The sequence below is a fragment of the Hymenobacter sp. CRA2 genome, from assembly GCF_002007105.1.
Lineage (GTDB): Bacteria > Bacteroidota > Bacteroidia > Cytophagales > Hymenobacteraceae > Solirubrum.
On the sequence record NZ_MVBC01000009.1, the window covers coordinates 1 to 55,445 of the forward strand.

At 62.0% G+C, this 55,445-nt stretch carries 55 protein-coding genes and 1 riboswitch (1 of these 56 running past the window's edge); of the genes, 18 read left to right on the top strand and 37 right to left on the bottom strand.

All coding sequences use genetic code 11. The annotated features are described in order from the left end of the window. Positions 1 to 93: 93 nt before the first annotated feature. The 7 genes from B0919_RS14615 to B0919_RS14645 all read right to left on the bottom strand — a co-directional run bounded on the left by B0919_RS14615 (position 94) and on the right by B0919_RS14645 (position 8,780). Complete coding sequence (locus tag B0919_RS14615; RefSeq protein ID WP_078013026.1) at positions 94 to 972, bottom strand: DUF4238 domain-containing protein; 879 nt, start codon at positions 970 to 972, stop codon at positions 94 to 96. A 155-nt stretch (positions 973 to 1,127) separates the two neighbouring features. After that, complete coding sequence (locus B0919_RS14620) at positions 1,128 to 2,552, bottom strand: phage integrase SAM-like domain-containing protein (protein ID WP_139362147.1); 1,425 nt, start codon at positions 2,550 to 2,552, stop codon at positions 1,128 to 1,130. Between the two features lie 105 nt (positions 2,553 to 2,657). Continuing rightward, positions 2,658 to 3,821 carry a zinc-dependent alcohol dehydrogenase gene (locus B0919_RS14625; RefSeq protein ID WP_078013028.1) on the bottom strand — a complete coding sequence of 388 codons (1,164 nt, stop codon included), beginning with the start codon at positions 3,819 to 3,821 and terminating at the stop codon, positions 2,658 to 2,660. A 136-nt stretch (positions 3,822 to 3,957) separates the two neighbouring features. Further along, entirely contained in the window at positions 3,958 to 6,252 is a 2,295-nt protein-coding gene (locus B0919_RS14630) for a GH92 family glycosyl hydrolase (RefSeq protein WP_078013029.1), read from the bottom strand. A gap of 189 nt (positions 6,253 to 6,441) precedes the next feature. Beyond that, entirely contained in the window at positions 6,442 to 7,341 is a 900-nt protein-coding gene (locus B0919_RS14635; protein WP_078013030.1) for an SDR family oxidoreductase, read from the bottom strand. 120 nt (positions 7,342 to 7,461) lie between these two features. After that, entirely contained in the window at positions 7,462 to 8,157 is a 696-nt protein-coding gene (locus B0919_RS14640; RefSeq protein WP_078013031.1) for a peptidylprolyl isomerase, read from the bottom strand. Positions 8,158 to 8,186: 29 nt separating this feature from the next. Further along, entirely contained in the window at positions 8,187 to 8,780 is a 594-nt protein-coding gene (locus B0919_RS14645; protein WP_078013032.1) for a GNAT family N-acetyltransferase, read from the bottom strand. 70 nt (positions 8,781 to 8,850) lie between these two features. Between B0919_RS14645 and B0919_RS14650 the strand changes: the two genes are divergently transcribed. Further along, positions 8,851 to 9,507: a DUF2238 domain-containing protein gene (locus tag B0919_RS14650; protein WP_078013033.1), complete on the top strand. Its 657-nt coding sequence runs from the start codon at positions 8,851 to 8,853 to the stop codon at positions 9,505 to 9,507. Here the strand turns inward: B0919_RS14650 and B0919_RS14655 are convergent. The 6 genes from B0919_RS14655 to B0919_RS14680 form a co-directional block, all read right to left on the bottom strand. Further along, a complete protein-coding gene (locus tag B0919_RS14655; RefSeq protein ID WP_139362148.1) occupies positions 9,485 to 10,021 on the bottom strand; it encodes a hypothetical protein in 537 nt (178 codons plus the stop codon). The two genes, B0919_RS14650 and B0919_RS14655, sit on opposite strands and share 23 nt — an antisense overlap. A 115-nt stretch (positions 10,022 to 10,136) precedes the next feature. Further along, complete coding sequence (hemC, locus tag B0919_RS14660; protein WP_078013035.1) at positions 10,137 to 11,093, bottom strand: hydroxymethylbilane synthase; 957 nt, start codon at positions 11,091 to 11,093, stop codon at positions 10,137 to 10,139. 103 nt (positions 11,094 to 11,196) lie between these two features. Beyond that, a complete protein-coding gene (locus B0919_RS14665; RefSeq protein WP_078013036.1) occupies positions 11,197 to 12,339 on the bottom strand; it encodes an ATP-binding protein in 1,143 nt (380 codons plus the stop codon). Between the two features lie 12 nt (positions 12,340 to 12,351). Beyond that, positions 12,352 to 12,621 (bottom strand): hypothetical protein, encoded by a 270-nt coding sequence (locus tag B0919_RS14670; RefSeq protein ID WP_078013037.1) that lies wholly within the window; start codon positions 12,619 to 12,621, stop codon positions 12,352 to 12,354. Between the two features lie 4 nt (positions 12,622 to 12,625). After that, complete coding sequence (locus tag B0919_RS14675; protein ID WP_078013038.1) at positions 12,626 to 13,861, bottom strand: GlmU family protein; 1,236 nt, start codon at positions 13,859 to 13,861, stop codon at positions 12,626 to 12,628. A gap of 204 nt (positions 13,862 to 14,065) precedes the next feature. Continuing rightward, a complete protein-coding gene (locus tag B0919_RS14680; protein ID WP_078013039.1) occupies positions 14,066 to 14,314 on the bottom strand; it encodes a type B 50S ribosomal protein L31 in 249 nt (82 codons plus the stop codon). A 231-nt stretch (positions 14,315 to 14,545) separates the two neighbouring features. Here B0919_RS14680 and B0919_RS14685 point away from each other — a divergent pair, with 231 nt between their 5' ends. The 3 genes from B0919_RS14685 to B0919_RS14695 all read left to right on the top strand — a co-directional run bounded on the left by B0919_RS14685 (position 14,546) and on the right by B0919_RS14695 (position 16,441). Beyond that, on the top strand, positions 14,546 to 14,941 hold the full coding sequence (locus tag B0919_RS14685) for a hypothetical protein (RefSeq protein ID WP_139362149.1): 396 nt from the start codon (positions 14,546 to 14,548) through the stop codon (positions 14,939 to 14,941). Between the two features lie 176 nt (positions 14,942 to 15,117). After that, positions 15,118 to 15,714, top strand: a complete 597-nt coding sequence (gene rdgB, locus B0919_RS14690; RefSeq protein WP_078013041.1) for an RdgB/HAM1 family non-canonical purine NTP pyrophosphatase — start codon at positions 15,118 to 15,120, stop codon at positions 15,712 to 15,714. 97 nt (positions 15,715 to 15,811) lie between these two features. Further along, on the top strand, positions 15,812 to 16,441 hold the full coding sequence (locus tag B0919_RS14695; RefSeq protein ID WP_078013042.1) for a uridine kinase: 630 nt from the start codon (positions 15,812 to 15,814) through the stop codon (positions 16,439 to 16,441). Positions 16,442 to 16,522: 81 nt separating this feature from the next. Here the strand turns inward: B0919_RS14695 and B0919_RS14700 are convergent, their stop codons facing one another. Beyond that, the gene (locus B0919_RS14700; RefSeq protein ID WP_176133058.1) at positions 16,523 to 18,025 is read right to left on the bottom strand and encodes a BatD family protein; all 1,503 of its coding nucleotides are present in this window, start codon (positions 18,023 to 18,025) and stop codon (positions 16,523 to 16,525) included. A 272-nt stretch (positions 18,026 to 18,297) separates the two neighbouring features. On the opposite strand from B0919_RS14700, the gene B0919_RS14705 reads away from it, so the two are divergent. The 5 genes from B0919_RS14705 (at position 18,298) to B0919_RS14725 (ending at position 22,340) form a co-directional block, all read left to right on the top strand. Beyond that, the gene (locus tag B0919_RS14705) at positions 18,298 to 19,080 is read left to right on the top strand and encodes a ferritin-like domain-containing protein (protein ID WP_078013044.1); all 783 of its coding nucleotides are present in this window, start codon (positions 18,298 to 18,300) and stop codon (positions 19,078 to 19,080) included. Between the two features lie 46 nt (positions 19,081 to 19,126). Further along, a complete protein-coding gene (locus tag B0919_RS14710; protein WP_078013045.1) occupies positions 19,127 to 20,116 on the top strand; it encodes a ferritin-like domain-containing protein in 990 nt (329 codons plus the stop codon). A 190-nt stretch (positions 20,117 to 20,306) separates the two neighbouring features. Beyond that, positions 20,307 to 21,038: a ferritin-like domain-containing protein gene (locus B0919_RS14715; RefSeq protein ID WP_078013046.1), complete on the top strand. Its 732-nt coding sequence runs from the start codon at positions 20,307 to 20,309 to the stop codon at positions 21,036 to 21,038. A 15-nt stretch (positions 21,039 to 21,053) separates the two neighbouring features. Continuing rightward, positions 21,054 to 21,923 (top strand): ferritin-like domain-containing protein, encoded by an 870-nt coding sequence (locus tag B0919_RS14720; RefSeq protein ID WP_078013047.1) that lies wholly within the window; start codon positions 21,054 to 21,056, stop codon positions 21,921 to 21,923. Between the two features lie 222 nt (positions 21,924 to 22,145). Then, entirely contained in the window at positions 22,146 to 22,340 is a 195-nt protein-coding gene (locus B0919_RS14725; RefSeq protein ID WP_078013048.1) for a hypothetical protein, read from the top strand. Here B0919_RS14725 and queG read toward each other — a convergent pair. From queG to ruvB, 4 genes are all read right to left on the bottom strand, one after another. Next, positions 22,318 to 23,313: a tRNA epoxyqueuosine(34) reductase QueG gene (gene queG, locus B0919_RS14730; RefSeq protein WP_078013049.1), complete on the bottom strand. Its 996-nt coding sequence runs from the start codon at positions 23,311 to 23,313 to the stop codon at positions 22,318 to 22,320. The genes B0919_RS14725 and queG overlap by 23 nt on opposite strands. Positions 23,314 to 23,422: 109 nt before the next feature. Continuing rightward, on the bottom strand, positions 23,423 to 23,623 hold the full coding sequence (locus B0919_RS14735) for a helix-turn-helix domain-containing protein (protein WP_078013050.1): 201 nt from the start codon (positions 23,621 to 23,623) through the stop codon (positions 23,423 to 23,425). A gap of 3 nt (positions 23,624 to 23,626) precedes the next feature. Next, positions 23,627 to 24,154 (bottom strand): DUF2975 domain-containing protein, encoded by a 528-nt coding sequence (locus tag B0919_RS14740; protein ID WP_078013051.1) that lies wholly within the window; start codon positions 24,152 to 24,154, stop codon positions 23,627 to 23,629. A 230-nt stretch (positions 24,155 to 24,384) separates the two neighbouring features. Then, complete coding sequence (gene ruvB / locus B0919_RS14745; RefSeq protein WP_078013052.1) at positions 24,385 to 25,434, bottom strand: Holliday junction branch migration DNA helicase RuvB; 1,050 nt, start codon at positions 25,432 to 25,434, stop codon at positions 24,385 to 24,387. Between the two features lie 205 nt (positions 25,435 to 25,639). On the opposite strand from ruvB, the gene B0919_RS14750 reads away from it, so the two are divergent. Next, complete coding sequence (locus tag B0919_RS14750; RefSeq protein ID WP_139362150.1) at positions 25,640 to 26,632, top strand: hypothetical protein; 993 nt, start codon at positions 25,640 to 25,642, stop codon at positions 26,630 to 26,632. Between the two features lie 76 nt (positions 26,633 to 26,708). Here B0919_RS14750 and B0919_RS14755 read toward each other — a convergent pair whose 3' ends face one another. The 3 genes from B0919_RS14755 to B0919_RS14765 all read right to left on the bottom strand — a co-directional run bounded on the left by B0919_RS14755 (position 26,709) and on the right by B0919_RS14765 (position 28,321). Next, entirely contained in the window at positions 26,709 to 27,140 is a 432-nt protein-coding gene (locus tag B0919_RS14755; RefSeq protein ID WP_078013054.1) for a hypothetical protein, read from the bottom strand. 206 nt (positions 27,141 to 27,346) lie between these two features. Beyond that, the gene (locus tag B0919_RS14760; RefSeq protein ID WP_078013055.1) at positions 27,347 to 27,676 is read right to left on the bottom strand and encodes an HIRAN domain-containing protein; all 330 of its coding nucleotides are present in this window, start codon (positions 27,674 to 27,676) and stop codon (positions 27,347 to 27,349) included. A gap of 45 nt (positions 27,677 to 27,721) precedes the next feature. Next, positions 27,722 to 28,321 (bottom strand): acyl carrier protein, encoded by a 600-nt coding sequence (locus B0919_RS14765; protein ID WP_078013056.1) that lies wholly within the window; start codon positions 28,319 to 28,321, stop codon positions 27,722 to 27,724. A gap of 80 nt (positions 28,322 to 28,401) precedes the next feature. On the opposite strand from B0919_RS14765, the gene B0919_RS14770 reads away from it, so the two are divergent. Then, entirely contained in the window at positions 28,402 to 28,863 is a 462-nt protein-coding gene (locus tag B0919_RS14770; RefSeq protein ID WP_078013057.1) for a DUF4268 domain-containing protein, read from the top strand. Positions 28,864 to 29,026: 163 nt separating this feature from the next. Here B0919_RS14770 and B0919_RS14775 read toward each other — a convergent pair whose 3' ends face one another. Next, entirely contained in the window at positions 29,027 to 29,656 is a 630-nt protein-coding gene (locus B0919_RS14775) for a hypothetical protein (protein WP_078013058.1), read from the bottom strand. Between the two features lie 116 nt (positions 29,657 to 29,772). After that, positions 29,773 to 31,005, bottom strand: coding sequence for an acyl-CoA dehydrogenase family protein (locus B0919_RS14780; RefSeq protein ID WP_078013059.1), 1,233 nt, complete (start codon positions 31,003 to 31,005; stop codon positions 29,773 to 29,775). Positions 31,006 to 31,174: 169 nt separating this feature from the next. Between B0919_RS14780 and B0919_RS14785 the strand changes: the two genes are divergently transcribed. After that, positions 31,175 to 32,911 carry an APC family permease gene (locus tag B0919_RS14785; protein WP_078013060.1) on the top strand — a complete coding sequence of 579 codons (1,737 nt, stop codon included), beginning with the start codon at positions 31,175 to 31,177 and terminating at the stop codon, positions 32,909 to 32,911. 137 nt (positions 32,912 to 33,048) lie between these two features. Here the strand turns inward: B0919_RS14785 and B0919_RS14790 are convergent, their stop codons facing one another. Next, positions 33,049 to 33,765, bottom strand: a complete 717-nt coding sequence (locus B0919_RS14790) for a DUF2490 domain-containing protein (RefSeq protein WP_176133059.1) — start codon at positions 33,763 to 33,765, stop codon at positions 33,049 to 33,051. A gap of 95 nt (positions 33,766 to 33,860) precedes the next feature. On the opposite strand from B0919_RS14790, the gene aroC reads away from it, so the two are divergent. Continuing rightward, entirely contained in the window at positions 33,861 to 34,940 is a 1,080-nt protein-coding gene (gene aroC, locus B0919_RS14795; protein ID WP_078013062.1) for a chorismate synthase, read from the top strand. Positions 34,941 to 35,468: 528 nt separating this feature from the next. Continuing rightward, positions 35,469 to 35,882, top strand: coding sequence for a winged helix-turn-helix domain-containing protein (locus tag B0919_RS14805; RefSeq protein ID WP_139362151.1), 414 nt, complete (start codon positions 35,469 to 35,471; stop codon positions 35,880 to 35,882). Positions 35,883 to 35,885: 3 nt separating this feature from the next. Here B0919_RS14805 and B0919_RS14810 read toward each other — a convergent pair whose 3' ends face one another. Continuing rightward, the gene (locus tag B0919_RS14810) at positions 35,886 to 37,253 is read right to left on the bottom strand and encodes an HTTM domain-containing protein (RefSeq protein ID WP_078013065.1); all 1,368 of its coding nucleotides are present in this window, start codon (positions 37,251 to 37,253) and stop codon (positions 35,886 to 35,888) included. Between the two features lie 215 nt (positions 37,254 to 37,468). On the opposite strand from B0919_RS14810, the gene B0919_RS14815 reads away from it, so the two are divergent. Beyond that, on the top strand, positions 37,469 to 38,092 hold the full coding sequence (locus tag B0919_RS14815; RefSeq protein WP_078013066.1) for a NifU family protein: 624 nt from the start codon (positions 37,469 to 37,471) through the stop codon (positions 38,090 to 38,092). A 186-nt stretch (positions 38,093 to 38,278) separates the two neighbouring features. On the opposite strand, the gene B0919_RS14820 is transcribed toward B0919_RS14815, so the two are convergent. The 8 genes from B0919_RS14820 to B0919_RS14860 all read right to left on the bottom strand — a co-directional run bounded on the left by B0919_RS14820 (position 38,279) and on the right by B0919_RS14860 (position 49,357). Further along, positions 38,279 to 39,184 carry a DUF5777 family beta-barrel protein gene (locus B0919_RS14820; protein WP_078013067.1) on the bottom strand — a complete coding sequence of 302 codons (906 nt, stop codon included), beginning with the start codon at positions 39,182 to 39,184 and terminating at the stop codon, positions 38,279 to 38,281. Positions 39,185 to 39,208: 24 nt separating this feature from the next. Further along, complete coding sequence (locus tag B0919_RS14825) at positions 39,209 to 39,790, bottom strand: YceI family protein (RefSeq protein WP_078013068.1); 582 nt, start codon at positions 39,788 to 39,790, stop codon at positions 39,209 to 39,211. 15 nt (positions 39,791 to 39,805) lie between these two features. Beyond that, positions 39,806 to 40,207, bottom strand: coding sequence for a c-type cytochrome (locus B0919_RS14830; RefSeq protein ID WP_078013069.1), 402 nt, complete (start codon positions 40,205 to 40,207; stop codon positions 39,806 to 39,808). A 48-nt stretch (positions 40,208 to 40,255) separates the two neighbouring features. Next, positions 40,256 to 41,947: a hypothetical protein gene (locus tag B0919_RS14835; protein ID WP_078013070.1), complete on the bottom strand. Its 1,692-nt coding sequence runs from the start codon at positions 41,945 to 41,947 to the stop codon at positions 40,256 to 40,258. Then, a complete protein-coding gene (locus tag B0919_RS14840; protein ID WP_078013071.1) occupies positions 41,922 to 42,530 on the bottom strand; it encodes an RNA polymerase sigma factor in 609 nt (202 codons plus the stop codon). The genes B0919_RS14835 and B0919_RS14840 overlap by 26 nt, the downstream gene beginning before the upstream one ends. Positions 42,531 to 42,922: 392 nt before the next feature. Beyond that, complete coding sequence (gene secDF, locus B0919_RS14850) at positions 42,923 to 45,931, bottom strand: protein translocase subunit SecDF (protein WP_078013073.1); 3,009 nt, start codon at positions 45,929 to 45,931, stop codon at positions 42,923 to 42,925. Between the two features lie 167 nt (positions 45,932 to 46,098). Continuing rightward, the gene (locus B0919_RS14855) at positions 46,099 to 46,464 is read right to left on the bottom strand and encodes a hypothetical protein (RefSeq protein WP_078013074.1); all 366 of its coding nucleotides are present in this window, start codon (positions 46,462 to 46,464) and stop codon (positions 46,099 to 46,101) included. 397 nt (positions 46,465 to 46,861) lie between these two features. Further along, a complete protein-coding gene (locus B0919_RS14860; protein ID WP_254846586.1) occupies positions 46,862 to 49,357 on the bottom strand; it encodes a TonB-dependent receptor in 2,496 nt (831 codons plus the stop codon). Positions 49,358 to 49,415: 58 nt separating this feature from the next. Further along, positions 49,416 to 49,520, bottom strand: a riboswitch (TPP riboswitch). 324 nt (positions 49,521 to 49,844) lie between these two features. Between B0919_RS14860 and B0919_RS14865 the strand changes: the two genes are divergently transcribed. Beyond that, positions 49,845 to 50,078, top strand: a complete 234-nt coding sequence (locus tag B0919_RS14865) for a hypothetical protein (RefSeq protein WP_078013075.1) — start codon at positions 49,845 to 49,847, stop codon at positions 50,076 to 50,078. Here B0919_RS14865 and B0919_RS14870 read toward each other — a convergent pair. From B0919_RS14870 to pnuC, 4 genes are read right to left on the bottom strand one after another with little or no spacing between them, the layout of a single operon-like run. Next, positions 50,075 to 50,494, bottom strand: a complete 420-nt coding sequence (locus B0919_RS14870) for a GNAT family N-acetyltransferase (RefSeq protein WP_078013076.1) — start codon at positions 50,492 to 50,494, stop codon at positions 50,075 to 50,077. The genes B0919_RS14865 and B0919_RS14870 overlap by 4 nt on opposite strands. A gap of 2 nt (positions 50,495 to 50,496) precedes the next feature. Further along, a complete protein-coding gene (locus tag B0919_RS14875; protein ID WP_078013077.1) occupies positions 50,497 to 51,378 on the bottom strand; it encodes an aldose 1-epimerase family protein in 882 nt (293 codons plus the stop codon). Continuing rightward, the gene (locus tag B0919_RS14880; protein ID WP_078013078.1) at positions 51,375 to 51,962 is read right to left on the bottom strand and encodes an AAA family ATPase; all 588 of its coding nucleotides are present in this window, start codon (positions 51,960 to 51,962) and stop codon (positions 51,375 to 51,377) included. Before B0919_RS14880 ends, B0919_RS14875 begins: the two co-directional genes overlap by 4 nt. Then, positions 51,962 to 52,600 carry a nicotinamide riboside transporter PnuC gene (pnuC, locus tag B0919_RS14885; protein WP_176133060.1) on the bottom strand — a complete coding sequence of 213 codons (639 nt, stop codon included), beginning with the start codon at positions 52,598 to 52,600 and terminating at the stop codon, positions 51,962 to 51,964. Before pnuC ends, B0919_RS14880 begins: the two co-directional genes overlap by 1 nt. 171 nt (positions 52,601 to 52,771) lie before the next feature. Here pnuC and B0919_RS14890 point away from each other — a divergent pair, with 171 nt between their 5' ends. Both B0919_RS14890 and hrpB read left to right on the top strand, forming a co-directional pair. Beyond that, positions 52,772 to 53,098, top strand: a complete 327-nt coding sequence (locus tag B0919_RS14890) for a rhodanese-like domain-containing protein (protein ID WP_078013080.1) — start codon at positions 52,772 to 52,774, stop codon at positions 53,096 to 53,098. A 91-nt stretch (positions 53,099 to 53,189) separates the two neighbouring features. After that, positions 53,190 to 55,445: the 5' portion of an ATP-dependent helicase HrpB gene (gene hrpB, locus B0919_RS14895; RefSeq protein ID WP_078013081.1), read on the top strand. It continues 279 nt past the right edge of the window; the window shows 2,256 of its 2,535 coding nt (coding positions 1-2,256); its start codon is at positions 53,190 to 53,192; its stop codon lies beyond the right edge, outside the window.

A 55,445-nucleotide genomic window follows, 5' to 3' on the forward strand; every position in this document is an offset into this window, starting at 1 on the left:
GGCTCAACTTCTTTCGGCGCGTGGTGATGGACTACGAGTACACCCCGGAAAGCCACGCCGCCTGGATTCTCTGGGCAAACGTCACGCTCTGCCTCAATAGACTGCCTTGAATTCCCAAACACGCTCTATAAACGATTTCAAATAAGCTTCACTCTCGCAAGCAACCATCTTCTTAGAACTTGCAAGCGTCATCATATTAATATCATTTATCATACTCTTATGGTTATCACCTAAGTAGTATATCCCTCCCTCTTTTCTACCTAGCTTACTAGACATAGTTTGAACTAACAGCTTACTAGTGAGTGGTGTTCCCACATTGGCAATTTCTTGAATATCAGGATTAAAGTATTTATTTATCTTAGCCCTACTTACTATAGAAGAGCAATCAGACAATACAAAGTAATCATCCTCAGTAGTGATATAAAATATCACGCTAACAAGCGGGAACATCTTTTCAATTACATCTTCTGCAATTTTTGAGTATTGCAACTTATTTGAATACTTTGTTTTCTTTCTGTCTTCTAAGGCTTGGTCAATTTGCTCTTTTAAGTTTGGAGCCGCATACTGCCTTAATTCTTCAAACGGCTTATAAATAGCATCATCTAACTGTCTTTTACTGACAGGATTACGCATATCGCCAATAATTCCAAGCTTAGTAATATCAATCAATGCATTTATAAGCTCATCTTTTACTGCAATTTGAGTCTCTGCATAGTCAAGAATTATTTTGGTATTCTTGACGAATGAATCCTCAAAGTAATCTTTCAAATCCTTTTCAATAATATCGTGATTCAATTGACCGTTTTCATAAACGGTATTTAACTCACGCTCACTAAACACTGATTTAGTTGTAGTCTTATTAAAGAAGTTGTTGCGGATTTTGTCATATAAGTAAATTTTCTTCTCTGATTGATTAAAGAAGTTTCTTATCTGACATTGGGAAACATAGTGATGATTAAGCGGAGTGCTCATAGATGCTCTGTGATGTTGTCAGTAGCAAGATAGAGACAAAGAGAAACCCTAGCCACATCAGCAGCTAGGGTTTCGTGCGTTTTAAGCCTCTTTCTTGCCTGTTGCGGCTCTGTGTGGGTTAGGTACTGATAGTGTCTCTAAGGGGCTGTAATAGCTTAGGCTACTACTTTCAACGCTGGCTCTTCATTGAGAAAATCAAAGACGCTATCCATCTCAGCAGCCTTAGTAGCTCTGTCTGCGTACCTTTGGAAGGTATCGAAATCTTTATGTCCAGTTATGCGGGTAATTTTATCATAGCGTAGGTTTCTGATAAGGCATTGGTTAATCATAGTACGGCGCAAGGTATGTGCCCCGCAATGCTCGTATTTAGGTCGGGTGTCCGGTACTTGTTCGTGTCCGATATAGTTCCATACAGTTATTTCCTCATTCAGTGAGGGCATATCCAACGACTTCAGCAAGCGTCTAAACGTGCCCTTAAATGCATTGATAGCACCGGGCTTTAGGTTGTAGTCGTATTTCTCTAGAATGCTCTTCAAACGGTCTGTAAATGGGATATAGACCTTACCACCTGTTTTCTTTTGTGTTTTGATAATGTACCCTCCTTGAATATCGGCGCGGGCAATCTGAGAATCTACAAAACGCAATGCAGTTTCCGACATCAATAGTGCAAGGTCTTTCACCCGTTCCTGTGCTCTTCTAGTTAGCCCGTTCAGATGATGTGTATTTACATTGCGAAATGCTTTAAGCTCTTCCGTAGTCAGATATATTACTGATTCATCTTTAAGAGGCAGGTTAAACGAATACTTTTTATAATCATTAGACAACCCATATTCCTCTTTGAAGTGATTCAGTACAGCACCTAGCTTATCCATCAATACTTTGATGGTGCTGTTATAGAAACGTTCCTTAACTAGAAACGCCTCAAATTCTTCCATTGTATTCTTGTCAAACGCTCTGATAGAAATATCTACTTGGAACTTAGCAAGTGTATTTTTTAAGTGTAGATAGGTGTTTTCTGTGCCAGCAGCAAAACTATTCTTTGCTTTAGCGTCAGTATTCTTAGGTTTAGCCTTGTGCTTTGCTTCAATAAACCTATCAATTAGCAGGGTTATGTTTTCCGGCTGAAACGTGCCTATTTCTTTCTGAATCTTTACTATCTCATTTCGTTTCTCTTCAACCTGTTTTAACAGTAACTCTATTTCGTGCTCTAGTATCTCAATCTGGCTTTTACCTTCCTCTTCCCACTCATCAAACATCTCCTTTACCGTCTCATTGAAGCCCGGTATAGTGGTGTAGTAGTGCTTAACTCGTTCAGCGTAGGGCTGAGCACCACCAGCGGACGCCAATCGAATAGCGTAGTCTAAACGGCGTTGGGCGGCTCCTATCTTATCGTTTGCTTCAGGTGCAAACAACTCCCCTACTACACGTCCTTTCTTCAGGCTAGCCGGATTGATAGAGAAGCCGCAAGGGACGTAGTAATCTTTGTTCTTGCCGCTGGCGTCAGGGTGACTGTAGCGAATGTATACAGGCTGTTCTAGCCCCTTATTGACCTTACGAACTACTACTTTAGCATTTGCCATCTTTTTGCACTATTAAGGGTTGGCGACTCCGTTGAATTTCACGAAGTTACCAACCCCTAACATTGATGCAAACCTTGTAGCAAGGTATTTTTAAAAACCGCGTTTCTACGGTTTTAAGACCACTTTTGTACAGTTGTCTTTCTTGTTGCGGAAGATGTCGTAGCCGTGGGCGGCTTCGCTCAGCGGCAGTTTGTGGCTGATGATGTCGTCGAGCTTCACCTTGCCTTCCACTACGTACTGCAGCAGCTTGTCGATGTGCTTGTGGGCCGGGGCCTGGCCGCCCACGAGCTTGATGCCCTTGTCGAAGAATTGCCCGACGGGGAAGTTGTCGAAGTAAGCTCCGTACACGCCCAGAACCGATACGATGCCACCGCGGCGCACAGCACTCATGCAGGTTTCCAGCACTTTCACAGAGCCTTTTTCGAAGTTCACCACGGCCTTGACACGGTCGATTAGGTCGCGCATGGGCTCGAAGCCCACGGCCTCCACGCACACGTCGGCGCCGCGGCCCTGGCTCATGGCCCGGATTTCCTCAATCACCTGCTTGCGGTCCTCCCACTTGATGGTTTCGCAGTTGGCCGAAGCCCGCGCTTTCTCCAGGCGGTATTCCAGCGGATCGACGATGACCACGCGGGCGGCGCCGCGCAGCCAAGCCGATTTGGCGGCCATGATGCCCACCGGCCCGGCCCCGAAAATGGCCACAAACTCACCGCCCTTTACCTCGCCCCAGTCGATGCCGGAGTAACCGGTGGGGAAGATATCGGTGAGGAACAGGGCCTGCTCGTCGGTCAGCGAATCGGGAATGACGCGCGGGCCGTAGTCGGCGTAGGGCACGCGCACGTACTCGGCCTGCCCGCCGTTGTAGCCGCCGTAGAGGTCGGTGTAGCCGAAGAGGGCACCGCCTTTTTCCGTCAGCACGCCGCCCTCGGGGCCGTAGTGGTCGGGGTTGGAGTTTTCGCAGTGGCCGGGCAGCTCGTGGTTGCAGAAGAAACAGGTACCGCAAGCCACCGGAAAGGGCACCACCACCCGGTCGCCCACCTTCAGCTTATTGCCCACGCCCTTGCCCACTTCTTCCACGATGCCCATGAACTCGTGGCCGAGCACCATGGGCCGCGGCTGCGGAATGCCGCCGTTGTAGATGTGCAGATCGGAGCCGCAGATGGCGGTGCTCGTCACGCGGATAATGGCGTCGCGCGAATCGACGATTTCCGGGTCGTCGACCGTGTCGACGCGCACGTCCTTGATGCCGTGGAAGACTAAGGCTTTCATAGGGTGTGGGTTGGTTGTGGTAGATACGTAGCTAGGGCTAACGACCCGCGCAACGCCCGGGTTGTCTCCGTGAACTTTCCTACCCGAAACCACCCAATACGCAACGCCTGACGCGGCAACTGCCCGCGCTTCCGCCCTACTTCTTCTCGTCCTTGCTGAACGAATACGGCGCATCCTGCGGCTGGGTACCGCGGCTGGTATTCGGCTGGCTGGTCATGTCGAATTCCAGCGTGGCGCCCTGCAGCAGCTGTTGGTGACGGAGGTAATTGGCGCCGTAGGGCTGCCCGTTGAGGCGCAGTTGGCCGATGTAGCGGTTGGCGTCGGTGTTCTGAGGCGCGCTGAGCACCACGTCCTTGCCGTTTTCCAGGTGCAGCGTGGCCTTCGGGAAGAGTGGCGCGCCCAGCACGTACTCATCGGTGGCGGGGCAGACGGGGTAAAAGCCCAGGGCAGAGAAGACGTACCACGCCGAGGTTTGGCCGTTGTCCTCGTCGCCGCAGTAGCCGTCGGGCGTGGGGTGGTAGAGGCGGTTCATGGTTTCGCGGGCCCAGTACTGCGCCTTCCACGGCTGGCCGGCGTAGTTGTAGAGGTACACCATGTGCTGAATGGGCTGGTTGCCGTGGGCGTAGTTGCCCATGCCGGCAATCTGCATTTCGCGGATTTCGTGAATGACCGAGCCGTAGTAGGAGGCATCGAACACCGGCGCGAGGGTAAACACTGTGTCCAGCTTGGCCACGAAGGGCCGGGGCCCGCCCATGAGCGTCATCAGCCCGTGCACGTCGTGGAAGACCGACCAAGTGTAGTGCCAGCTGTTGCCCTCCGTGAAGGCGTCGCCCCACTTGAAGGGGTTGAAGGGCGTCTGGAACGAGCCGTTCTGGTTGCGGCCGCGCATCAGCCCGGTTTGCTTGTCGAAGACGTTGCGGTAGTTCTGGCTGCGCTTGGCGTAGAGGGCCAGCTCCTTTTTGGGCCGCCCCAGGGCCTTGCCGAGCTGGTAGATGGTGAAGTCGTCGTAGGCGTATTCGAGCGTACGGGCGGCGTTTTCGTTGATGCCCGCGTCGTAGGGCACGTAGCCGAGCTTGTTGTAGTACTGCACGCCAGCGCGGCCCACGGCTTCCAGCGGGCCCGCGTTGTTGGCCCCGTGCAGCAGGGCCTGGTAGAGCACGTTGATGTCGTAACCGCGCACGCCTTTCAGGTAGGCATCGGCTACCACGGAGGCGGAGTTGTTACCGATCATCACGTCGCGGTAGCCGGGGCTGCCCCACTCCGGCAGCCAGCCGCCTTCTTTGTAGGCGTTGGCCAGTCCGGCCTGAATCTGGCTGTTCACGCTCGGGTAGAGCAAGTTCAGGAAGGGAAACAGGCTGCGGAAGGTGTCCCAGAAGCCGGTATCGGTATAGAGGTAGCCGGGCAGCACCTTGCCATTGTAGGGCGAATAGTGCACCGGCTGGCCCTGGGCGTCCAGCTCATAGAACTTGCGCGGAAACTGCAAGGCCCGGTACAGGCAGGAGTAGAAGGTACGTTGCTGCTCCTCGCTGCCGCCCGCTACCTCGATGCGCCCGAGCTGCTTGGCCCAGGCTGCCCGCGCCTTCTGCTTCACCGTCTCGAAATCGTCGGTACCGATTTCCGTCTGCAGGTTTAGCTCGGCCTGCTCGGGGCTGATAAACGACGAAGCCACCCGCGCCTGCAGCTGCTCACCCGGCCGCAGGCGGAAGCCCACCACGGCCCCGGCGTGGTCGGCGCGGGCTTCGAGCTGCTGGGCGTAGAGCACCTTGTCGCGGTAGACGGTGGTGCTGGCAAACGCGTGGTCAAACTCGATGACGAAGTAGTTCTTGAAGCCATCCGGCACGCCACGGCTGTTGCGCGTGGTGTAACCGATGATGCGGCGCTGCTGGGGCAGCAGCTTCACGTAGGAGCCGCGGTCCAGGGCGTCGAGCACCACGTAGGCGCTGTCGGCGTGGTGCACGGTGAAGCGGAAGCGCGCCGCCCGCTCGGTGGGCGCTATTTCGGTGGTGATGTCGTGGTCGGCCAGGTACACGCGGTAGTAGTACGGGCGGGCCTCTTCCGCCTTGTGCGAAAACCAGCTGGCCCGCTCGTCTTCCTCGAAGCGCAGCTTGCCGGTGAGCGGCATCAGCGCAAACTGGCCGTAGTCGTTCATCCACGGCGAGGGTTGGTGCGTCTGCTTGAAGCCGCGCAGCTTGTCGGCCGAGTACTGGTAGGCCCAGCCGCTGCCCATCTTGCCGGTCTGCGGCATCCAAGTATTCATGCCCCAGGGCATGGCAATGGCCGGGTAGGTATTGCCGTTTGATAGCTCCGGCTTGGAGTCAGTACCCATCAGCGGGTTGACCAGATCGACGGGCTCGGGCAGGGTCTGGGCAGTGACGGCAGCCGGGCCGACGGTCAGCAGCAAAAGCAGGAGGCGGAGTATAGTTCTGATCATGCAGGTGGAGCGCAGAAGACAACGCGGCGCCGAATGTAACCAGAACCTCAGGCAGAGGCGCAGCTAAATCGAAGGGCGCCGTAGGCAAGCATCTGGCCAGGCAGCAGTTGCTCCTTACACGCTTACCGCCCAGACGTCAGCCCGCAACCTATCTCGGCTGTGCTCGACACGACGTTCTTATTTAGCCGCCTAAGCCTGCCCAGCCACCACATCAATACCTTCGGCGAAAGTGTGCGGCCGATAACCCAGTTCCCGTTCCGCTTTATCGATGACAAAGCCCGTGCGCGGGGGCCGTTTGCCGGGCTGGGTGAAGGTGCTGGCATCCACCGGCTCAATCAGCGAGGCATCGAGCCCGAAATGCGCCGCCACGCGCAAAGCCATTTCGTAGGGCGTGAAAAACTCGCGCCCCGAGAGGTGGTAGAGGCCGGTGGCGTTTTGCCGGGCAATGAGCCAGCAGCCTTCGGCTAAGTCCTCGGCCAGGGTGGGCGTGCGCCACTGGTCGGTAACCACCTTGATAGGCTTGCCGGCCCGCAGTGAGTCGCGCACCCAGAGCACGATATTGGTGCGCCCACCGCCGCGCAGCACGCCATACACCAGCACCGTGCGCGCAATGGCCCAGCGCAGCTCCGGCGTATTCATTACGGCCTGCTCGGCGGCCAACTTGCTGCGGCCGTAGTGGCTGATGGGGTTGGGCACGGCGTCTTCGGCCAGAGGACCGTGGCTGCCGTCGAACACAAAATCGGTGCTGAGGTGCGTGAGGTGCGCGCCGTGGCCGGCGCAGGCGCGGGCCAGGTTTTCGGTGCCCGTTACGTTGGCCAGCCAGCAAGCGTCGGGGTTCAACTCGCACTCGTCCACGTGGGTAATGGCCGCCGTGTGGATGACGTGCGTAGGCCGCTCCTGCCCGATGACGGCCTCGACCTGCGCGGCATCGGCTACATCGAGCGACACGAAGCGCACGGCCGGATAATACTCCGCCAGGCGGTTGGCGCCGCGGGCGGTAGCTACCAGTTCCACGCCAGGCTGCTGGTGCATGCGGTCGATGAGCTTCTGACCCAGCAGGCCATTGGAGCCGGTGATGAGGAGACGCATACGGTGAGAGGGTGAGGTAGTGAACTGGTGAGTTTGATGTTCTGATGGCACGAACCGCGCCTGTAGCGCATTGCGCGCAGTCAGCACGGCACTCGCCATTTCACCACCTCACCAGTTCACCTAATACTGATACCCGTAGAGCTTGGTGATTTTCTTCTTGCTGAGCTTTTCCACCTTCACATCCATCTTCACGTCCTGCTCGGGGCGGTCCATTTGGTTGCGCGACACCTTGGCAATTTTATCTACCACGTCCTGGCCCTGAATCACCTGCCCGAACACGGTGTAGGCGCCGTCGAGGTGGGGCGTGCCGCTGGGGTTTTGCACGATGTAGAATTGCGAGTAGCTGCTCGGCGTACCGGCCGGGCCACCCGAGCGCGCCGCGGCCACGGCACCGCGCTTGTGGTGCAGCTCGGGGCGCAGCTCGGCCGGAATGGTGGGGTCGTTGGGCTGGCCCATGCCGTCGTTGGTGGGGTCGGCGTCCTTGGAGTTGGCGTCGCCGCCCTGAATCATGAAGCCGGGGATGATGCGGTGAAACGTGGTACCGCTGTAGAAGCCACTTTTGGCCTTTTGCAGAAAGTTTTCCCGGTGCAGGGGCGTCTGCTCAAAGGTCACCAGCCGGATGTCGCCCAGTGAGGTGCCGCCCTGCGTGATGTGCAGCGTCACCAGTTGGTCTTTTTTGCCGGGCTTCCTGGCTTTTGCTTTCACCTTTTGGGTGGGCGCTTTCTGCGCGTGCAGGCTCGGCGTGGCGGCCAGCGTCAAAGCCAGCAGCAGGGCGGCGGGGCGGAAGAATCGGCTCGGGGAAGAAAACGGGTTCATCAACATCAGGGGTAATTCACTTAACGAAGCTAAGCCGATTCGGCGGAACGCGCCAGCCAGTCGGCCTGCGTCAGCCCGAAGCAGTAGCTGTCGTGCACTAGTCCGTCGCCGCCCCGAAAATTGTTGCGCAACAGCCCTTCCTGCCGAAAGCCGCAGCGGCGGGCCAGCCGGGCGCTGCGCTCGTTGTCGGGGTCGACGTGGCAGTACACGCGCAGCAGCTGCAGCTCGGTAAAAGCCCAGTGCAGCGCGGCCGTGGCCGCTTCGTGCATCACGCTGCGGCCTTCGGCCCGGGCGCTGAGCAGGTAGGCCAGCTCGGCCTTCGGTACTTCCCACTCGATGTTGCGCAGGCTCACGAAGCCCAGCGGCGTGGCCTCGGCCCGGGGCCAGATGCCGAGCAGAATACCTTTGCCCATGAGCCAGTCGGCGTGGCGGATTTCGAGGTAGGCGCGGGTGCTGGCCTCGTCCTGCACGGCGTTTAGGGTTTTGGGAAAGTCGCGGGTCAAACGCGGCCGGTCTTCGTCGATGAGGCGGAAAAAGCTCATCGATTCCTCGGCTGGCCGCCAGGGCCGCAGCACGAAGCGGGACGTGGTGAGTTCGGGGGCGGCGGCAAGCTGAGGGCGCATAAGGCAGGGCGTTGGCGACGAAGCCCAAGTTTACGTATGCGGCCCAATACTGACCACACCCCGCCTCCTTATGTCTGTTGCCGCTACCGCCGCCCCTGTTACTACCGCGCGTTTTCGTTGGTTTCCGGCTTTGCTGCTGCTTCTCTACGTGGTACTGTTCACCGCCCTGGCCATTCATCCCTACAGCCGCAGCACCTGGGTCGCCGAAAACCTGCCCATCGTGCTCATCGTGGCGGCTATCGTCGTGCTATACCTGCGCGGGGTGCGGTTTTCCAACACGGCCTACTTGCTGATGAGCGTGCTGATATACATGCACACCATCGGCGGCTACTACACCTTCGAGCGGGTGCCTTTCGACTGGTTCAACCACCTGTTCGGCTTCCAGCGCAACATGTACGACCGGGTGGCGCACTTCTCGGTGGGCTTCTACGCCTATGCGCTCATCGAGTACACCGATTCGCGCCAGCTTATCCGCAGCCGCTTCCTCTCCTACCTGCTGCCGCTGTGCGTCATCGGCACGGTGGCCATGAGCTACGAAATCATCGAGTGGCTGTACGCGGCCACGGCCGGCGGCGAATCCGGCGCAGCGTTTCTGGGCAGCCAGGGCGACATCTGGGACGCGCAAAAGGACATGCTGGCCGATACCAGTGGCGCCGTAGCGGCCCTGCTACTCTACACGGTGACGAACCACAAACGCCCCGCTTCTACGCCTCAGGCGAAGTACTGAGGCGTAGCCGATAGAACCCGCTACCGATAAAGTCGAAGCCGGCATTCATACCAGGGCAGTAAATCAGCCCGGCCGTGTGCGGCGCAAATTTGGTTGTCAACTGCTGCCAATACTGTCCGCTGAAGGACTCGTGGTACGGCTGTTCGCTCGGCTGGCATTCGAGCAAGGCTTCGTAGGTGAACCCACGCTCGATTAGTAGGGGCACGTACATCTCGGCTATTACCAGCAGCACGGCCGCATCGGTGCTGAAGTAGTGCAGTGGCTGTGCTGCGTACGCGGGGTCCATTTCGTCACCAAAAACGATATCGGCCACCCGCAGCTCGTACAAGTCGTTAGCTGCAGGTAGCTCAAAGCGGGCGAAAGGCGTGGGATTCCACTCGAATAGTCGCCGGGCCGACTCCACCAGCTCATGCCTATCCAGTCGGGCAGCTTCCTCCACGATTTCCGCCAAGTACAGCGCATCGATAAGCCAATACACATGCCCGGGCGCCAGTTGCAAGCCTTCCCCATTCATGGAGACATTGGATGGCCTCGATGACATATAAGCACTGCGTAAGTTGGTAGAAAATAAATGGTATAGCTCAAAAACAGTGGTGCCACAATCCTCAAGTCGTGGCACCACTGTTTACTTAAAACGTTCCCGATTCCGAGTCCCGGTGCTCCCGGATGTCGCGCAGGATCTGCTCGCCGCCGCGGCTGAGCACGGCTTCAGCCACGCGTACGCCCAGGGCTTCGGCGTCCTTGGGGTCGTGGGTTTCCTGAATTTCCTCCACGTACTGCTGCCCGTCGAGGCTGATGAGGCCGCCGTGCAGCTGCAGAGCGCCGTCGTCGGTAAAGGTGGCCAGAGCAAAGCTGGGGATGCTGCAGCCGCCTTCCATGGTGCGCAGGTAGGCGCGCTCGGCCCGCAGGCAGGTGTGGGTGTCGGGGTCGTCGAGCAGGTTGCGCAGGGCCAGCTTGCGGGGCAAATCCAGGTTCTTGGCGCACTCGATGGCCACGGAGCCCTGCCCAGCCGCGGGGATAAACTGCGTCTCGGGCAGCACGCGCACGATGAGGTTGTCGTACTCCATGCGGTGCACGCCGGCAAAGGCCAGCACCAGGGCGTCGTACTGGCCCTCTTCCAGCTTGCGCAGGCGCGTCTGCAGGTTGCCGCGCGCTTCGGCCGTAATGGCGTGCGGGTAATGGCGCTTGAACATGGCCCGGCGCCGGGTGCTACTGGTACCTAGCACGATGTCGGGGCGGTCGAGCGAAAAGCCGGGGTCGAAGCTGATGATGACGTCGTTGACTTTTTCGCGCGACATAAAGGCCAGCAGCTCCAAATCATCTGGAATGGAGCTTTGCACGTCCTTGGCGCTGTGCACGGCAATGTCAATGTGGCCGGTGCGCAGGCTTTCCTCCAGCTCCTCCGTAAACACGCCCTTCGCCCCGATCTTGTCCAGGGAGCGGTCGAGCACCACGTCGCCCTTGGTGGTGATGATGACAATTTCAGTTTCGAGGCCGGCGGCGTTCAGGGTATCGGCCACGTGGTGAGCCTGCCACAGGGCCAGCTTGCTGCCACGGGTACCGATGCGGATGGGACGTTGGGACATCAAAGGTGAAGTTGAGAAGTTGTGAAATTGTGAAAGGGCCAGGAGGTTGTGTCCGGCTGAAACTGCGCTTCACAATTTCACCCCTCACAACTTCACCCCTGCCTTAGTTCACCGGTACGCGCAGCAGATCGGCCACTTGCAGGGAAGTGTCCACGAAGGTGATGCGCGGGTTGGCGTTGCGTTCCACGTGAAAGTGCGCCTCGTTGAGCACCTGCGCCAAGCCCTCGGCGTTTTGCCGGTGCACAAAGGGGCTGAACTTGCTGATAAACGTCTGTTCGGCGGCCGGCAGGTGCGGCACCAGCTGCGCGTCGAGGCCGTAGAGCAGCACCTTGCGCACCAGCCCGAGGGCATACTGCAGAAACTCCTTCTGGTTTTCGCGGCCCATCTTCTGAAACTGATCGGCGGCGGCCACCAGCTTGTCGAGGTTGCGCTCGGCGGCGAAGCAGCTACGCATCCAATCGGCAAAGAAGGCGAAGTAATCGTTGTCGGGCGCGTCGCGGGCGGCCAGAGCGGCGCCCAGGTTACCTTCGCTCACGAGGGCCAGCTGCCGCGCCTTGACCTCGGGCACCTGGTAGTGGTCCACGAGGTAGCGCGTGAGGTCCGGCTCCTGAAAGCGCGGCACCAGCACCACCTGCACCCGGCTCACGATGGTAGGCAACAGCTTGTCGGGCTGCTGGCTCACCAGCAAAAACACCGTGGCGGGCGGCGGTTCCTCCAGCAGCTTGAGCACGGCGTTGGCGGCGGCTGGGTGCATCAGTTCGGGTAGCCAGATAACCACCACCTTGAACGGGGCCTCGAAGGCTTTCAGCGACACCAGCTTGAGCAGCTGCACGGCCTCGTCTTTGCTGATGCTGCCCTGCTTGTTGTCGGCCCCGATGTGCTGCATCCAGTCGTTCAGCCCTTGGTACAGACCACCATCGGCCAGCACGAAGCTGCGCCAGTCCGCCGTGAACTTGTGGCTGAGCGCGTCCTTGCTCACGGCCTTGGTGGTCGTGACGGGCAGGATGAAATTCAGGTCGGGGTGCACCAGCCGGTCGATTTTGCGGCAGTTGGGGCACTCCCCGCACGAATCTTCGGGCTGGCGGTTTTCGCAGTTCAGAAAGGCCGCGTAGGCCAGCGCCAGCGCCAGCGCCCCGGAACCCTCGGCCCCGCGAAACAGCTGCGCGTGCGCCACGTGCTGGCGCCGCACCGATTGGCGCAGCACCTGCTTGACTTCGTGCAGACCCGGAATTTCAGCGAAACGCATACCTCTCCAACGCTAACGCAACAGAAATAGTAGCCCCGTGCGCACGGCCATGATCAGCGCGGCAATGCCCAAGGCGCCCAGAACCCTGATTGTCTGCGGCTGGCCTTGGGCGCCACGCACGAAGCGCAGTAGCCCCCACACGCCCACGGCCGTCACTGCTTCGGCCACCAGCCCCGCCGTGATGGACTGGAAAAAGGCGAAAAACGCGCCGCCAAACAGCACCGCGACCAGAAAGATGGTCAGCGCCCGGTCGGTTTCCTGCAGGGGTGCCTGTTCGCTCATAATATTATAGTTCGATGTTGGCGTTGTCGGCCGCCGGGGCGCTTCGCTCCCACACGCGGTCCTTGGCCGTCAGTTCATATACCTTCTGCATAATGCCCTGCTCCACCTCGTCGTAGGCCAGGCTGCGGCGGGCCATTACCCGCTCATTCACCTCGGCCACTTTGTTGAGACGGAAGGTTTCGAAGCCCGCCGGGCCGCCCCAGCTGAAGGAAGGAATAAAGTTGCGTGGGAAGCCCGCCCCGAAGATGTTGGCCGCCACGCCCACCACCGTGCCGGTGTTGAACATGGTGTTGATGCCGCACTTGCTGTGGTCGCCCATCATCAGCCCGCAAAACTGCTGGCCGGTGTTCACGAAGCGGTTGTGCGTGTGGCTCCAGATTTTCACCGGGGCGTAGTTGTTCTTCAGGTTGGAGGTGTTTGTGTCGGCGCCGAGGTTGCACCACTCCCCTATTACCGAGTTGCCGAGGTAGCCGTCGTGGCCCTTGTTGGAGTAGCCGAGCAGGATGCTGTTGCCCACTTCGCCCCCGACTTTGCAGTGCGGGCCCACGGTGTTGTCGCCGCGCATCTTGGCGCCGGCGTTGATGTGCGCGCCCTCGCAGAGGGCCAGCGGCCCCTTGATGATGGCACCCTCGTGCACCTGCGAGTTCCGGCCGAGGTAGATGGGGCCATCCTCGGCGTTGAGAATAGCCGCCCGGATCTTCACGCCTTCCTCGATAAATATGTTCTCCGGCGCGTACACGATGGTGTGCGCGTCGTTTACTGGCTGCGACTGGCGGCCTGCGGTCAGCAGGGCAAAGTCGCGGCGGATTTCGGCGCCGTTAAACAGAAACAGCTGCCACGGCTGGCGAATCACCGTCACCGGCTCGGCCACCTGCTTGGTTTGCTTGAAGCCGTCCTGAATCAGCTCGGCCACCTTGCCCGCGTCGGCCAGGTGCGCGGCCACCAGCAGCTCCCCGTCGAGCAGGGCCTCACCGGGCTGCAGGGCCTGCACCTGCCGGGCCAGCAAGTCGTCGGGGCACACGGCGCCGTTGATAACCAGAGCAGGGCCCTCCGTCGGGCCAGCCGGAAACTTGGCCTGCAGATACGGCTCGGTGAGGAAGTGCGCGGGCTGGCCCAGGCGGTGCGTCCACTTCTCGGCCAGCGTCAGAATGCCGCAACGCAGCGCGGCGACGGGCCGGGTGAAGGTAAACGGCAACAGGTTGGGCCGGATGGCCGGGTCGTCGAAGAGCAGAACGGTCATAGGAGTTGTCGGATGTCAGGGGCTAGTTGCCGGTAGGCAGCAGGCGGCCGGGCCGCGTACCAGCTGCAAAGGTCGGGGCTCCGGCGTCAGCATAAAACCCCCGACAAAACAAAACTCCCGCTGGCGCAGAGCCGGCGGGAGCTTCGGAGCAGGCGGCCTTTGTCACTGACAAGGGCCCGCCCGCAATTATTAACTCAAGCAGAACTATTTGCTCTTCTTGTAGCGGTTCATGAACTTCTCTACGCGGCCAGCGGTGTCGAGCAGCACGTTCTTGCCGGTGTAGAAGGGGTGCGACTGGCTGCTAACTTCCACCTTGATAACGGGGTAGGTTTTGCCGTCCTCCATCGTGATGGTCTCGTTCGACGTCATGGTCGAGCGGGTGATGAATTTGAAGTCGCTGGTGGTGTCCTGAAACACAACCTCGCGGTACTCGGGGTGGATGTCCTTTTTCATGGCGCTGATGCGTGAGTTCCTGGTAGGCCCCGCCGATTTTGCGGAAGGGACGGCAAAGGTAAGAGCTTGACGCTAAAAAGAAAAGCAAGCGGCCGTTTTTCGGGCTTCATACAAACTTTACCTTTTGCAGTTGTGCGAAAAGGTTATTTTTGGTGCCGGTCCGGCCCACCCCGCCCCTGCCCGCCCGCTTCTTCCCCGTGCCGCCGCATGACCCGCCGCTTCCTTCTGTCTGTGCTCCTTACACTGCTGCTAGCTGCCACCACAGCCTGGGCCGTGACGGTCACGCTGTTTCAGGCGACGCTGGAAGGCACCTCCTCGGTGAAGGTGGAGTGGGAAGTTCTGAACGAAAATGGCTTGACAGGTTTCGACCTTTACCGCAAGGGAGCCACGGACGCGTCGTTTAACCGCATCAGCGCCATTACGCCCACGGGCCAGCGCCGCTACCAGTACCTCGACGCCAACCTGTACCGTGGCCCGGCCAGCACCAGCAGCACCAACGGTGGCCCGTACACGTACCGCCTCATTGTCAAAGCTGCTACCGGCGAGCAGACGTATACGACCGTGCTCAGCCAGTCGCCCAGCGCCGTGCAGCGCTCCTGGGGCAGCATCAAGTCGATGTTTCGGTAGGTAGTGAGCTGGCGTAGGTAAGTTGTCTTCGGCTACCTCTCATCACTCCAACCCCCAACAGCAGAGCCGGTGCAGACCGGTTTTTTTGTGCGCTTACCTTTGCCCCACTTCCGCCTTAGCCGTTCAGCGTAGGCAGAACGGCCCTCCCCTTTCACTATTACACCATCTCACCGCCCATGCGCCTCTGCTTTGCCTCCAACAACGCCCACAAGCTGGATGAAATCCGGCCGCTGCTTCCTGCCCACGTCGAGCTGCTGAGCCTGGCTGATATTGGCTGCGAGGAGGAGCTGCCCGAAACCCAGGACACGCTGGAAGGCAACGCGCTGCAGAAAGCGCACTACGTATGGGGCAATTACGGCGTGCCCTGCTTTGCCGATGATACCGGCCTGGAAGTAAACGCCCTGGACGGCGCGCCCGGCGTGTACTCGGCCCGCTACGCCGGGCCGCAGCGCTCCTCGGCCGACAACGTGCAGAAGCTGCTGCGCGAACTGCCCGCCGACGCCGACCGCACGGCCCGTTTTCGCACCGTTATTGCGCTGGTCGTCGGCCCATCAGAGGACGACGAATTTACCTTCAGCGGCGAGGTCATGGGTCGCATTACGGCCAAGGAACGCGGCGCGGCCGGTTTCGGCTACGACCCTATTTTCGAGCCCGAAGACCTGGAACGAACCTTCGCCGAAATGAGCGGCGAGGAGAAAAACCAGCTCAGCCACCGCGCCCGCGCCGTGGCCCAACTAACCTCTTTTCTGAAGGAACGCTACTCGGTAGAGTAAGCGCCCACTCCACATTTGGGCTTTGCGTTGGCCCGTAACGGGCGAAACCCTTACTTTTGCAAGGTTGGCCCTGCTGGTCGGGCCGCAGTCAGCATCCATGCAACAACCTTTCATCGTTGGCATTACCGGAGGCAGCGCCTCGGGCAAAACCACTTTTCTGCGGCGGCTTCTCGCCTCCTTCCCGGCCGAGGACGTCTGCCTGATTTCGCAGGACAACTACTACCACCCGCGCGAAGCGCAGCAGGTCGACTCGCAGGGCGTTACCAACTTCGACCTGCCGGCCAGTATCGACTCGGCTGCGTACGCGGCCGATGTGCTGCGCATCAGCCAGGGCCAGGAAGTGCGCCGTCAGGAGTACACCTTCAACAACCCCAACGCCCCGGCAACTGACCTGGTCTTCCGGCCCGCTCCCATCGTGGTGGTGGAAGGCATCTTCGTGTTTTACTTCGAGGAAGTGGCCAAGCTGCTGGACCTGAAGGTGTACATCGATGCCCGGGAGCACGTGAAAGTGCTGCGCCGCATCGTGCGCGACCGGGATGAGCGCGGCTATGACCTGGAGGACGTGCTTTACCGCTACACCCACCACGTGGCCCCCACGTACGAGAAGTACATCAAGCCCTTCAAGCACGACGCGGATATCATCATCCCCAACAACCGCCACTTCGAGAAAGGCCTGGAGGTATTGGTGGCCTTCCTGAAAAGCCGCATCGATCAAGGCAAGGCCTAGCCTGCTAAGACTCTCTGCTTACCGATAAAGCCGCCCGGACGCACGTCCGGGCGGCTTTCCTTTTCAGTGGTTTTCGGCTGGCTACGAGCGGCGGGCCGTCCACCACCCGTAGGCGGCCAGGGCCAGCAGCAGCCCCAGCACCAGGTTGGCGTAGTGCCGGACGCGGCGGGCGGTGTCCATTTCCAGTAGGCTATTGTCGGCACTGGCCAGCTGCTGGGCGTAGAAGGGGTCGGTGCGCACGAAGGCCGTTACCTCCTGCGGGGGCGCCACGGCGGGCCCCGTCACAGTCAGCTGCAGTTCGGGGCGCAGCGTATCGTAGCGGCCGGTGCCGGGGTCGAAGACGGGCAGGGCCAGCACGTCACGCAGGCGCAGGACGCCCGGCTGGCGCGGCACAAGGCGGTAGCGCAGCACCTTGCGGCCGCTCACGCGCCCGTCGGCGCGGGTCAGCTCCTGGTGCACTTCGGGCCCGTAGACCTCCAGCGCGGGCTGCTCGCGTGGTAGCGGCGGCGCTACCGCGGCCAGATTGCCTTCTCCTTCCACCGTGAGCGTGTAGGTGATGGTGTGCCCGGTCCGGAACCGGGTGCCGCTTACGCCTTCGCGCAGCTGGTAGCGCCCCACCGCTGGCGCTACGGTAGCGCTGTCAGGCGGCGCGGGCAACGGCCGCACCTGCACCGTGCGCGGCTGGCTGACGTAGGTTTTGAGGCCCTCCATGCGGTTGTCCAGGTCGGGCACGGGGCGCTTGGCTACCCGGTACTTTTTCATCTGCAGGGCCACCGCCGGAAACTGCAACGACCGGGCGCTCAGCGGGTAATACACCGCCTCGTACAGCTGGTAGCGCAGGTACACCTTACCGCCGAGCCGAACGGAGTCGGGCCGGATGTCCGTTTCATCGAAGGCTTCTTCCCAAGCCGAGGGCTGGCGCAACTGCCGCAATATGCCGGGTAGCTGCTCGGCAAAGCGGTAGAAATCGAGCAGGCCCTGATCGGAGGGCGTCAGGTAGAAATAGAGCCCGACGTGCACCGGCTCCCCGACCCAGGCCGCCGCCTTATTGGGCTCCACGGTGAGAAAGGCGTTGTCGCGGGGTTCTACGTACTCCTGCGGCTTGGGCTTGCCCAGGAGCTGATCCAGGGACCCGATGCCTTGCAAGGGCGGCTTGGCGGCTGCAGCCGGCGGTGCGGTGCCGGGGACAGTTGGGGCCGGCGTGGTGGCCTGCTGGGGCGTGACGTGCAGCGTGGCACCCGCCGAGCGCAGCACCTGCCCGTTGACGGTGAGGGTAAACGGCTTGAGCACAAAGTCACCGGGGCCGAAGGCGGCGTAGCGCTGCGTGAGCAACAACTCGACGCTGCTGCGGCCCTCCACGGTGCGCGTGGTGGTGGTCGAGGTTTTGCCGCTTTTCTTAAAGCCTTCGATGTCGGGGAAGGCTGAGTAGCGCTCCAGCGGCGCCCCGCTTAGGCGCAGCGCAATGGTGAAATACTCGTTGACGGGAAACGTGGTGCGGCCCAGCACCAGCTCGCTTTGCTGTACCGCTGACTGCTGAGCTTGTTGCGCCTTTAACAGCCACGGCTGAAGCAGTCCTGCGCACAAGCAGATAAAAAAAAGAAGACGCCCCCGCATTAACCAAAACTACGCAAAAAGCCCGTTTCCTCGCAGCCAAGCTTGGTTTACATATATAAAAACACAACAATATTTCCAAATTTTTATAACAAAAAGAATCCAAGCAAAGCATCAGGCCGTAGTTGCATCAGATTCATCCTCCCCACTCGGTCCAAGTTTTTCCTATTGGTGCCCTATTCGGTGCCAAGCAGAAACCCTCATGCCTGTGGGATCTAAACAACCCAACACCTTTACTTATTCACATGGCCACCCCAAACCACACCCCTGCGCCCGACGAAGCAGGCATCGGCAACCGGCTGTTGCAACCCATTGACCGCCGTCTGTTCCTGCGCTACACCGGCGTGACGGCCGCCGCCACCGGCCTGCTGCTCGCCGGCTGCGACGACGACGACAACAATTCCGACTCCAACGCAGTGAACGTGGGGACCGGCGACTTCGGCGTGCTCAACTACGCCTTTGCGCTGGAGCAGCTCGAAGCGGCCTTCTACACGCAACTGCGCACTGGCTCGTACTACACCGGTCTGGGCGCCAACAGCGCCGAGAAGCAGATCCTCGATGATCTGGCCCTGCACGAGAAAATCCACGCTGATTTTTTCCGCGCTGCCATTCCGGCCAACGGGGGCACGCTGATCAAGGACCTGGAGCCGGATTTCTCCAGCATCAACTTCAACAGCAAAGACAGCGTGCTGAAGGCGGCTCAGGATTTCGAAGACCTCGGGGTGGCGGCTTACAACGGTGCCGGGCGCTACCTGAGCAATCCGTTGTTCTTGAGCATAGCTGGTAAAATCGTATCGGTGGAAGCTCGCCACGCTGGCCTCATCCGCGACCTGCGTGCCTACAATACCTTCGTGGCCAACGATGTAGTGGATGTATTTACGCCCACGCCGGGCAGTAACGGCCCCACGCCCTTCAGCCAAGGCACCGGCACGGGCTTGGAGCGTTCCAAAACGCCGAGTGAAGTAGTGGCCATTGCCAACAACTTCCTGAAATCAGGTTCCAAACTCAACGTTTCAGGTATCAGCTAGTTGGCAGCCGCATTTCTCCAACATCCACTTCACCAGCCTCAACACCATGGATTTATTTAAAATCATTTCCGATATCGAGAAAGTAGACCCGGAAGTCTACGAACGGTTTGACACGCGTCGCCGGGCATTCAAGCACCTAACCGGCCTGGGCCAGAAGCTGACGGCAGCGGCGCTGCCGGGCCTCGTGGGGGCTCTGTTCAACAAAGCTTACGGCCAAGGCACCGGCAGCCTGCCAGCCGACGTAGTAGCCGTGCTCAACCTAGCACTGCAACTGGAGTACCTTGAGTACAACTTCTACAACGCCGGCCTGAATACGCCCGGCCTGATTCCGGCTTCGGAAGTAGCAGCCATTACGACCATCCGCAACGACGAAGCCGGACACATTAAAGTGCTGCGCCAAGCCCTGGGCAACCAGGCTTTCAGCCAGTCTGACGTGCCGGTTACCGCCTTCGACTACACCGGTCAGGGTTCTTTCCCGGATTGGAACACCAACACCGCCAAGTACTTTGGCGTTGCTCAGTCCTTCGTTGACACCGGCGTACGTGCTTACAAAGGCGGTGCGCCGATTCTGATCAATAACAAGGACATTCTGCAGGCGGCCCTGAACATCCACTCGGTGGAGGCCCGTCACTCGTCGCACATCCGCACCGTGCGGCGCGCCTTAGCGTCGAATGCTGTCGGCACCATCGTAGCAGCCGATCCAAACGACCTGAATAACAAACCGAAGAGCTGGATTTCGGGCCAGGATAACGGTGGCGCGGCTCCCAATGCAACTCCGGTAAACACCCGCCCGGTGTACGCCGCCGGCGGCGTCGTAACGGTGGGTTCTACCCCTCTGCCCTCGCCGGCCGAAGACAACCTCATGCACGCCCAGTTCAACGCCCAGACCGGCTCTACGGCCCCGACGGGCTTGACCATCACGCCCGCTGCGGCTTCGGAGGCTTTCGACGAACCGCTCGATGCCGCCACGGTGAAAACCATTGCCCGCAATTTCCGCTCGGCTGCGGGTGCTGCGCTCGGTCTGTTCAATCCGTAGGCGCACCGTTCGCCATTACCAGAAAAGGCTGCCCCACATGGGGCAGCCTTTTCTATTTCCGGCAGTGCAACCTTTTCTCCGCGCCGAATGCTCTTATTCCAGCTGTTAGCGTGTTCGGCTGGTAGCGAGTACCTTTGCGGTTCCGGCAGGGCAGCCACGCTTGGCCGGTAAGCTATTTTGTCTTTCCCGTATGCCCGAGGCATCTTCTTTATCCACGGCGGCGCTCAGCCGGCGTACTTTTCTGGGCTCGGCAGGCGTGCTGACGGCCACTGCCATGCTGCTCACCGCTTGCGGCGACGACCCGGTTAAACCAGCTACCGGCACCCCCGGTCTGGAATTGGGTTCGGGCGACGCCGGGCTGCTGTCGTACGTGTTCCTGCTGAAGCGTTTTGCGACCGGCTTTTACCAAGCGGCGCTGACCACTCCCGCGGCCGACCTGACTGCGGCTGATTTGGCTATACTGCGTGACGTGAACCGCCACGAGATTATCCACCGCGAAATGCTCGTGCAGGTATTCCAAAAGAACTCGCTGGTGGATGCCCCTACCATAGGCCTGCTGCAGGGCGTGGCATTCACTTACCCCACCGCCACCTTTACCATCACCACGCGCCAGGGCGTGCTGGCTGGAGCGCGCCTGATCGAAGACCTGAGCGTAGCCGCGCTGGCGGGCACGGCCAAACTTGTCACCAGCAGCGTCGTGTATTTCCCGCTGCTGATGAAAATGCTGGCCGTAGATAGCCGCCACGCGGCCACGATGCGCGACTTGGTACAGCCGGGCTCCTTTGCCGGCCCCGACGCGGTAGCTAGTACGGGCAGCCAGGCCGGTCTGAACCAGATCCTGACCCCGGCGGCCGCCCTGACGGAGCTTAATAAGTACACCAACGGTGTTATACTGACCGGCAATTCGTTGCCAACAACCTAAGGGCGCGCTTTTCTCATGAGTCTGCTTTCACTTCTTCAGCACCTGGCAGCGGCCGACACCATGCCGCAGCCCACCGAGCGCCGCACCGCCCTTGCCCAACTGGCCCGTACCGCTGCGGTAGCGCTGCCCGCAGTACTTGCCGGCGCCGTGGTGACTCCGGCCACCGCCCAGCGCAGCGGCACCTTACTCGATGCGCTGCTGCTTATTCTGCGCGTTGAGTGGCTGCAGGAGGCTTTTTACAGCCGCCTGCTGACTGCTCCTACCGTCGTGCCCGCCGCCATTCAGCCCGATCTAGCGCTGATTCGGGCCCAGCAGCAGCAGCACGTTGCCTTGCTGGAAAACGTCATCAGCACGTCGGGAGGAGTACTTCCGACGCGGCCTACGTATGACTTCACCGGCAGCCACGGCCAAACCACGCCCTCCCTCTTCCCCGACGTATTCACCAGCGCCGACACCGCACTGGCCGTAGCGCAAGTCCTGGAGGACTTCAGCGTACGCGCTTACCAGGGCCAGCTGGCCTCGCTGATGAGCAACAATGACTTGATGGACCTGGTGGTGCGGATGTACGCCGTAGAGGGCCGTCATGCCGCGCACCTGCGGCGGCTGCGGCAGCAGCGCGGTGCCAGCGTCAAGCCTTGGATCAGTGGCACCGATGGCGACGGCCCCATTCCGCCCGCTACGGCGCCCATTTACGCCGGCGAGGGTCAGCTGGAACAGTTGGCTACAGTGTCGGTTTACCCGCCTGTAAAAACTTCCCTGGTGGCGCTGCTGCCAACCCTGCCAGTGCTTACCGATGCCGAGCAGAAAGCCGCCGCTACCGAAGCCTACGACGAACCGCTGACCACCGCCGAAGCTCAGAGAATCATGGCCCTGTTCGTGATTTAGCTTTTTACTGGCTCCGTCACTATTTCCCATCCCGGTCAGCCTTCGTGCTGGCCGGGATTTTTTATATCAAGCTTGCATTATATCCCCCAAACTTTGTATCTTTCTTCGTAGCAAATAAAAGGAGCGAATGTTTGTTAGCTTTTTTTATTCTTGCTCGTATAGTGAGCCCGCCACTTGCACTTCCCCCATTTCCCACCCTGTCACATTCTACGCACTACTCCAATGCTGGAATACGTAAAAACCATTCTGCTCAAGGTCAGCTTCGATCGGACGCTGTTTGAGAAAGAACTTCGCAAGGCCCTGCGTACGCTGGTGCCCGCCGAAGCTGGCCTGCTCAAGGCCTGGTGCTACCAGCAATTCGCTAAGCTGTACCGCCGCGTACTGAACCGCGTGTTTAATCAGGTTCGGCTGGCCTAGCGGCTGCCCCGGGCAGCGGCTCCCCGGGCCCCTTGCCCGTGACGAAGGCAATGTTTCGTTGCAGACCGGCGTACCCGGTGCGCTTTACCGCCGAATGCCGAAACAGCGTCTGAAAAACTTCCTGCGTGATTTCCTGCCAGTCGGCTTCCCGCATTTGCTGTAGGTGCGGGTGAGGCCGAAACTGCTCTTCGGTGGTAGGCCGGGCAAACCGGTTCCACGGGCATACGTCCTGGCAGATATCGCACCCAAAAATCCAATTGCCCAGCTGACCCTGTACGTCAGCGGGCAATTGGTCTTTTAGCTCGATGGTAAAGTAGCTGATGCACTTGCTGCCGTCGACTATGTAGGGCTCCGTAATGGCTTGGGTGGGGCACGCGTCGAGGCAGCGGGTGCAGCTGCCGCAGTAGTCGCGGATGGGACCGTCGTAGCTCAGTTCCACGTCCACGATCAGCTCGGCAATGAAGTAGAACGAGCCGGCACCGGGCGTAATCAGGTTCGAGTTCTTGCCTACCCAGCCCAGGCCGCTCTTCTTGGCCCAGGCCTTGTCCAGCACCGGCGCCGAATCCACGAAGGCCCGGCCACCCACCTCCCCGATGTGCGCCTGCATATCCCACATCAGGTGCTTGAGCTTGTCCTTGATGACGTGGTGGTAGTCGCGGCCGTAGGCGTATTTGCTGACCTTGAGCGTGTCGTCGGGCTGTTGATCTTCCTGCGCTGGGTAGTAGTTCAGCAGCAGCGAAATCACCGACTTGGCCCCATCGACGAGCCGGCGCGGGTCCAGGCGCTTGTCGAAGTGGTTTTCCATCCAGCGCATTTCACCCTGCATGCCGCGGGCCAGCCACTGCTCCAGGCGCGGGGCTTCCTCCTCCAGAAAATCGGCCTTGGAAATGCCGCAGGCCATAAAGCCCAGCTCCGCCGCGCGGCGTTTGATGAAGCCGGTCCATTCGGCGCGGGTGAGGTCGGAAGCAAGCATAACGGCAAAGGTCGGCAGCACACCGCGGTTTAGGGCTATTTAGCCCCAGCGGTGGCGGGCCTCGGGCCGGACAACACCCGGCAGCAGCTAGCAGTTTCGCCTAACTGAATCAGCGGCACTCCAGAATGTCGCCGGGCTGGCAATCCAGGGCCTTGCACAAGGCCTCGAGCGTGCTGAAGCGCACCGCCTTGGCCTTGCCCGTCTTCAGGATGGAGAGGTTAGCCAGCGTCAGATCCACCTTTTCTGAAAGCTCGCTCAGGCTCATCTTCCGCTGGGCCATTACCACGTCCAGGTTCACAACTATGGGCATGATTTATACCGTCAGGGCGTTTTCAGCCTGGATATCGGCGCCTTTCTGAAACACCCTAGCAATAAGGAAGATGATGCCGGCCAGCAATAGAAACTCCCCGCCCGGCCAGGTCAGCGCTTCCACGGCTCCGCTTTTCATCAGCCATTTAGAGTATCTGGCAGCACCCAGGCCCACTACCCCAGCCCCCAGGGCAACATGACTGATTTGAGTTATAAGGGCGGCTACTTCAGCACTAAAGGGCACGGCGAAGTCAAGTCTGCGAAATATCTGAATGACCAGATAAGCCATATACGCCTTAACTACCAGGAAATACACGATAAGCGATACTACGCCGGCGTAATGTGCTTCGCTATAGCTCTTGAGGGACAAGAGATTTAGCCCCATGGAGAGATTCTGCGCCCCCGCTGGGTTGCTGAACTTGCTCACCAGGAAAGAGATGAGCACGGACCCGATCTGGATGCAAAACCCAATAAAGAGCACCCAGAACACGACGTGCAGAATCTTCAGAACATGCGTCGAATCGGTTTTCATAGAAGTGTTGCGTTATACTGTTTCCCATCTGCTGACTCCCGATGGCAGAGGTGAAGAACTTCCTTTTAGCAACTTTCGATAAATTTTTATTGATTATCAATAAAAAATGAGATTAAATTCTGCTGTATGTCCCGATTGATAGAAATGCTCCTGCTTAGCAGCGGTGCCGACAAACGACAAGCGGCAGCTTACGAGTACCGTAAGCTGCCGCCTGAATGGTCGATTGATCTTTATTCCTGCGAAAACAGGTCTCCGGCTACGTTGCCGCGCAGGTGCTGGGGCAGCGGACGGCCGAGGTGAGTATACGCTTGCTCGGTAGCTTCGCGGCCGCGCGAGGTGCGCTTGATATAGCCTTCCTGGATCAGGAATGGCTCGTACACTTCCTCAATGGTTTCGGCTTCTTCTCCGCAGGCCGTGGCAATGGTGGTAATACCGACCGGCCCGCCTTTGAACTTGTCGATGATGGTCGACAGGATGCGCTTGTCCATGTCGTCGAGGCCTTGCGAGTCCACGTCGAGGGCGCTGAGGGCGAACTGGGCAATGTCGCGGGTGATGGTGCCGGTACCTTTGATCTGGGCGAAGTCGCGGGTGCGGCGCAGCAGGTTGTTGGCAATACGGGGCGTACCGCGCGAGCGGCGGGCAATTTCGAAGGCGGCGTCCTCGTGAATGGGCGTGCCCAGGATTTCGGCCGAGCGCTGCACGATGTCGGTCAGCAGCTTGGCGTCGTAGTACTCCAGGCGCGAGCTGATGCCGAAGCGGGCCCGCAGCGGCGCCGTGAGCATGCCCGAGCGCGTGGTGGCGCCGATGAGCGTGAAGGGCGACAACGAAATCTGCACGGAACGGGCGTTGGGGCCCGAGTCGAGCATGATGTCGATGCGGTAGTCCTCCATCGCCGAGTACAGGTACTCCTCCACCACCGGGTTCAGGCGGTGAATCTCATCGATGAAAAGCACGTCGTGCGGGTCGAGATTGGTGAGCAGACCGGCTAGGTCGGAGGGCTTATCGAGCACCGGCCCAGAGGTCATTTTGATGCCCGAGCCCAACTCGTTGGCAATGATGTGCGACAAAGTGGTTTTGCCCAGGCCGGGAGGCCCGTGCAACAGGACGTGGTCGAGGGCGTCGCCACGCTGTTTGGCCGCGGCCACGAACACGCGCAGGTTTTCCACGACTTTGGCCTGACCCGTAAAGTCGGCAAAGCTTAGCGGGCGCAGGGCCTTGTCAATGTCTTTGTCGGTGGCGCTCATGTGGTCGGAGTCACCGGTCAAATATGATTCGCGCATACGTGCAGAGGGGCGTAAAGCGGTAGTTTCAGTAGGTAAAGTAACACCACCAGCTGGCAAATCATTTCGCTAACGCGATATTTTTAGCCAAAAAGGTTAGGCAACACCACATATACTAACAGTATTAGCAATACAACGTTACTGTCTCCATCCCCATAAATGGCTCGAGTTTCGTACATTATTCGGCTTATCCCCCTGGATTTCAATGGCCGACTCACCTGACCACGACGCGGCGCTTCGCGCCATGCCGCCCGACTTATATGCTCAGCTAGCGCCTGTGCTCAATATTTGCGGCATGGCGTGCATGCAGCTTTTTGCCCGTCCGCACGACCCGCTGCCGCAGGAAATCACCGAGCTGACGGGCTTGGACATGGCCGAAACGCGGCTGATTACGGCCATACACAGTAATCAGGCTTTGGCGCGGCAGCTGCTGGAAGCTCCTGAGATGCTGTATGCCTTTCTGGTAGTGGGCCGCTTGGTGCTGACGAGCCCGTTGGCCAATACGGTGCTTGACTACCTGCAGCAGCAAACGTCGATGGGCGAGGCGGAAGTAGCCTCGCTGCGCCAGCATACCCTTAGCTTCGGAGCCGCCGTGGCGGAACTGATAGGCAGCTACCTTGCTGGCGGTGATGCAGAAGTAGGCGAAGAGCTCGACGGCCTTCGGCGGCAGGTGGAAAACGCGTTTCAGCAGCTGGCCGGCACGGCCACCGCGGTGGCCGTGCCGGCTGGCGCCGAGGTAGTAATGGAAACAGCCCTGACGGCCGTGCAGCTACGCATGATGCAGCTGGCCGTGACAATGCTGCTAAGGCTCCCCGGTTTGAGTGAGCATGCCTTCGCGCAGGCTTTGCCCAGCCTGCGCGCCTGCCCCCTGCCCGACGTAGCGGCCCTGCAACGGCGCCTGCGCGAAACGCAGCCCGACGAATACCTGACCTTCTCCCTGGCCGAGGTGGCGCTGCTGTATCAGGCATCCCAGGTGCTGGGCATGGTCTTGACTTCGCACCTCTTCGACGAACTGCTTATGGCTTCTTCCGTGCCCGGGGTAGCTGAAACGTTTAATGACGAGTCCACGCCCTACGTGCAGCTGATTTGCGGGCTGATTGAGGATTTCGTGGAGTTTGTGCAGGACAACTTCGACGACGAGCCGCTTATCGAAGCGGCCCGCACCGAAACGGCGGCCCTGGCTGATTTGCTGGTATGAAAACTCCACCGCGCCGGGCAGCCCGTTTCAGCGGCTGCCCGGCGCGGCAGATCCTTTTGCAAAAAGGCTGGCTGCGCTACACCTGACGGCCGGAGCGCGAACCGGCCTGGCCGCTTTGGCCATGGTCGGCGTCGTTGCGCTTATCGCCTTGTCCCTGGTGAGGGCCTTGTGCCGAGGGCGTACGCAGCTGGTCCTGGTGCGAGGTACCGGCGCCTTTGGTGCCGCCCTGGTCGCGGTTGGGGCTGGCCGTTTTATCGCCGACGCGGCCGCCGGGGCCGCCGTTGTTGCCGCCCGAGCCGGCCGTGGTTTTGGCTATGCCGTCGGAGGTGCCATCGTCGCCGATGGTGTTGAAGTCCTGGGTAGCGTCGCCGTCGTCCTGCGGGTCACGGTCGTGGTGGCGCTGGGGGTTGTTGCGGTCGGGCTGGTAGCGCGATTCGGGCGTGTCGCGGTAGTTCTGCTTGTCCTCTTCGCGCTGGTCGCGGTTGGTATTCTGGTTGTCGGTAGCCATGGCGGAAAAAAATGGATTGGTGATACCCGCCTATACGATAGACCTGCACGACCGGTGGCCTTAGCCACCAACGTAATCATCTATAGCTCAACCATTAGCATCCAAAAACCGTCTATACCAGCTGCCACCATAACCGAGCTTTTCGGCGGGAGTAGGCTCGTCCGCGCCCAAGCCTAGCTGGAGCTTGCCATAGGAGGTAATAGGTGCTATTCGTGCAGCAACACCTCGATGTTGAGGTACAGCCAGTCGTCTTCCCAGGACTTGTGGGTGAGGCGAGCCGTGAGGCGCTTGCCCGCGTCGAGCAGCCGGGCCACGGTTTCGTTGCGGCCTTCAGGCAGGTAGCCCAGCCACACGGCGCCGGCTTCGGGCAGGGTGTGCACCTGCACGGCCCAGTCGTCAAAAGTGCTATCGGCCTCGCGGCGCAGCTCCAAAGGTTGGTTAATCTTCAGGTTGGGCTCGTGCTCGGCGAGGTTGTCACGGTGCGAGGTACCGGCAACGAGGCATTCGAGGACAACGAGCGGAGCGGCTTGGGGCATGGCGAAAGGTCTTAGCGGCTGCAAAATAGCAATCCGGGCGGCTTCTCAGTCCATGCCCAGGTCATGGGTGATGCTGTCCGGCGGGCGGATTTCCCAGATGTCGTGGCCGGAACGCTCGGCCACGATGCCCGTGACGATGCGTAACACGTCGTAGGCCAGCGCCACGTCGGGCCCGTGGTAGAAGCGCGGGTAGTTCAGCGACACCGTCCAGTCGACTAAGTCGCCTACGGTAGCTTGGCGCCAGTCAACCCACCGCTCGGGCTGCGCCCTAAACAGCCGGCCCAGCCAAGAGGCAGCCGGCAGCTGGGGGTCGGTGAATTCGGGAACCCGCCAGCCGGTGCGCCCGGCCACCCCGGCTAACAGCGGCCGCCAGTTGGCCGCCGTGGTGGGCAGCAGCTTGGTCAGGGGTATATGAGAATCGGGCCGGCGAGCCAGGCGCAGGGCGGCCTGCAATTCCCGGCGGATGGTGGCGTGACAGCCCTGCTGAATACGCGAGGGGGTAGTGGCGTCGCAGCCGCCGCGCAGCCGGCACACGCCGTCGGCAATCTGCTGCACGGTGCCCATTTGCTCGGCTTCGGTATCAGGAATCGAGAAGCCAAAAAAGTCTTCGACAGCAACAATCAACTCAACGGTATCGAGGCCCATAGACGCGGAATAACAATCGGGACCCAACTTACGGCGTATAGCCTAGTACCTACCTTCGCGCCCCGCTTCTCCCCTTTCCCATGTACAGCAAAACCGAAGCCGCGCAGCTGCGGCAGGCCTTTTGGACGGCTTTTGGCCAATATATGCAGCCGGTACCCAATGCCGAAGGCCTGCCCACCAACTGGGTCAACTACAAAACCGGCCTCAAGCACGTGTACTTCCGCCTGCACGCCGATACGCGCCGCGCCACCGTCAGCATCGACATCACGCATGCCGACGCGGGCCTACGGGAGCTGTTTTTCGAGCAGTTTCGGGAGCTGTGCACCATGCTGGAAGAAACCACCGGCGAAACCTGGATCTGGGAAGCCGACTCGGCCGACGAATACGGCAAGCCCATCAGCCGTATTTATCAGGAGCTGACGCCGGTGAATATGTTCAGCCGTGAGGACTGGCCCCGGCTGATTTCGTTCTTTAAGCCGCGCATTGTGGCCCTGGACGAGTTCTGGAGCACGGCGCAGTACGCGTTTGACGAGCTGCGCTGAGTCGGGCCGGTTGGCCCGGAGCGTGGCTAAGAGAATCAGCTGCACCGCCAAGGTTGGCAAGTGGGCCGATAATCACTCATTTCACTAGCAGCACCTATATACACTCCGAGCCGTGTACCTGCTGAAAAAGCGCTGAGTAGTGGCTCCAGGCTGAATAACAGCGCTAATACTCCACCATCATCAGTTCCCGTTCCCAGCGCCAGACTGCCCCGTTTTTGCGGTATACCGCCACCGTGTAGCCGTTGTAGTTGCTGCCGACGGCAACCAAGGCGCGGCGCCGGTCCCGGGTAAAGACGATGCGGCTGATATGGTATATGCTCTGATTGCCGTAGCGCTGCAGCAGCGTGTCGCCGAGCCAGGGGCGGGCCTGCCAGCCCAGCCGCTTGCGCAGCGCGTTGAGGGTATCTAGGGGCACCACATGCACCCAGGGCAACTTGATCCGGACTTGCCGGAAGACGAAGCTTGCCGCCGTTGGCAGTTGCTGGCGCATGTAGGCCAGGTCGGCGGGGCTGAAGTAGCGGGGGGTTAGCTCCTGCTCGTCGCGGGCGGAGTCGGCGGCGCTGGATGAGCACAGCAGGCCTTTGCACCAGGCCACGCCCGACCGGTCTTGCAGCAGCAGACGCACGGCGGGGGTGTCATTGGGCGTGGGCCGCTGCCATTGGTACTTGCCGTTAGCGCCGCGCTTGTACCACGTCTGGGCCTGAGGCCGCAGCTCATTCAGAATGCTGTGCGTCAGCTCGTACACCAGCCGCTCGGGTACAGGCGACTTTTGCCCCAGGGCTGCGCTGCTCAATAGCAGACAACAGCCTGTCAGCCGCTTTTGCATAAGCTGAATCAACGCCATAACTTCTGAAACGGAAAACGGCCGCCCTATGCGGGACGGCCGTTTTGATTGAACTGTATCAGCGCTTACTTAAACGCCTGAATCCCGGTAATATCCGCCCCGGTAATAAGCAGGTGAATGTCGTGGGTGCCTTCGTAGGTGATGACCGACTCCAGGTTCATCATGTGGCGCATGATGGGGTACTCGCCCGTAATGCCCATGCCGCCGTGAATCTGCCGGGCTTCGCGGGCTACGTGCAGAGCCATATCTACCGAGTTGCGCTTAGCCATGCTGATCTGGGCCGAGGTGGCTTTGCCGGCGTTTTTGAGCATGCCGAGGCGCCACACCATCAGCTGAGCTTTGGTAATCTCGGTAATCATTTCGGCCAGCTTCTTCTGCTGCAGCTGGAAGGAGGCAATGGGCTTGCCGAACTGCTCGCGCTCCAGCGAGTATTTCAGGGCCGATTCGTAGCAGTCAATGGCCACGCCGATGGCGCCCCAGGCAATGCCGTAGCGGGCCGAGTCGAGGCAGCCGAGCGGCCCCTTGAGGCCTTCCACGTTGGGCAGCAGGTTTTCCTTGGGCACCTTCACGTTGTCGAACACCAGCTCGCCGGTGATGCTGGCGCGCAGGCTCCACTTGTTGTGAATTTCGGGGGCGGTGAAGCCTTCCATGCCTTTCTCCACGATAACGCCGCGGATGCGGCCGTTGTCGTCCTTGGCCCACACCACGGCCACTTGGCTCTGGGGCGAGTTACTGATCCACAGCTTGGCGCCGTTGAGCAGGTAGTAGTCGCCCATGTCCTTGATGGTGGTGACCATGCCGCCGGGGTTCGAGCCGTGGTCGGGCTCGGTGAGGCCGAAGCAGCCCAGCCACTCGCCGGAGGCCAGCTTGGGCAGGTACTTGCGGCGCTGCTCCTCGGAGCCGTACTGGTAGATGGGGTACATCACCAGCGAGCCTTGCACCGAGGCGGTAGAGCGCATGCCAGAGTCGCCGCGCTCAATTTCCTGCATGATCAGGCCGTAGCTGATGTAGTCCAGCCCGCCGCCGCCGTACTCGGTGGGAATGGTGGGGCCGAAGGCGCCTACCTCACCAAACTTGCGCACGATTTCCGACGGGAAGTGCGCCTGCTGGGCCCACTTCTCGATGTTGGGGCTGATTTCCTTCTTGACGAAGTCGCGGATGCTCTGACGGATGAGCTTGTGCTCCTCGGTCAACAGGTCGTCGATGTCGTAGTAATCGGTGAAACCAGCGGCGTTGAGGGAGCCTTTGTTGCGTTGGACCTGCGCTTTGGGCGAGAGGACGTCGGCCTGGGAGGACATAAGCAAGTGAGTTGGGATGGGAAGCTCAAAGATAAACGTTTCGGAATGCTTACGGGTGCCCTGCTCAGCACGCTTGGGGCGGCGCCTCAATGGTTTTGTAGCCTAAATTCATCTTCGCGGGCGCCGTCTGCGTAGCCTAGCCACTTGCTTTCCTTTACCGCGTCTGCTCATGAGCACCCACACCAAGCTGAACGAACTGGAAGCCACGGCTATCTGCGGCAACGATATATCCTCCTCGTGCCTGTACGTGTCGGCGCTGGCCATTACTTACGCCGGGCAATACGCCTGGCTGGCCCTGCTGCTGGTGGCGGCGGTGCTGTTTCTGTTTCGCAAAATCTACGGTGAAGTGGTGGGTGCGCTGCCCCTCAACGGCGGGGCCTACAACGTACTGCTCAACACCACCAGCAAGAGCAACGCCTCCCTGGCCGCGGCCCTGACCATCCTTTCGTACATGGCCACGGCGGTGATTTCGGCCAGCGAAGCCATGCACTACCTGCACGCGCTGTGGGCGCCGCTGCCCGTGCTGCCGGCCACCATGGCCCTGCTGGGGCTGTTTCTGGTACTAACGCTGCTGGGCATGTCGGAATCGGCCAAGGTGGCGCTGGTGATTTTTCTGGTGCACCTGGCTACGCTGCTGCTGCTGGTGGGCGCGGCCACGTGGTACCTGGCCACGCACGGGCTGGGCACGCTTAAGCTAAACTTCCACGCTCCGGTGCGCGGCAGCATCGCCACGGCGCTATTCTATGGCTTCAGCGCGGCGCTGCTGGGTATTTCGGGCTTCGAAAGCTCGGCCAACTTTGTGGAAGAACAGGCTCCCGGCGTGTTTCGCAAGACGCTGCGCAACATGTGGGTAGTGGTGAGCTTCTTCAACCCCGTGCTGGCGCTGCTGGCCGTGGGCGTGCTGCCGCTCGTGACGGTGGGCCAGCACACCGAAACGCTCCTCTCCTACCTCGGGCAGGTGGCCGGAGGCCGGTGGCTGGCCGCACTCATTTCCATCGATGCCGTAGCCGTGCTCAGCGGGGCCGTGCTTACCTCCTTCGTGGGCGTGAGCGGGCTGATGAAGCGCATGGCCCTGGACCGCATCTGGCCGCAGGCCTTCCTGAAGGAAAACCGCCGCGGCAGCAACTACATCATCCTGCTGAGCTTCTTCCTGCTTTGCGTGAGCATCCTGCTCATCACGCGCGGGCAGCTCGGGCCCTTGGCGGGCGTGTATACTATTTCGTTTCTCTCCGTCATGGCGTTTTTTGCCATCGGCAACTTCCTGCTGAAGGGCAAGCGCCGCCGCCTGCCGCGCCCCGAATACGCCACCATACTGACGGTGTTTCTGGCGCTGCTGGGCGTGGTGGTGGGTTTGTTCGGCAACATCAAGCTGCACCCCGACTACCTGGTGGTGTTTCTGGAATACTTCGTGCCCACCATGCTGCTGGTGGTGGTAATGCTGGAGCGCGTGGCCATCCTGCGGCTGGTGCTGCACGGTATTCAGTCGCTATCAGAGCGCTACGGTAGCTGGTCGCGCTTCGGGCGGCTGACGGTGCGCCGGCTGCTGCGCGAGCTGAACCAACAGGAATTCGTGTTTTTCACCAAGGGCGACAACGTGTCGAACCTCAACAAGGTCATGGCTTACGTGGTGGAAAACGAATTCACCAACCGACTGAAAATCGTGACCCTGCTCAACCCCGGCGAGCAGGTAGCGCCCGAGCTCATCAACGACGTGCGCGTGCTCGACCGCGCCTATGAGCAGATTGAGGTGGACTTTGTTATTCGGGAGGGCCGGTTTGGCCCCGAGCTGATCGAAGAGCTTTCCGCGGAGTGGGGCATTCCGAAGAACTTTATGTTTATCGGCTCGCCCGGCAACCAGTTTCCCTATCAGCTCTCGGAGCTGGGCGGCGTGCGGCTGATTTTGTGAGGAGGTGAGGTCCGTCAGGTCGAGCTTGTCGAGACACCTCGCCGGATAGTAAATACCTCATTAAGGCTTCTCTCAGAAGTCAGCCCGCGAGAATGTCTTGATTCCTCGCTTGATGCGCGACAAGCTCGACCTGACAGTCAATGGTCTTGCGTCCGGCGCAGATCCAGGTTGTAGGTCAGGGCCAGGTACAGGGTGTGGTGTAGCTCATATACCTGCCCGTCGTCGTGGGCTTTGACGTGGTACATGTACCCCAGCTCAGCGGCCGCGGCTTGGGTAAACTGCCGGCCTAGCGCGCTGTACAGGCGGTTTTGGTCGAAGGCATGTTGCACGTGGTGGCCGAAACCCAGGAACACCTCGTCGTAAGCCGTCAGGTACCACTCGTGCGCATCGACGCGCCGGCCCCGCAAGGGCAGCTGCACGCTGAACTGGTAGCGGGCGCGGTTTTCGTACGTGGGGCCAGCTTCACCTTCGCCCCGAATCCAGCGCTGCTCCAGGCGGTAGCGGTGCCCGAGGGCCAGCCGGCCCAGCGTATCGGTCAGCTGCACTTCCTCGTAGCTGCGGTGCTCCCAGCTATTGCCTTCCGGAAACTCCCCATAAGGGTAGGTGCGCAGAAAGGTGTAGCCAGCGGCCGTCTGCCACTTGTCAGACCAGTGCTGATTCAGGCCCAGCCGCAGGAGCAGCTGCTGACGCCGGGGCCCGAGGTCGGCGCGGCGCAACTGACCCTCCGTGTGCACGCCCCAGAAATCGGTCAGGCGGTGGTCGCCGGTGTAGTTGTACCAAGCCTGGAAGGCGCGGTCGAAGCGGCGCGGCGGGGCGGTTTGGGCCCGCACCATCGGGCCAAGGCCTAACAGCACAAGCAATAACAGGCAACAACGGCAAAGGCAGAGCATACCGGCTCCTATACGGAGCGAGGTGCGTCGGCGCCCATCTAGCGTCTACCTTTGCGCGCATGAGCAATTCCTACGGCACCCTGTTTCGCATCAGCACCTTCGGCGAGTCGCACGGCCCCGGCATCGGCGTAATTATCGATGGCTGCCCGGCCGGCTTGGCCGTGGACGTAGCCGACATTCAGCGGGACCTGGACCGCCGCCGCCCCGGGCAGTCGGACCTGACCACGCCGCGCGCCGAGGCCGACCAGGTGGAGGTGCTGTCGGGCCTGTTTGAGGGCCGGAGCACGGGCACGCCCATTGCTCTGCTGATTCGCAACCAGGACCAGCGCAGCCACGATTACTCGCACATTCAGCACGCTTACCGGCCGTCCCACGCCGATTATACCTACGACCAGAAATACGGCCACCGCGACTACCGCGGCGGAGGCCGCAGCTCGGCCCGTGAAACGGCCGCGCGCGTGGCGGCCGGCGCCGTGGCCATGCAGTTTTTGCAGCAGCAAGGCATCACGGTGCAGAGCTACGTGTCGCAGGTGGGCGCAGTGGCCGTGCCCGTAGGCTACGAGCAGCTAGATCTGTCCCTCATCGATACCAACCCGGTGCGCTGCCCCCACCCCGACACCGCCGAGCGCATGGCCGAGCTGATTCGCCAGACCCGGGACCGACACGACACCGTGGGTGGCCTGGTAACGGGCGTGGTGCGGGGCGTACCGGCGGGCCTGGGCGAACCGGTGTTCGACAAGCTGCACGCCGAGCTGGGCAAGGCCATGCTGAGCATCAACGCCGTGAAGGGCTTCGAATACGGCTCGGGCTTCGCCGGCACGCTGCTGTTTGGCTCGGAGCACAACGACCAGTTTTACACGGATGAAGCCGGGCAGGTGCGTACGCGTACCAACCACAGCGGCGGCATTCAGGGCGGCATCAGCAACGGGCAGGATATCTACTTCCGCGTGGCCTTCAAGCCGGTGGCCACTATCCTGCAGCCCCAACAGACCATCGACGACCAGGGCCAGAGCGTCGAGCTGGCCGGCCGCGGCCGCCACGACCCGTGCGTACTGCCCCGCGCCGTGCCCATCGTGGATGCCATGACCGCGCTGGTGCTGGCTGATATGCTGTTGCGGGCGCGCACGAGCCGGGTGTAGCGCCGACCTATCAGGCTGGAGGCAAGCTAAGTACTCGTGCAATAGTGTCTGAACGTCATGCTGAGCGAAGCCGAAGCATCTCTACCGCTTCGTTGCGCCTCACGTTGCGCCTCACCCCCCGGCCCCCTCTCCGAAGAGGAGAGGGGGAACCGGACGAAGCACGATGCCTAATGGGCTACGCTTAATGCTAACGGCCCTGTAAACTAGGCCGCAAAGCAAGTAAACCGGACCGATCAGGAACCTTATCGGACCGATATAAGACCATTTCGGACCGGATATGTGGTAAGCTGGACCGCTCGGGTGGTAAGAGGGGTCGGCTACGTACCAAGCCAGGTCGAATAGTTAGCAAACTGGACCGTAATCGGACTAAGCTGAACCGGCCGGATGCTAAGCTGGGTCGGCCAAGCGCTAAGCCGGACCGGCAGACGGCTAACCGAAGTCGGTTTGGGAGTACACCGGGGAGGCGGCCCATTGTGCAAGCAGGCAAAAGCGCTTAAGTTGACGCTTAATCCTATTCTTATCCTGCTGATGCTTCCTGAATCTGCTCCCGCTTCTCTGGTCGAGCGTTTTGCCGAGCGCGTAATCCGGCGCGACCAGCCCCCACAACCCGACCCGCAACGCTTCGAGCCACCTCAGGTAGCCGCCCGTGTGGGCCGCCACCTACGCGCCCGCCTGGCCTTGCCCACTGACCACCAGCTCCCGGTGCTGGTAGCCGTGTGCCTGGCTCTGATGGAGCAGCCGGCCTGTGCCACCTCGGCCCTTGCGCAGGCGGCAGGCGTGCGGCGCCCCGCCGCCAACCGCGCCGCCATGCGCCTGCAGCGCGCCGGTCTCACCGATGATTACTGGGAGGGCCACTACCATTATTACCAGCTCACCCGCACCGGCGAGGACTGGCTGCTGGCCGTGGTGCAGGACACGCTGCCGGAGCCAGCGCCGCGCTAGCCCCTACCGCACCGGCCCGGGCAGTACCCAGGCGTAGTGGCCCCAGCCGCGCCGCTGCGCGAGCAGGTTCAGCTCGGGGCTAACCAAGGGCTGCGGTGGGTGGCCGTTCAGGCTGACCTGGGAGTCGCAGTAAACGGCTACGGGCTGCAGGCCGCGCCGCCGGTAGTCCTGGGCCAGTAGTTGGGCAAACTGCAGGAGCATGTCCGGGTTGTCGGTGAGCTTGCGCAGCTGGTTGTGGGTGAGGTAGTCCTCGGGCAGCACTACTTCCTCGCGGCCATTGGGCAGGCGCACGCGGAAACGGGCCGTGCCGTCCTTGGTGCGCAGCATCAAGTGCCAGCTGAAGCGGTGGCCTTCCTCGGTCCAGTGCGCGTCGGCCGGGTACAGGAAGTGGCGCAACGGAATCAGTACCTGCAGCAACACAAATACGCCCAGGCCGATAAGCACCCAGCGCTGGGCCGGTGTATCGGCCGGTTCCGGTGCGGGAGCCTCGGCTGGTGCCTGGGTGGCGGGAGCTGGCACACGCGTGCGAAACCAACGACCAACGAAGCCGGGCAGGCGGCGCGGGAAATCGGGGGCGAAGAACAGGCTGGTGAGCAGCAAGGCCGCCCATGGGAAGGTGCCCAAGCCGAATATCACCACGTTGGTGAGGTGAAACAGGGCAGCCCAGGCAAAGCCCCAGACCCTGGTGCGGCGCCACAGCAGCAGCGGCACCACCAGCGCGTCGAACAGGATGCCGCCGTAGCTCATGAGCCAGGCGGTGCTGGGTTGCGTCAGCAGCGGCCCCAGCACGGGGTAGTGCGCCTTGGCCGACAGCCACACCGTCAGGGGCCGGGCGGCCAGCCAGTCGGGGTTGAGCTTGGCCAGGGCGGCAAAGACGTACACCAGCCCGATCTGGAACAGCAGCACGGCGCGCGTCCAGGCCGGCACCGTGGCGGCGGGCGCCACCCGGCCAGCGCGCACATCGGCAGAGGCGGCGCGGTGGGCCGGCAGCACCGCCAGCACCGCCGCTACCAAGGCGTAGAGGTAGAAGTGGTTGATGTACTCGGTTTCTTCCAGCAGCAGCAGGGCCACGTAGCCGAGGCTGAGTACGGCGGCGGCCCAGCGGTAGCGCCAGCCCGCCGCTACCGCAATGCCCGCCGCGACAATGGCGGCGTAGATGATGTAGATAACCGTAGGCGGCGGGTGCGGCAGCCACTCCCAGCCCACGTAGCGCAGGTGAAAGCGCGGCTCGGTGTAGTTGCGCACACGCCCCCACACGAAAGCGCCGCCGTGCTCCAGCGCCAGCAAAAACCCGGCACCCAGCCGCAAATACACCAGCCAGGCAATATCAACCGGCCGAAACAACGCACGAACAAGGCGAACAGGCAGCATGCCGGTACCTACGGGCTTCGCCTACCCAGGGGTTAGGTCCGGGCCCGACCAGCGCCTCCGGTTTCCGGTTGGTCACCGGCGCTGCGGCCTGCTTTGCGGCGCGGCGGTGGGGGCTTTCTGCTACCTTTGCAACCAGCAGGCCCTCGTTGCGGTTATACACCATATCCGCTTTCCGGCGGCCTTCCCTTGCGTCTCTAAGCAGCACAGTCTCAATCATGAATACTTCCGCCCCCACCGGCTCGGTGTCGATTTACGCCGAAGCCTCCCCGAACCCCGAGTCGATGAAGTTCGTGCTCAACACCCAGCTCGTGAGCGACGGGGTGAGCGTGGATTACCCCGACGCCGAAGCCGCCGCCAACTCGCCGCTGGCCCAGGAGCTGTTTAAGTTCGACTACGTGAGCCGCGTGTTCATCGCCCAGAACTTCGTAACGGTGACCAAGTCTTCGGACCTGACGTGGACGCACCTGATTCCGGAGCTTCGCACCTTCCTGAAGTCCTACGTGGAGTCGGGCGGGCCCATCTTCCTCGTTGATCCGGCCCAGGAGCAGCGCGCCGCCCAGCAGGCTGCCAGCGCCAACCACTCGGAAGAGGACCAGGCCACGGCCCAGAAAATCATCGACCTGCTCGACAACTACGTGCGCCCCGCCGTGGAGCAGGACGGTGGCAACATCACCTTCAAGAGCTACAACGAAGGCGTGGTGACGGTAAACCTGCAGGGCTCCTGCTCGGGCTGCCCCTCGGCCACGGTTACCCTGAAGTCGGGCATCGAAAACCTGCTCAAGCGTATGGTGCCCGAAGTACGCGAAGTAGTAGCCGAAGGCGTAACGGCCGGCTTCTAAATCACGGATTTAGACGGATTTTGTGGACGATCATAGAGCCGAAGCTGAAAAGCTTCGGCTCTTTTGTTTCCTGCTGGGCCTGGCGGGTATAAATGCGACAGCCCGACCGCAAGGTCGGGCTGTTTGGTACGGTAGGTAATCGTCCACAAAATCCGTGTAATCCGAAAAATCCGTCTAAATCCGTGATTAGTGGTTCAGGCCGAAGGAGCGGCTGATGTTGAAGCCGAAGAAGATGTCACCGTTGAAGAAGTCGCCCGTGGTGCGCGGAATGAACAGCGGGTCGACCATGCCCTGGGCGTTGGTGAAGTGCAGTTGAAACACGTGCCCGCCGGTTTCGATGTCGAAGCCGATGGCCAGTGGGTTGCGGGCCTGCCGGGCGGTTTCCTCCGACAGCACGTAGTAATACTCGGCCGTGACGGCAATGCGGCGGGTGAGCTTCTGACGAATGGCGCCGCCCACGGCATACACGTCGTTGTCGTCGGTGGGCAGCGGCACCAGGTTGCGGTGCACCAGCGTGGGCATGAGCTGCACCGAGAGGCTGGGGCTGAACTTGCGCGCAATCAGGGCCTGGTAGCTGTAGGCCATGCGGGAGGCCGTGCTGCGCTCGGCCCCGACGGGGTACTTGAGCGTGCTGATGGTGCTGTTGCCCAGCAGCGTAAGCGACACCGGCATGGCGCGCACGCCCGTGTGCTGCCGCAGCGCCCGGTACTTCACGAAGCCGTCGAAGGTCTTATCCAGGGAGCTGCGCCCGATGCCCACGGCCAGCCGGTCGTTGATGCCGTACTCCAGCCCCAGCCGGATGGTGGCCTGGTCGAGGCCGAAGAAATTGTAGGTGCCGCTGTTGAGCTGCCCGAAGCGGTGCCCGATCAGGAATATCATCGAGCCCTTGGCGGGCGTTTCGATGGATTGCCCGTTGACGATGCGCGTGCCCTTGAAGGTGGCGGTGGTAAAGTCGGGCTGGGCGTCGGTCTTGGTTTGCTGCTCCAGCTGCTGCAGCAAATCATCCTGCGCGGCGGCGGGCAGGCTCAGCCCGAGCAGCAACGCGCCGCCCAGGAGCAGCAGGCGGAAAAGTGCGGAGTAAAAAGTGGCCATGGAGAGAAGGGAAAGCCGCATGGGTTAGCGCGGCGTCTGGGAAGAAACCGGCGGGGCAATCTGCGGAGCGCACACGGCGTACACCGTAATGGCCACCGACTTGGCAATGTGCTCCTTCACCAGCGAAGGAATTTCAATCTTGTAATCGGCTGGCGCCACGCTGAACTTGGCCTTGGCCACCAGTTGCTTGTCGAGCATTTCCAGCGTGCCCGGCGCCTTGATGTGGCGCTTCACGCCGTGGATGGTCAGGTCGCCCTCCACCTCCACGGGCACCACGCCCTGGGCGGGCAAGCCGTTTTCGGGCAGGTTCAGGATGCGCCCGCTGAAGGTGGCGCGCGGAAATTTCTCCGACTCCACGAAGTTCTCGTTGAAGTGCGCCTGCATCAGCCCGTCGGGGAAAACAAACTCCTTCATGTTGGCCACGAAGGCTACCTGTTGGCTCAGCAGGTCGACGGCCGCCGTCACCTGGGTATTCTTGGCGCTGATGTCCTCCAGCGGGGCGTCGGAGAAGAAGTCGATGGAGGCGGAGCGCGTGGTATAGCGCTGCTGCGCGAGCAGCGGTAGGCTGAGCAGCAGGGCGCCCAGCAACGGAAACAGGCGTTTCATGGTTGGTCGGTGGGGTTAGTTATCGGGCATGCCGGCGCGCACCCAGGTTCGGACTTTATTGATGTCGCACTCCGAGAGCTTGGGCTCGTCGTAGGGCATGGCGGGGTAACCAGGCTTGTGCTGAATCACGCCGAGCAGTTGGCCGGTGCGGCCCAGGGTCTGCACATCGTGGTGGCTGCCGACGAGCACGCCGGCCTCGCGGCGGGTGGCGCCGTGGCAGCGCTGGCAGTGCTGGGCCAGCAGCGGCGCGATGGTGCCCGCGTAGGTCACGGCGGTGGTGTCGCAGCTGACCAGCTGCGGGCCGAACAGCTCTTCTTCGTTTTGGTAGGAGCAGCCGCCCGTACCCAGCCAGGCACTAGCAGCCAGTGCCGCCCACGCCGCCCAGGCGGCGGCGCGCGGCAGATGCCGTAAATCCATAGTTGTAAGCTGTGGCCGGGCGTCAGCCCGGCGCGGTGGAAAAGAAGGCTAGAGGCCGTATTTCAAGCCCAGGAACACGCCGCCGCTGCTCAGCCGCACGCTGCCTGCGCCCACGCCGCCCAGCGGCAGCTTCAGGAAGGGCTCGGCCTGCGCGCTCCAGCGGGGTGAGAGTTGGTATTCGTAGCCAGCGGAAATATTCACCACGCTGAAAGGGTGGTTTTTCCCATTTTTCACGCCCCAGCTACGGCTATAGATGTAGCCGTTGGTGCGGTACGTGTACTTGTACAGCTCATCGCGCATCAGCAGCGACGACGCCCCCGCGCTGCCAAACACGCGCCCGCGCACCCCTTGCCACACGTCGAAGCGCAGGTTGACGGGAATATCGGTGATGCGGCAGGCGGCATCGATGCGCTCCACGGGGTAGGACGGCGGCCACGCAAAGGTGTAGTCGGAGCCGTGGGCGTAGTAATACTTCATGGAGCTCAGCAGGCCCACGCTCACGCGCAGCCGCGGAGTCAGCAGGTACTCTACCTGAATGCCCGCGCTGCGGCCCGGCCGCGTGAAGCCGGCGTGGTGCACGGTGCTCAACTCCGGCGCGTACAGGCCCGTGATGAACACCCGCGAAGGCGTCGAGGGGCGCCGCGGGCGTACCGGCGCGGTGCCCATCAGAGCTTCCGGCAGTGCTTCGGCCTCGGTGAGCAAGGCTGTGGGTAGCGTTGCCAGGGTTTCGGCTGCTCCAGCCGCAGTTGCTTCGTTCGCAGCTGCTGAGGCCGGGCTCGTTTCCTGCACCGCGGCTTCCGGACCTGCGGATGTAGCAGCTTGAGCAGAAGCCGATGTGGATTCCTGGCCGGGCATTGGTTTTGCGGCTGGCTGGTCCGGTGCGCTGTTGGCAGCTACACTTGTTGGGCCTTCAAGGGCTACCCGTGCTGCCGGCTTCCGGCCATCCATTGCGGCCCGGGTTACGGCGGGTTGCTGCGAGGTGGCTGCTACGGCCGCCGTGCCCGAAACTGCCCCTTGCTCACGCTTCGTGCGGTTACCTGGTTTGCGCCGGGCGCCTCTCTCCTGCCCTACTGCCTCGGCCACGGCCGCGCTGATGAACTGTTCGCGGGCGGCGGCCCAGGCTGCTTGCGTCCGACGTGTATGCCGCGGCGCCGCGGCATCACTTGCCTCAGCAGCCTGCCCAGGCTCGGGCAGACGAATCGTCACGGCCGCCGGGGCCAGCCCCAGGCCAGGCCGCACCCGGATGCCTTGCGCCGACTTTTTCGCGCCAACGCCCGCTGATACGCCTGTTTCTGTTTCCGCAGCTTCAGCGGTAGCGTTGCGGTCGGGCATACTTACCGCGGCGGCTGCTTGGCCCGGTACAGCAGCGGCCGGGCTTATGCGAGTTGGATCGGCGGCAGCTACGCGGCTATTCGGCGCCTGCCCGCTGGCCTGGCCTACTCGGTGCGCCGTACTGGCGCCTGATGGCTGATTGATGGCCGTTCGGGCGGCAGCTTCAGGCTCACCAGAGCCGGTGTACTGGCGGTAGCCAGCCCAGATGAGCAGTACCAGGGCCACGACGGCCATTTCGGCCGCGAACAGGCGGGCCACCTTACGGTTGACCAGCTGCTGCACGTGGGCCGCGTCCAGCTTCTGCTCCATGCGCGACCACGCCCCCAGGTTCAGCTCATCGGGGTAGTGCTCAGCGCCCTGCCGGAACAGCGCGTCGAGTTCCTCATCCGATAGTTCCGGCGTATGCATGGTGGCGGTTCTTAAAAAGCAAGGTCTTGAGGTGAGCCCGTGCCTTGGAAAGGTTGGACTTGGAGGCACCAACGGAAATACCCAGCTGCGCGGCTATTTCCTCGTGCGTGTACCCGTCGATGACGTACAGGTTGAACACGGCCCGGTAACCGGGCGTGAGCTGGCTGACCAGCGTGATGATTTCGTCGTAGCTCAGCGCGTCCAGCGCCGTGTAGTGGTCGTCGGCATACTGCAGGGCGGGCGTCTCGTCGATGGACTGCTGGTGGCGATGTTTTTCGGTGGCGCGGTACTGGTCGATAGCGGTGTGAATCATGATGCGCTTCAGCCACCCCCGGAAGGTATTGCTCAACTGCTCGTACTTGCCCGTGTCGAAGCGGGCGACGTCCTTGAATACCTTCATAAAACCGTCGTTGACGGCTTCCATGGCTTCGTCGCGGGTGCGGGCGTAGCGCAGGCAAATGCTCATGGCGTAGCTGTAGTACAGCAGGTACAGCCGGCGCTGGCTGCCGCGGTCGGCACGCTGGCACCCGGCCAACAGGCCAAGAAGCAAAGCGGGGTCGTGGTCGGGCTGAGCGGTGGGCACGGCGGCGGTAGTGGTGTTACATCTGGCAACTCGCCGGCTGCCGGATAAATGGTTGCTTGATAATTCATAAAAAGATAGAAAAAGATGTAGCTACATGAAAATCAGCGCCAAAATAAAGTCCAAGGCCGCTAACCCACTAAAAAACTTAAGCCCAGTCTGATAAGCGGCGTAGCCTCCGCCGCATCCCGGTACCAAGCCCCATCTACCACCGAATGCCCGGCAAAGACTCCCTGGAAAAAAGGGGTGCCACGGCTGCAAGGAAACAAAGGTCTTCGGCACGAACTGAAGGTCCGCGGTAAAGAAAAAGAGGTGCCACGGCTGCAAGCCGTGGCACCTCTACAATCGTCCACAAAATCCGTGGAATTCGAAAAATCCGTCTAAATCCGTGCTTCTTATTGCAGGGCCGTCGACAGCTTCGGAGCGGCGGCATCGGTCGGCGCACCGGGCTCCGAGCCTTTGGCCTTGCCGGCCGAGGTATCGAGGATAAGCGGAGCCGCGATGAACAGCGAGGAGTACGTGCCGATGATCATACCCACAATCATGGCGAAGGAGAACGAGCGCAGCGTCTCGCCGCCGAAGAAGAAGAGCACCGTCACTACCATCAGGATGGTGGTAGCGGTAATCATCGTGCGGGAGAAGGTGCTGTTCAGGGCCGGGTTCACCACCTGCGCGAAGGTCAGGTTGGGGTTTTCCTTCAGGTACTCGCGGATACGGTCGTAGATAACCACGGTGTCGTTCATCGAGTAGCCGATTACCGTCAGCACGGCGGCCACGAATACCTGGTCAATTTCCAGGTTCATGCCCAGGGCGCGGGCAATCGGGTAGCAGGCAATTACGAACAGCGCGTCGTGGAACAGGGCGACTACGGCGGCCATCGAGTACTGCCACTTCTCGAAGCGGAACAGTACGTACACGAAGATGGCCAGCAGCGTCAGACCCAGGCTCAACACCGAGGTCTTCTTGATGTCGTCGGCAATGGTAGCGCCTACTTTCGAGGTGCTCTGCACCACCGGTTTAGCCGAGGCGTACTGGTCCAGACCTTTGTCGAGAGCCGCGCGCACTTTCTGGTCCGCAGCGACGCTTTCGTCATCGGCCAGGTAGCCGGTGGTGATGCGCAGGCGGTCGGGTGAGCCGTAGGTTTTCACCTCGGTGCCGGCGTTCTGGAATACCCCGTGCAGGTGCTCCCGCACGTCGGAAGCCACCATAGGCTGGCTGAAGTCAACCACGTAGGCGCGGCCCCCGCGGAAGTCCACACCCAGGTTCGGACCACCCTGAATAAACATCAGGATAAAGCCGATGACGATGATGCTCGACGACAGGGCGTAGGCGATGTAGCGCTTGCCCACGATGTCGAAGTTCACGTTCTGGAACAGGTTGCGCGAGAGGAAGGTCGAGAAGGTGATGCGGGTCGTTTCCTTGCCCTTGATCAGCCACTCGATGATAAGGCGCGACACGAAGAAGGCCGAGAGGAACGAGGTAAACACGCCGATACCCAGCGTCACGGCGAAGTTCTGCACCGGACCCGTGCCGAAGAAGCCCAGGATGATGGCAATGATCAGCGTGGTGACGTTGGTATCGAAGATGGCCGTGAAAGCGCGCGAGTAGCCTTTGTTGATGGCGTCCTTGTGCGAGAGGCCGTGGTTGAGTTCTTCGCGGATACGCTCGAAGATCAGCACGTTGGCGTCAACCGAGGTAGCAATTACCAGGATCATACCGGCAATGCCGGGCAGCGTGAGGGCAGTGCTGAACTGGGCCAGTACACCCAGGATCAGGAACATGTTGAAGAGCAGGGCGGCATCGGCTACCAGACCGGCACGGCCGTAGTAGAAGGCCATGAAAATCATGATGATGCCCAGACCGGCCAGCGAGGAGTACAGGCCCTGGTTGATGGCTTCCTGACCGAGCGAGGGACCCACTACGGCTTCTTCCACGATGCGCGTGGGAGCGGGCAGCTTACCCGACTTCAGCTTGGTAGCCAGGTCCTGCGCCTCGTCGATGTCGAACGAGCCCGAGATGCTGGAGTTGCCGCCGGCAATTTCGCCGTTGACGCGCGGAGCCGACTGCACTAGGTCGTCGAGCACGATGGCTACCTGACGGTTCACGTTGGCGCCGGTCAGCTTCTGCCACTTCTTGGCCCCCGAGGGGTTCATCTGCATCGATACTTCCGGTTGCCCCTGCTGGTCGTAGTCCTGGCGGGCATCGGATACCACTTCCCCGCTGATGGGCGCCTGCTGGTCGCGGGCCTTGCGGATGGGGTAAATGGTCAGGAATTCCTTCTTGTCACGCGTGTCGGGCTTGGAGCCCCACATGAAGGTCAGGTTCGGCGGTAGCGAGGCTTTTACTTCCGGGCGAGCAAGCAGGGCGTTGACGCGGGCGGTGTCGCGCAGCTGGGCCACCAGCGTGTAGGGGTCTACCGGAATCAGGTACTGAAACAGGCCTTGGTTTTGCTGCGAAGCGGCGCTGCTGTCTTTGGCAGCGGCTTTGGTGGTCTTGTTCTTGTTGGCCAGCTGAGCAGCCAGCGAGGTGGTGTCGCCAGCGGCCTGGGCGGCGGTGTCGCCGGCAGCGGCGGGCGTAGCGGCGGCTACGGCCGGAGCGGTTTTGGAGACTTTGTCCTGGGCAATGATCAGCTCATTAGCCTGCTGCAGGGCAGGAATGATTTCCTGCAGGTTCCACACTTCCCAGAACTCCAGCTTAGCCTGGCTCTGAAGCAGCTTGCGGATACGGTCGGGGTTGTCCACGCCGGGCAGCTCCACTTGGATACGGCCGGTGCCCTTCACGCGCTGAATGTTGGGCTGGTTCACACCGAACTTGTCGACACGGGTGCGCAGGATGGTGAAGGCGCGGGTAATGGCCTCTTCCACTTCCTGGTCGATTTCGCGCAGCACTTTCTCATCCGACGAGCCGGCGTCGATGCCGCGGCTACGGTTGGTGGTGTTGGCGAAGATGCGGGCCAGCTTGTCGCCGGGAGCCGCCTCACGCCAAGCCTGGCCGAACAGGGCCGTAAACGCGGTGCTCGGGTTCTGCTTCTGCAGCTCCTGGGCGCGGCGCAGGGCCTGGTTGAACTTGGCGTCCTTGGAGTTGCCGGCCATGGCGCGCACAATCTCCACCGGGGATACTTCCAGCGTCACGTGCATGCCGCCCTTCAGGTCGAGGCCGAGGCCCAGTTCCGAGGCGCGCACATCGCGGTAGGTGTAATCAGCCCCGAGCACGCTCGTTACCGGAGCGCGCCACACCGAGTCGAGGTAGTGCTGGCGCTTGTTCTGGTCCACCGTCCCGTTGTGGGTGGCATAGGTCACGGCATCGGCCTGCACGCGGCGCGACACGAACGTGAAGTAGAGGAAGTAGACGCACAACGCCGACACGATAAGCGTCAGCGCAATGACTATACCTTTATTACGCATGAAAAAGGGGTAAATGAATTGCGGTGAGAGTTACCGCCGCGGCCACTTCGGCCATTGGCGGCAAGGCAGCTGGGCGCTGCCATTCGGCTGACGCAGGTCCGAAGGCCTGCTTCCGTTCGTGGGCCCGCGGGGCGGCTGCGCCCCGGCTAGTGGCCCGTACGCCGGCGCTAGGGCGCGTGCGGCGACAGCGCTGCTTCGAGCAGGCGCGTGCGGAACCAGTCGGGCACGGCCGAGGGCCGTACGGCGGGCGCTTCGGCCCGGAACCAGGCAATTCGCTCGACGGCCGCGGGGGCGGCCGGCTCCCAGGCTTCGGCGGCGGGCTGCAGCCAGGGGCCGAGTTGGCTCGTGGCTTCCAGCGTCACCTTTTGCTTCACCACCGTGCTCTTGGGCACGCCCACTACCCGCGTGGTACCAGCCTTCGCCGCTACGCGGAAGGTGGCCACGGCCTGGTTGTTCAGCCCCACTACCAGCAACAGCGTTGCGGCCAGCAGGCTAAAGCGAAGGCGAGGGAATATGTGGGTGAAAAACAGCACGATGCAAGGCGAGGGCTACAAATATAGTCATTCCGGCTGCTTGAGAAAAGCCGTTTTGCCCGCGGTACAGTTCCAAACCCGACCATTCCCGCTCCGCAGCGGGGGCTGGCCCCTGTGTTTTCGGCGGGCTTTCTAGCCGCCCTTACGGCCCTGCTGAACTCACCAAAGCTCTTTCTGCACGCCAAAACAGGCTTGTGGAGTACTACAAGCCTGTTTTGGCGTGCAGAAAGAGCTTTGTGGTACTCCGCAAGCCTGTTTCTGCACGCCAAAACAGGCTTGCGGAGTACCACGAGGGTGTGTAGAGCTATAAAATGCCCTTATCGACGGCCATGCTGATTTGAAAACGCCCTTGCGGCATCCCGCAAGGGCGTTTTCAAATCAGGCTACAGAGCCGCCGCTAGAACTTCACCCCCACCGAGGCCAGCACGTTGCGTGTGGCCTGCGGGAAGTACCAGTTGAAGGTCTGCTGACGGCCGGCGGCATCAGGGTAGCCGTAGGTGTAGCCGTTGTTCACGTACTTCTGGTTCAGCACGTTGTTCACCAGCAGGCCCAGCTCGATTTCCTTCACGAACTGCGGGCGGATGCTGTAGCGCACCCGCAGGTCCAGCACCTGGTAGGGCTTGAGGCTCCGCTCCCGGCTGGCCGTGTTGTCGAGGTACTGGCGGCTCACGGTTTTGTAGAGCAGGGCCAGGCGCAGGCCCTTCAGCGGCTGCCCTTCCAGCGTGTGCGCCGACACGGCCGCGGGCGAGTAGGAAATAGTGGTGGTGCGGGCTACATCGTCCACCAGCATGTTGTAATCCGCGTCGTAGATGACGTTGCGGTAGTTCTGGATGCGGTTGCGGCTGAGCGTGAGCGTGCTGCTCAGCCCGATTTTGTCGTTGGCTGATACCGCGCCCGTCAGCTCCAGGCCGGTGCGGTAGCTGCGGCCCACGTTGGTGCGCAGGGCCGTGCCCACGTCGTTGAGCTGGCCGGTAGCCACCAGCTGGTTGCGGTACTTCATGTAGAAGTAGTTGGCCTCGAAGCGCACGGCGGTGCGGGGGCCCAGCCAATCGGCGTCGGGCAAGCTCAGGCGGTAGCCGCCCTCGAAATCCTCCAGCCGTTCGGCCTTGGCACTGACGTCGCCGGCCGGGCGGTCGGTGAAGTCGGAGCGCACCGGCTCGCGCTGGCCCACGGCGTAGCTGGCGTAGAGCTGCTGCCCCCGGGCCAGGATGAAGGTGGCGCCGGCTTTGGGGTTGAAGAACGTGTACTTGACGTGGGTGGTCACGTCGTTCTGCTCGTCCTCCACCCCGCTGATGTTGTACTCAATGTGGCGCAGCTGCACGTCGCCGTACACGCCCAGGCGCGGCAGCACCTGCCAGGTGGCGCGGGCGTAGCCGTTGTAGTCGGTTTTGTCGGCGTCGTTGGCGTAGTAGCGCTGGCGCGTATTGCCCGTGGAAGCGTACTGCGCCCAGATGACCTCACCGTAGTGGTCGTTGGTGAAGCGGTTCCAGGCCCCGCCCACGGTGGCCTGCAGCTTGTCGTTGTCGCGCGGCTGGTAGTTCAGGGCGAAGGTGCCGCCGTAGAAGTAGTTGTCCAGCCACTTGCGGTCCACCAGGTTGGTGCGGGTGATGGTGGTGTCGCCCAGCACGAAGTTCGGCAGGCCGTAGTCCGCGAATTTGCGCCGGGTGCGGTAGCTTTCGTAGTAACCAAAACCGCGCGTCAAGTGCAGGGCCGCGCCCACGTTCCAGTCCTCCCCGATGCCCTGCGACAGATGCAGCTGGTAGTGGTTCTGCTGGTAGTTGTCGGTCTGGTTGTCGTAGGTGTAGTGGCTGAAGCGGCGGCCCTCCTGCAGGGCACGCGCCGCCTCGGCCGCCGACAGCTCGCCGTTGTCGATGAACTGCTGCATCAGCGCCCGGTTGCCGGTTAGGGCAAACTCGGGCACGCCGTTCCAGGACTGGTAGGTTTTTTCGCGGCCCGAGAAGGTGATGAACTTCAGCAGCGTGTTTTTCTGCTGGTAGCCGGCCGCGAAGTAGTACGACTTCAGGTCCGAGGCGCCGCGGTTCACGTAGCCGTCGGAGGCAATGCGCGAGAGGCGGCCGTCGAAGGTGAAGTACTTGCCTACCAGCCCGGTGCCAAACTGCACGTTGTTTTTCCAGGTGTTGAAGGAGCCGTAGGTGTTTTGCGTCTCGGCGTAGGCCTCGCGGCGGTTGTCCAGCGTGCTGATGTTGATGCTGGCCCCGAAGGCCGCGCCGCCGTTCTGGCTGGTGCCCACCCCGCGCTGAATCTGCAGGGAGTTAACGGACGAAGCCAGGTCGGGCAGGTTGACCAGAAACGAGCCGTGCGACTCCGCATCGTTGAGCGGCACGCCGTTGATGGTCATGTTGATGCCCGTGTTGCTGGTGCCGCGGATGCGGATGTCGGTGTAGCCCACCCCGGCGCCCGCGTCGGAATTGACCACCACCGAGGGCGTCTGGTCGAGCAGGAAAGGCAGGTCCTGGCCGAAGTTGCGCCGGGCCAGCTCTTCCTTGCTCACGTTGGTGTAGGCCGTGGCGGTGCGCTCGTTGGCGCGGGTGGCCGTCACCACGGCTTCGCCCGTCAGCACGGCGGTGGGCTGCAGGCTCAGGCTGAGCTGCTGGGCATCGGGCTGCCCCTGCACGCGCCGCTTCAGGGTTTCGTAGCCCAGGAAGGAGACGCGCAGCTCGTGCGCGCCAGCCGGCACGGCCGGCAGGGCGTACGCCCCGCTTACATCGGTGGTGCCCACGGGCGTGCCGTCGAGCAGAATGGTGGCACTGGGCAAGGCCGTGCCGGTGCGGGCATCGGTCACGACGCCGCTGACGGGGCCCTGGGCCCACGCCGCGCCCACGGGCAGGCACGCTAGCAGCGCTGCCCCGGACAGGTTTCCAAGCTTTAACAAAGCGTGAAGAAAATGGATGGAACGAAGCCACGCCCCAGGGGTCGGAGCTGTGGATTGCTCGTTCGCGGACCGTTTGTTCCCTTCGTCGGTATTAGCCGCATCAGGTTCAATGGGTATGATCTCAGCCTCGTCGCATACGGACGAAGCACCCCTAAACGTGGGCAAAGGTAGGCCGTGGCACAGGCCCAGGCAAATGGTGGCGCGGTTATCGGCGCTAAATAGGTAGCGACCAGGCCCGCGCCGGAGCCGTTTTAGTCGGTGGCCGTTGGCTTTCGACCGGCGTCCAGCACCTACGGTCGAGCCTGCCGCCGCACCGGAAATCGAAGGCGCAGGGCATTGGATAACGCGTTACCGATTAGTATATTAACCCTGATGCTCCACCCGCTCAAAAAAGCCCGGCCGACCAAAACCACGGCGGGCCTTGTCCCGTTACCTGCTAGATAACCGGCGTTCCGGCGCTGGTTGCCACCCCAGCCCGAACACCGCCATGATTAGCCTCGTTTACTTTCTCGTGGTCCTCACCATTCTGGCCTATTTCATGGTGATGCCGCGCCCCACCTCCACCCGGCCTTCGGCTACCGACAGCGACGACGACGGAGGCGAACCACTCGACGACGGCCTGCCGGACCTGGACCTGCCGCCCGGTATTTCGCGGCCCATCAACGACTGGGAGCCAGATTACGGCCGGCCGGTGCGCCCCAAGGAGCCGCTGCTGCTCTAGGCAGCGGGCAGGACACAGCTCATGCGCACGTAGGGAATCGGGCCCTTGTAAAACGGCTCGCCCTCCACGGCAAAACCAAATTTCTGGTAAAACCCGGCCTTTTCCTGCCGGGCATCGCACCACAGCCGCCGGGTACCCAACCGGGCGGCTTCTTGCATGATATGGCGCAGCAAGGCCGAACCAACGCCCTGCCCCTGCACGTCGGGCCGGGTAGCAAACTTGCGGAAGCGGGCCACCTCGCCGTCCACAAACAAGGACACCACGCTCAGCAGTTCCTGGCCACGAAAGGCCCCGAAGTGCAGCCCCGCGGCGTCCTCGGGCAGCTCCACGTAGGCGGCGGGCTTATCGGGCCAGAGCACCTGGTGGCGCAGCGCGTAGGTGGCCGCGGGCTCGATGCGGCGGATATCGAGGCTCATCCTCAGCCTACGCTGATGGAATAACTGGCCGCAAACGTCCGCCCCGGCGCCAAGGTCATAATGCCTTCTTTGTCGCGCAGCTCGCCTGAGTCGCCCACGGAGCTGGCAATACCGTGCCAGGGCTCGATGCACACAAACGGGGCACCGGGGCCCTTGGTCCACAGGCCGAGGTACGGGAAGCCGTTGAACTGTATCTGCACGTGGCGCGCGGAGCGGCGGCTGGCCAAGGTCAGCTGCGTAAAGTCGTAGTGCTTCAGCACCAGGGCATCCTGGCTGAACAGCTCGTACGTCAGCGGCAGCTCACTGGCATCGGCTAGGATGGTTTCCGTTTCGCCGTTGAGCAGGCCGCCGCTGAGCAGGTGGCGCTCTAGCGTCACGGGATGCTCGAAGCGGAAGGCGTAGTCCTCGAACGTTTCGTCGGGCAGCAGCGGGCAGCGGAAAGCCGGGTGCGCCCCGATGCTGAACAGCAGCTCCTGCTCGGCGCTGGGGTTGCGCACCTGCCAGCTTACGTGCAGGGTAGTTTCCTGCAAGCGGTAGCCGATGATCAGCTCAAAGGCAAAGGGGTACTGCTCGCGGGTCTGCGCGTCGTCGCGCAGGCGCAGCTGCACGCGGCCGGGGGCCTGCTCTACCAGCTCGAAGGCTTGGTCGCGGGCAAAGCCGTGCTGCGGCAGGCGGTAGTGCTGGCCTTGGTGCTGGTAGGTATCATCGGACAGGCGGCCGACGATGGGAAACAGCACCGGCGCATGGCGGGCCCACACGGCCGGGTCGGCCGGCCAGATGTATTCCAGCCCGTCGAAGTCGGTGCGGACGAAGCTGCTCAGCTCGGCCCCGTGGGCGTTGACGGCGACACGGCACCGGTCGTTTTCGAGGTGGTAGACGCTCATAACTGCGGGTGTTGGTAGTCGGGGTTCGAAGAAGCCAGGATGGGCCCTGTGTCGCGCCCCAGCAGGGTATCGACCACGAAAATGGCCTGCTCCAGCCGCCGCTCGGCGCTGCCGTCGATTTCGGCGAAGTTGGACAGTTGCTCGGTCAGCTCGCGGCGGTAGAGGTCGTAAAAATATTGGCGCAGGTGCGGATGCTCCCGCAGCGGGTCTGGCTCCCAGGGCAGATCCACGCCCAGCAGCAGAATCAGGTCGTAGCGCCGCCGCTCGATTTCCTCCCGAATCCAGTTGGGGCACTCCCCGAAGGCGTGCTCAGTCCAGACCTTGATAACCAGCAGCTCCGTGTCGCAGAAGATGACGGGCAGGCCGCGGGCTTCGGCGGCGGCTATGGCGGCGTCTTCAGCGGCCAGCTGCCCACGGGCAATGGCTTCCACGTCGGCCAGGGTGTAGGCCAGCCCGATGTCGTGCGTTTCGAGGTACTGACGGGCGTATTCGGGCACCCAGCTGGTGCCGTAGTGCCCGGCCAGCTGCTGGCTGAGCGTGGTTTTACCGGTGGATTCGGGACCAGTGAGGGCAACGCGCAGCATCAGCGGGTGGGCGGGTTAACGGTGTCGAGGACGGGCGCGGCCTGGGCTTGGCGCATCAGCCGGCGCCACTCCCAATACCCGAAGGCAGCAATGCCGAGGTACAGCAAATACAGCCCGCTGGTGGCGTGCAGGCTCTTGTACCAGTACATGGGCACGTAAATCAAATCGACCACAATCCAGAGCAGCCAGTTTTCCACGCGCTTGCGGGTGAGCAAGTACTGGGCCATCAGGCTGATGGCGGTGGTCAGGCTGTCGAGGTAGGGCAGCGCGGCATCGGTGTGGTTGGCCAGGTAGTAGCCGAAGCCGCCGGTGTACGCGGCGGCGGCCAGCGCCAGCCACAGCCACTCCGGCGCGGTGGCGCGCGTCACCACCAGCGCCTGGTGCTGCTGCCCGCCGCGCAGCCACTCGTACCAGCCGTAAATGCTCATGGCAATGAATACGAACTGCAGGTTGCGGTCGGAGTACAGCAGGGCACGGTGAAATACCAGCACGTAGAGCGCGCAGCTCACGATGGCCACCGGAAAATTCCAGATGGTGCCCACGGCGGCCAGCACCACGCACACCAGCCCGGTGGCAAAGGCGGCCCACTCCAGCGGGCCGGTGCCGGCTACTGCGGTCCAGAGGTCATACCAAGACAAAGCAGAGAAATGGAAGCGGGTGGAAAAACCAACAGCACAGCCCGGCCAGGGTGGCGCCGCCAAAGCTAACGACTGTCAGGCTACTTTTGTAAGTGAACTGGTGAAATGATGAGTGCCGTTTCTGTAGCCCGCACATCAACTCACCAATTCGCCATTTCACCACTTCGCCGCATGTCCTTGCCCGAACTCACGCCCGAACAACTCCGCGACCGGCTGGCCGCCGGCGAAACCCTGCAGCTTATCGACGTGCGGGAGCCCGAGGAGTACGCCTACTGCCGCATCGAGGGCAGCCAGCTGATTCCGCTGGGCGAGCTGGCCCGCCGCGCCGACGAAATCGGCGAGGAGCAGCCGGTGGTACTTATCTGCCACCACGGCGTGCGTTCCATGCAGGCGCTGGCCTACCTGCAGCACCGCCACGGGCTGACCAATCTGCTGAACCTGCGCGGCGGCATCCACGCGTGGTCGGTGCGGGTAGACCCGGCGGTGCCGGTGTATTAAGTGGTGAAATAGTGAGATGGAGAACTGGTGAGTGCCGTCCACGCAGCCAAAACGTCAAACTCACCAGTTCACCACATCACCACATCACCACTTGACCTTCCCCGATTTGCCCATTCGCGCCGCGCTGCCGGAGCTGCTGCGCGCCCTCGAAGCCGGCAACCGAGCCGTGCTGCAGGCCCCGCCCGGTGCGGGCAAAACCACGCTGGTGCCGCTGGCGTTGCTCGAGGCGCCCTGGCGTGAGAATGGCAAGATTATCATGCTGGAGCCGCGCCGCCTGGCTGCCCGCGCCGCTGCCACGCGCATGGCCCAGCTGTTGGGGGAGCCGGTGGGCCAGACCGTCGGTTACCGCGTCCGGCTCGAAAACAAAGTCTCGGCCCGCACGCGCATCGAAGTCGTGACGGAGGGCATTCTGACGCGCCTTGTGCAGGACGACCCGGCCCTGGAAGGCATCAGCGCCGTGCTCTTCGACGAATTTCACGAACGCAGCCTGCCGGCCGACCTCGGCCTGGCCTTGGCGCTGGACGCCCAGCAGGTGCTGCGGCCCGATTTGCGCCTGCTCGTCATGTCGGCTACGCTGGACGCGGCCCGGCTGGGGCCGTGGCTGCAGGCGCCGGTCGTCAGCAGCGAAGGCCGCATGCACCCGGTCGAGACGGTATACCTGAGCCCACGCCGCGCCGCGGGCCTGCCCAATCGTCCCGGCGAACGACTCAGCGAGCTGACGCCGGCCACTGTGCGCGAGGCCCTGACTCAGCACACTGGCGACGTGCTCGTGTTTTTGCCCGGCTTGGCCGATCAGCGCCGCGTAAGCGAGCGTCTGTCGCCGAGCCTGGGCGCCGAAGTTGACCTGCACGTGCTGCACGGCGAGCTGCCGCTGGATCAGCAGGACGCTGCCCTCCGCCCTGCCCTGGCTGGCCGCCGCAAAGTGGTGCTGGCCACCAGCATTGCTGAAACCAGCCTGACCATCGAAGGCGTGCGGGTAGTTGTCGACGGTGGCTTTGCCCGCGTGCCGCGCTTTGTGCCCCGCACCGGCCTGACCACGCTCGAAACCGTCCCCGTCAGCCAGGCGGCGGCCGACCAGCGCCGGGGCCGCGCCGGCCGTCTGGGCCCCGGCGTGTGCTACCGTCTCTGGACCGAAGGCGACCATACCGGCCTGCCCGCGCACCTCGCGCCCGAAATCCTCACCGCCGACCTGAGCAGCCTGGCGCTGGAGCTGGCCCTGTGGGGCGCTACCGATGCCACCGCCCTGCACTGGCTCGACGTGCCACCCGCCCCCGCCTTGGCGCAGGCCCGCGAGCTGCTGGTGCGCTTAGGTGCCGTCACGCCCGGCGGTCAGCCCACGGCCCACGGCCGCGAACTGGCCCGCCTGGGCCTGCCGCCGCGCCTCGGACACTTGGTAGTGCGCGGCCGCGAGCTAGGCCACGGTGCCACCGCCTGTGCCCTGGCCGCCCTGCTGGCCGAGCGCGACATCCTGCGCAGCACCGACGGCCAGCCCGCCCCGCCCGACCTGCGCCTGCGCCTGGAAGCCCTGCAAAGCGGCCGCGCGCCCCTGCCCGGTCTGTTGGCCGATAACACCGGTTTGCGCCGCGTGCGCGACGCCGCCACCGCCCTGCGGGGCCGCGCTGGCGTCAAGGCTACCAACCTGGAACCCGATGTGGCCGGCCTGCTCGCCGCTCTTGCCTACCCCGACCGTCTTGGGCAGCGCGAGGGTACCGACCGTCTGCGCCTCGTCACGGGCCAACGCGTAAGCTTGCCGGCCGAGTTTTTCGCCGCCACCGACGTGTTTTTTGCCGCCGCCCACCTCGACGGCCCCGCCAACGCCCCCCGAGCGGCCTTGGCGGCCCCGATGTCGCGCGCTGAAGTGGAGGAGCTGTTTGCCGAGCAGATCAGCGAGCAGGCGGAAGTGCAGTTCGATGCGGCTACCGGCCGCGTGCTGGCCCGCCGGCTCCGGCGCCTGGGCGCGCTGGTCTTGTCCGACGCCGCGCTGCCCAACCCCGATGCCGAGGCCGTATCGGCCGCGCTGCTGGAGGGGGTGCGCACCACCGGCCTGCGGGCGCTCAGCTGGACCGAGCACGCCCAGCAGATGCGCGAGCGGTTGGGTTTCCTGCACCAGCTCTTCCCCGAGGAATGGCCGGCTATGTCTGATGAGGCCCTGTTGGCAGAGCTGGATGAGTGGCTGGCCCCGCACCTGGCCGGCCTGCGCAGCCTCGCCGACGTCGGCCGCCTCGATGCCGCGGAGCTGCTCCTGCAGCGGCTGCCCGGCGGCTGGGCACAGCGCCAGGACCTAGACCGCCTCGCGCCCTCGCATCTGGAAGTTCCCAGTGGCTCGCACGTGCGCATCGACTACAGC

Excerpts from the sequence above, each read along its gene's own strand:
- B0919_RS14870 (WP_078013076.1), bottom strand. The coding sequence starts at position 50,494 with ATGAGCCTCGATATCCGCCGCATCGAGCCCGCGGCCACCTACGCGCTG.
- B0919_RS14675 (WP_078013038.1), bottom strand. The coding sequence starts at position 13,861 with ATGACCGTTCTGCTCTTCGACGACCCGGCCATCCGGCCCAACCTGTTG.
- B0919_RS14635 (WP_078013030.1), bottom strand. The coding sequence starts at position 7,341 with ATGCGTCTCCTCATCACCGGCTCCAATGGCCTGCTGGGTCAGAAGCTC.
- aroC (WP_078013062.1), top strand. The coding sequence starts at position 33,861 with ATGAGCAATTCCTACGGCACCCTGTTTCGCATCAGCACCTTCGGCGAG.
- B0919_RS14875 (WP_078013077.1), bottom strand. The coding sequence starts at position 51,378 with ATGAGCGTCTACCACCTCGAAAACGACCGGTGCCGTGTCGCCGTCAAC.
- B0919_RS14665 (WP_078013036.1), bottom strand. The coding sequence starts at position 12,339 with ATGCGTTTCGCTGAAATTCCGGGTCTGCACGAAGTCAAGCAGGTGCTG.
- B0919_RS14640 (WP_078013031.1), bottom strand. The coding sequence starts at position 8,157 with ATGAACCCGTTTTCTTCCCCGAGCCGATTCTTCCGCCCCGCCGCCCTG.
- B0919_RS14780 (WP_078013059.1), bottom strand. The coding sequence starts at position 31,005 with ATGTCCTCCCAGGCCGACGTCCTCTCGCCCAAAGCGCAGGTCCAACGC.
- B0919_RS14810 (WP_078013065.1), bottom strand. The coding sequence starts at position 37,253 with ATGCTGCCTGTTCGCCTTGTTCGTGCGTTGTTTCGGCCGGTTGATATT.
- B0919_RS14805 (WP_139362151.1), top strand. The coding sequence starts at position 35,469 with ATGCTTCCTGAATCTGCTCCCGCTTCTCTGGTCGAGCGTTTTGCCGAG.
- B0919_RS14770 (WP_078013057.1), top strand. The coding sequence starts at position 28,402 with ATGTACAGCAAAACCGAAGCCGCGCAGCTGCGGCAGGCCTTTTGGACG.
- B0919_RS14830 (WP_078013069.1), bottom strand. The coding sequence starts at position 40,207 with ATGGATTTACGGCATCTGCCGCGCGCCGCCGCCTGGGCGGCGTGGGCG.
- B0919_RS14645 (WP_078013032.1), bottom strand. The coding sequence starts at position 8,780 with ATGCGCCCTCAGCTTGCCGCCGCCCCCGAACTCACCACGTCCCGCTTC.
- B0919_RS14655 (WP_139362148.1), bottom strand. The coding sequence starts at position 10,021 with ATGAATGGGGAAGGCTTGCAACTGGCGCCCGGGCATGTGTATTGGCTT.
- B0919_RS14650 (WP_078013033.1), top strand. The coding sequence starts at position 8,851 with ATGTCTGTTGCCGCTACCGCCGCCCCTGTTACTACCGCGCGTTTTCGT.
- rdgB (WP_078013041.1), top strand. The coding sequence starts at position 15,118 with ATGCGCCTCTGCTTTGCCTCCAACAACGCCCACAAGCTGGATGAAATC.
- B0919_RS14680 (WP_078013039.1), bottom strand. The coding sequence starts at position 14,314 with ATGAAAAAGGACATCCACCCCGAGTACCGCGAGGTTGTGTTTCAGGAC.
- B0919_RS14735 (WP_078013050.1), bottom strand. The coding sequence starts at position 23,623 with ATGCCCATAGTTGTGAACCTGGACGTGGTAATGGCCCAGCGGAAGATG.
- B0919_RS14615 (WP_078013026.1), bottom strand. The coding sequence starts at position 972 with ATGAGCACTCCGCTTAATCATCACTATGTTTCCCAATGTCAGATAAGA.
- B0919_RS14620 (WP_139362147.1), bottom strand. The coding sequence starts at position 2,552 with ATGGCAAATGCTAAAGTAGTAGTTCGTAAGGTCAATAAGGGGCTAGAA.
- ruvB (WP_078013052.1), bottom strand. The coding sequence starts at position 25,434 with ATGCGCGAATCATATTTGACCGGTGACTCCGACCACATGAGCGCCACC.
- B0919_RS14865 (WP_078013075.1), top strand. The coding sequence starts at position 49,845 with ATGATTAGCCTCGTTTACTTTCTCGTGGTCCTCACCATTCTGGCCTAT.
- B0919_RS14880 (WP_078013078.1), bottom strand. The coding sequence starts at position 51,962 with ATGCTGCGCGTTGCCCTCACTGGTCCCGAATCCACCGGTAAAACCACG.
- B0919_RS14785 (WP_078013060.1), top strand. The coding sequence starts at position 31,175 with ATGAGCACCCACACCAAGCTGAACGAACTGGAAGCCACGGCTATCTGC.
- B0919_RS14890 (WP_078013080.1), top strand. The coding sequence starts at position 52,772 with ATGTCCTTGCCCGAACTCACGCCCGAACAACTCCGCGACCGGCTGGCC.
- B0919_RS14625 (WP_078013028.1), bottom strand. The coding sequence starts at position 3,821 with ATGAAAGCCTTAGTCTTCCACGGCATCAAGGACGTGCGCGTCGACACG.
- B0919_RS14725 (WP_078013048.1), top strand. The coding sequence starts at position 22,146 with ATGCTGGAATACGTAAAAACCATTCTGCTCAAGGTCAGCTTCGATCGG.
- B0919_RS14715 (WP_078013046.1), top strand. The coding sequence starts at position 20,307 with ATGCCCGAGGCATCTTCTTTATCCACGGCGGCGCTCAGCCGGCGTACT.
- B0919_RS14750 (WP_139362150.1), top strand. The coding sequence starts at position 25,640 with ATGGCCGACTCACCTGACCACGACGCGGCGCTTCGCGCCATGCCGCCC.
- B0919_RS14710 (WP_078013045.1), top strand. The coding sequence starts at position 19,127 with ATGGATTTATTTAAAATCATTTCCGATATCGAGAAAGTAGACCCGGAA.
- hemC (WP_078013035.1), bottom strand. The coding sequence starts at position 11,093 with ATGTCCCAACGTCCCATCCGCATCGGTACCCGTGGCAGCAAGCTGGCC.
- queG (WP_078013049.1), bottom strand. The coding sequence starts at position 23,313 with ATGCTTGCTTCCGACCTCACCCGCGCCGAATGGACCGGCTTCATCAAA.
- B0919_RS14670 (WP_078013037.1), bottom strand. The coding sequence starts at position 12,621 with ATGAGCGAACAGGCACCCCTGCAGGAAACCGACCGGGCGCTGACCATC.
- B0919_RS14705 (WP_078013044.1), top strand. The coding sequence starts at position 18,298 with ATGGCCACCCCAAACCACACCCCTGCGCCCGACGAAGCAGGCATCGGC.
- secDF (WP_078013073.1), bottom strand. The coding sequence starts at position 45,931 with ATGCGTAATAAAGGTATAGTCATTGCGCTGACGCTTATCGTGTCGGCG.
- B0919_RS14815 (WP_078013066.1), top strand. The coding sequence starts at position 37,469 with ATGAATACTTCCGCCCCCACCGGCTCGGTGTCGATTTACGCCGAAGCC.
- B0919_RS14760 (WP_078013055.1), bottom strand. The coding sequence starts at position 27,676 with ATGCCCCAAGCCGCTCCGCTCGTTGTCCTCGAATGCCTCGTTGCCGGT.
- B0919_RS14755 (WP_078013054.1), bottom strand. The coding sequence starts at position 27,140 with ATGGCTACCGACAACCAGAATACCAACCGCGACCAGCGCGAAGAGGAC.
- B0919_RS14825 (WP_078013068.1), bottom strand. The coding sequence starts at position 39,790 with ATGAAACGCCTGTTTCCGTTGCTGGGCGCCCTGCTGCTCAGCCTACCG.
- B0919_RS14820 (WP_078013067.1), bottom strand. The coding sequence starts at position 39,184 with ATGGCCACTTTTTACTCCGCACTTTTCCGCCTGCTGCTCCTGGGCGGC.
- B0919_RS14695 (WP_078013042.1), top strand. The coding sequence starts at position 15,812 with ATGCAACAACCTTTCATCGTTGGCATTACCGGAGGCAGCGCCTCGGGC.
- B0919_RS14765 (WP_078013056.1), bottom strand. The coding sequence starts at position 28,321 with ATGGGCCTCGATACCGTTGAGTTGATTGTTGCTGTCGAAGACTTTTTT.
- B0919_RS14720 (WP_078013047.1), top strand. The coding sequence starts at position 21,054 with ATGAGTCTGCTTTCACTTCTTCAGCACCTGGCAGCGGCCGACACCATG.
- B0919_RS14740 (WP_078013051.1), bottom strand. The coding sequence starts at position 24,154 with ATGAAAACCGATTCGACGCATGTTCTGAAGATTCTGCACGTCGTGTTC.
- B0919_RS14630 (WP_078013029.1), bottom strand. The coding sequence starts at position 6,252 with ATGATCAGAACTATACTCCGCCTCCTGCTTTTGCTGCTGACCGTCGGC.
- B0919_RS14835 (WP_078013070.1), bottom strand. The coding sequence starts at position 41,947 with ATGCATACGCCGGAACTATCGGATGAGGAACTCGACGCGCTGTTCCGG.